Genomic DNA, 55,440 nt, shown 5'->3' with positions numbered 1-55,440 from the left:
CCGCCGTCTCCGGAGTCCCCCGAGTCTCCGGAATCCCCGCAGGCGACGAGCGTGGCCGCGAGACCGGCCATGCCCGCTGCGGCGAGGACGGACCGGCGGGAGGTGAGGTGGTGGTTCATGGTGACGTTCCTGTCCGTGCGTTCGGCGGTGCTTTCCGCCGAGCAGTACGGGCCGGAGCCGGGGCCCGTTCAAAGGAACGCGGAGATTTCCTGGAACTCCTGGTCAGCCGGGCTGCCTACAGGCAGGGGTCGAGGGTCGGGTAGCCGACGGGGCCGATGGTCTTCCACAGGGTCTTGTTGAGCGCGTCGGTCCAGGTGCTGTCGCGGAAGGAGTGGGTCAGCGTCTGGTTGATGAAGTCGCACATCTCCGCGTCGCCCTTGCGGTACCCCACGGCGTACCGCTCGCTGCTGATCTGCTCGCCGATCACCTTGAGCTTCTCCGGCTTCTGCGCCGCGTAGCCCAGCAGCATCGCGCCGTCGGTGGTCACGGCGTCCACGGAGCCGTTCAGGAGCTGCTTGACGCACTGGGTGTACGTGTCGCGGGCCACGGGCTGCGCCCGGTAGTCCTTCCGGATCCGGGGGATCGAGGTCGCCCCCTTGGCCGAGCACACCTGCTTGCCCGCGATGTCCTTCGGCCTCTTCACCTTCTTGTCGCCCTTGCGTACGAGGAGCTGCTGGCCCGTCTCGTAGTACGGGCCCGCCATGCCGACGAGCTTGCGGCGCTCGGGCGTGATCGAGTACGAGGCCAGAACGAGGTCGACGGTCTTGTCGCGCAGGAACTTCTCGCGGTTCTGGGACTGGGTCTCCACCCACTTGATCTTCTCCGGCTTGATGCCGAGCTGGCCCGCGATGATCCGGGCCATCTCGATGTCGAAGCCCTCCGGGCCGTCGGACCCGGGCTTGCGGTAGCCGATGCCGGGCTGGTCGTACTTCACGCCGATCCGGATCGTGCCCGACTTGTTCAGCTTCTCCATCGTGCTGCCCTGGGGGAAGTCGGTGTCGGAGGCCACCTTGACCGACTCCGAGTCCTCCTTCTCCTCCTCGCCGAAGAGGCCGCACCCGGTCAGGGCGGGGACGAGCGCCGCGCAGCACAGCAGGATGCCGAGCGTGGGGCGTGACGTGGGGCGCTGGCTTCGAACAGCCATGAGATCTCTCCACAGGGTGAGCGAGGGACGTACCCGCGGGCGCGGAAGCGTCACCCTTCGCCCATTCCGCCCAGCACCGTTCGCGCGCCGCTCGTGACTCCCGAGCGAGGCGTTGCGCGGTATCTCAACAGACGCCGGGGACTTCCGCCAGTGACCTGGACCACACTCGCCTCCCTCGGGGAGGGCTCGTCCGCCCTTGTCCCGTCTTCTTCCCGCGCGGTGGTCGGCGCGGCCGGTCCCGGGGTGGCGTCCTGCCGTGGATCACAAGGCGAGAGGGGGCGGATAGCCTGGGGGAATGCTCCCCGAAGTGATCGCGACACGCTATGTCACGCCCTTGCGCGAGGGCGGATCGCTCCCAGGGATCGTCGAGGCCGACGACCTGGGGACGTATGTCATGAAGTTCATTGGCGCAGGTCAGGGCCGTAAGACCCTGGTCGCCGAGGTTGTCTGCGGACAGCTCGCGCGGCGGCTCGGGCTGCGGGTGCCGGAGTTGGTGCGGATGTGGCTCGACCCGGTGATCGGCCGGAGCGAGCCCGACGAGGAGGTCCAGGAGCTGCTGAAGGCCAGCGGCGGGCTCAACCTCGGGATGGACTATCTGCCGGGCTCCCTCGGCTTCGACCCGCTCGCGTACCGGGTGGACGCGGCGGAGGCCGGGCGCGTGGTCTGGTTCGACGCGCTCGTGAACAACGTCGACCGCTCCTGGCGCAACCCGAACATGCTGGTCTGGCACGGCGACCTGTGGCTCATCGACCACGGCGCCACCCTCATCTGGCACCACAGCTGGCGCTCGGCCGCCACCGCGGCCGAGAAGCCGTACGACGCGTCCGACCACGCCCTGGCCCCCTTCGGCCCCGACCTCGCGACGGCGGCGGCCGAGCTGGCGCCCCAGGTCACCGAGAAGCTGGTCGCCGACTGCGTGGCCGACGTCCCCGACGAGTGGCTGGAGGACGAGCCGGGCTTCGAGGACCCCGACGAGGTGCGGGCCGTGTACACGGAGGTGCTGACGGCCCGCGCCCGTACGGTCCACGAGCGGATCACCATCGGCGCGCCGAGCGCCGACCGGCCCTCGCAGGCACCGGGCTGGCTCACCGGGAAGGACGGCGATGCCCAGTGAAGCGGAGCCATATGACGCGCCGGACCACGCACGACGCCCTGGACGTCTTCGAGTACGCGCTGCTGCGCGTCGTCCCGCACGTCGAGCGGGGTGAGCTGATGAACGCGGGCGTGATCGTCTACTGCCGCGCCCGGTCCTTCCTGGCCGCGCGCACGCACCTGGACGAGAACCGGCTCTTCGCGCTCGACCCGACGGCCGACGTGACGGGCGTACGGGCGGCGCTCACCGCCATCGAGGGCGTGTGCACCGGGGGCTCGCGGGCCGGTCAGGCGGCGGGGGACGAGGCGGGACGGCGGTTCCGCTGGCTGGTCGCGCCGCGCAGCACCGTCGTCCAGCCGGGGCCGGTGCACACGGGGCTGACCGCGGACCCGGCGGCGGAGACGGAGCGGCTGCTCGACCTGCTCGTACGGTGACGAGCGGGGTGACGAGTGGGGTGACGGGCCGGGCGACGATCGGGGTGACGATTCGTACGTTGACAGGGAGTTGCCCGCCTCATAGCGTCACGACTGCCAAAGGTACTAAGCGGTTGCTCACCCACCCCCAGGCCGAGGAGAGACCAGCATGTCGACCACCGAGCAGCGTGTCGCGATCGTGACGGGAGCGGCCCGTGGCATCGGCGCCGCCACCGCCGTCCGTCTGGCGGAGGAGGGCCTCGCCGTCGCCGTCCTGGACCTCGACGAGGCGGCCTGCGCCGAGACCGTCGAGAAGATCACCGCGGGCGGCGGCACGGCGGTCGCCGTGGGCTGCGACGTCTCCGACTCCGGCCAGGTCGAGCGCGCGGTGGCCCGCGTCGCCGAGGAGCTGGGCGCCCCCGTCGTCCTGGTGAACAACGCCGGGGTCCTCCGCGACAACCTGCTCTTCAAGATGAGCGACGCGGACTGGGACACGGTGATGAACGTGCATCTGCGCGGCGCCTTCCTGATGTCCCGCGCCTGCCAGAAGCACATGGTCGACGCGGGTTACGGCCGTATCGTGAACCTCTCCTCGTCCTCCGCGCTGGGCAACCGGGGCCAGGTCAACTACGCGGCGGCCAAGGCGGGGATGCAGGGCTTCACCAAGACCCTCGCCAAGGAGCTGGGCAAGTTCGGCATCACCGCCAACTCCGTGGCCCCCGGCTTCATCGCCACCGACATGACGGCCGCCACCGCCGAGCGCGTCGGCATGGGCTTCGAGGACTTCAAGGCCGCCGCGGCGACCCAGATCCCCGTCCAGCGCGTGGGCGAGCCCGACGACATCGCCAACGCCGTCGCCTTCTTCGCGGGCGAGCGGTCCGGCTTCGTCTCGGGCCAGGTGCTGTACGTCGCCGGCGGACCGCTCAACTGACCGGCCGGGTCGAGAGAAGGGCTGACGGAATGACGGAGACAGGGACCCAGGGGCGGGAGCGCGCCGGGGACACCGGCCGGGTCGCGCTCGTCACGGGCGGCAGCCGGGGCATCGGCTACGGGGTCGCCGAGGCCCTGGTGGCGCGCGGCGACCGGGTGTGCATCACGGGGCGCAACGAGGACGCGCTCAAGGAGGCCGTCGACAAGCTCGGCGCCGACCGCGCGATGGGCGTCGCGGGCAAGGCGCACGACCTGGAGCACCAGGCGGTGGCCGTCGAGCGCGTCATGGAGGCGTACGGACGGATCGACCACCTGGTCAACAACGCCGGGACGAACCCGGTGTTCGGACCGATGGCCGAACTCGACCTCGCGGTCGTCCGGAAGATCTACGAGACGAACGTGGTCTCGGCGCTGGGCTTCGCGCAGCGCACCTGGGCCGCCTGGCAGAAGGAGAACGGCGGCAGCATCCTCAACATCGCCTCGATCGCGGGCGTCTCGGCCTCGCCGTTCGTCGGGGCTTACGGGATGAGCAAGGCGGCGATGATCAACCTCACCCAGCAGCTCGCGCACGAGTTCGCACCCGGGGTGCGGGTCAACGCGCTGGCACCGGCCGTGGTGAAGACCAAGTTCGCCGCGGCGCTGTACGAGGGGCGCGAGGAGGAGGCGACCGCGCGCTACCCGATGGGGCGGCTCGGCACGCCGGAGGACATCGGCGGCGCCGCCGCGTTCCTCACCTCCGACGAGGCGCGCTGGATCACGGGTCAGACCCTCGTCGTGGACGGCGGTCTCTTCCTCAACGCGGGCGTCTGACGGGTCGGTAGCGCCAGAACGGATACGGCAGTACGGATAGGGCAGTACGGATACGGCAGTACGGCACGGGCGGCGGTCCCCTTCGGGGCCGCCGCCCGAGCGCGTTCCGGGGGAGGCAGGTGCGAGGGGCAGCTTCCGCTTGTGCGTCCGTTCACTGGACGGTAGCCAGCTATGTACCCTGCGCGAACGTCTGTTACGGGTGGGGCTGTTGGGCGTCAAGGGAGTTGATCTGTCCATGTTCTGTATGCGCTTGCTGGGGTAATGTCGGCCACGCCCCGCGGGCAGAGTTCCGCGTGCGGCACTGATGTGCGGCACTGGTGTGCGGGACCGTGTGCAGATCCGGCCCGTGGTGCCCCCTCCTGAAGCGAGACCCGAGCCCGAAGCCCGTCGCAGGTCCTCTCCCGCACCCCGCGCCGACGGGCACAGCCGACTGAGGAGCGCGTACGTGTCCGATCGGAACGGCCCCCTGCGGATCGCTGCCGCGGTCCTCTCGCTGGCGCTCGTCGCCGGGTGCAGCTCGCTGTCCGGCGACGACGAGGAGGACAAGCACTCCCTCGTGGTCGGCACCACCAGCGCGCCCACGTCCCTGGACCCCGCCGCGGCCTGGGACGGTTCCTGGGAGCTGTACCGGAACGTCTTCCAGACGCTCCTGACCATCCCGAAGAACGAGAGCGTGCCCAAGCCCGACGCGGCCGGGAAGTGCGGCTTCACCGATTCCCGCAGCCAGGTCTACCGCTGCACGCTCCGTGAGGGACTGAAGTTCTCCAGCGGGAACGAGCTCGACGCCAAGGCCGTCAAGCACTCCTTCGACCGTACGCGCACGCTCAACGCCAAGTCCGGCCCCGCGACGCTGCTGAACTCCCTCGACAGGATCGAGACGAAGGGCAAGCGCACCGTCGTCTTCCATCTACGGAAGTCCGACGCCACCTTCCCCTTCGTCCTCTCCACCCCCGCCGCCTCGCTGGTCGACCCCGAGGCGTACCCCGCCACCCGGCTGAGGACCGAGGGGAGCCTCGTCGGCTCGGGGCCGTACGTGCTGGAGAGCTACGACGAGGGCAAGCGCGCGGTCCTCAGCAAGAACCCGGAGTACAAGGGCGCCGCCGACCTCAAGAACGACTCGGTCACCATCCGCTACTTCGCCCGGTCCTCGAAGATGGTCAGGGAACTCAAGGCGGGCCGCGTGGACATCACCTACCGCGGCCTCTCGCCCAAGCAGATCACCTCGCTCCAGGACGCCGAGACGGAGGCCGAGAACGACATCGAGCTGAGCGAGATGGTCGGGAGCGAGATCCACTACCTCGTCTTCAACCCCAGGGACCCCCAGGCGCGCCGCCCCGCCGTGCGCGAGGCGATCGCGCGGCTCATCGACCGCAAGGCGCTGGTCCGCGCGGTGTACGACCGTACGGCCGACCCGCTCTACTCGATGGTCCCGACGGGGATAGCGGGCCACACCAACGCCTTCTTCAACAAGTACGGCGACCCCGACAGGCGCAAGGCCCGCGCCGTCCTCGCCCGCGCCGGGATCAGGGAGAAGGTCAAGCTCACCCTCTGGTACACGACCGACCGGTACGGGGAGGCCACCGCGCGGGAGTTCGCGGAGATCAAGCGGCAGCTCAACGCGTCCGGGCTCTTCGACATCACGGTCAAGGGACGGAGCTGGGGAGCGTTCCAGAAGGGGTATCTGGAGGGCGAGTACCCGGTCTTCGGGCGCGGCTGGTCCGCGGACTTCCCCGACGCGGACAACTACATCGCGCCGTTCCTCGGCAACAACAACGCGGTCGGCACGCCGTACGAGAACCCGACGCTGACCGAGCAGCTGCTGCCGCACTCGCGCCGGCAGAGCGACCGGGCCGTGGCCAGCCGCTCGTTCGCCCGCGCGCAGCGGATCATCGCCGACGACGTACGGCTGCTGCCCCTGTGGCAGGGCCGCGTCTACATCGCCTCGCACAAGGAGGTCGCCGGAGTCGAGTGGGCGCTGGACCCCTCCGTCATCATGCGGGTGTGGGAGCTGCACAAGAAGTCGAGCTGGTAGCGGGAGCGTTGGCCTTGGCCGGACCCGGGGGTCCGTTGTCGGTGGCGGACGGTACGTTCAGGGGAACGCACGAACGTACCGGAGGTAGAGCGCGTGAAAGAGATGCTGCCCGAGTCCTGGCAGGGCGTCCTCGGCGAGGAGGCCGAGAAGCCCTACTTCAAGGAGCTGATGAGCTTCGTGGAGGAGGAGCGGGAGCGCGGGCCCGTGTTCCCGCCCGCTGAGGAGGTCTTCGCGGCCCTGGACGCGACGCCGTACGAGTCGGTGAAGGTGCTCGTCCTCGGCCAGGATCCGTACCACGGGGAGGGGCAGGGCCACGGCCTGTGCTTCTCGGTGCGGCCGGGCGTCAAGACGCCCCCGTCCCTGCGGAACATCTACAAGGAGATGCGCGAGGACCTCGGCCACCCCGTGCCGGACAACGGGTATCTGATGCCCTGGGCCGAGCAGGGCGTCCTGCTGCTCAACGCGGTGCTGACGGTCCGCTCGGGCGAGGCGAACTCGCACAAGGGCAAGGGCTGGGAGAAGTTCACCGACGCGGTCATCCGCGCCGTCGCCGACCGCCCCGACCCGGCCGTCTTCGTCCTGTGGGGGAACTACGCGAAGAAGAAGCTCCCCCTGATCGACACCGAGCGGCACACCGTGGTCGAGGGCGCCCACCCCTCGCCGCTCTCCGCGAAGAAGTTCTTCGGCTCGCGCCCGTTCTCGAAGATCGACGAGGCGGTGCGCGCGCAGGGGCACACCCCGATCGACTGGCGGATCCCCGACCTCGGCTGAGGCGCGGATGTCAGTGCCTCCCGCTAGCGTCGGAACCGTGCCGGCAACGACCACCGACGAAGCCGGCGCACGACGAGCGGGAGGAGCCGGCCGTGGCGGAACCTCAGCGGGAAGCGCCCCGGGGAGCCGGGGACGGGACGATGGTCAGGATCGGCCAGGCGATCATGCTGCACCGGGCCGGTGACCGGGAGGAGGCCCGGAACCGGTTCGGGCTGCTGTGGAAGGAGGCCGAGGAGAGCGGGCACCTCTTCCACCGCTGCGCCATCGCGCACTACATGGCGGACACGCAGGACGACCCGGTGGACGGGCTGGAGTGGGACCTGCGCGCCCTCGCGGCGGCCGACGCGCTGACGGAGGAACGGGTGCGCTGGGGGGGAGCACGCCGGTGAGGTGCGCTCCCTCTACCCCTCGCTCTATCTCAGCCTCGCGTCCGACCACGCCAAGCTCGGCGACAGGACCGCGGCCCGGCACGAGCTGGGCCGGGCCCGCGGTCTCCTCGGCGAGCTGGGGGACGACGCGTACAGCGACAGGGTCAGAGGGGCGGTCGCACGTCTGGAGGAGCGTCTCCAGGACGGCCGGCCCGCCTGAGCGCCTCGCGCGCCGGGGACTCGACGCGGCGCGGGGCCGCGTCCTCATCCGCGGGGCCGGGTGCGGGCCCTGGCTCGACCGTCGGAGGGGCGGCGCGCGGCGGCCTGCGCGAGCCGGCGTGCGGAGGCACGGAGGGGGCCGTGAGCGAGGCGGGCGCGGGAGGGCGGTTCGGCGAGGGCGCGGCACCCCGGCCGTCCCCGGCGGCGACCTGCCCGGTGTCGCACCCGGTCAGGGCCGAAGCCGCCGAGAGCGCGACGCCGAGCGCCGCCAGTCCGCGTGTCCTGTATGACATTCCGGCAACTCTTCACACCGGAGCCCGGCCCGGGAAGCCCCCGCGCGGGTGACGTGGGTCAACGCCCGCCCTCCGCGCCCTGTCCGGCCCCGCCGAGCATGCCCGCCAGCAACTCCCGTACACCCGCGCGTAGTTCGTCCTCGTCCGGCGTCGTCCCCTGGTGCGTCCCCGCCGTGTACGTGAACATGACGCCGTCGCACCAGGACATCATCGAGCGCGCGTGCCGCTCCGGATCCGGCGAACCGGCCGCCGCCAGCATCGACTTGAGGGGCTCGGCGAACGCGCTGAGTCCCGTCCGGTCGTAGCACTCCCGCAGCTCCGGGCGCCGCGTCGCCTCCAGCGCCAGCTCGTAGCGGGCCACGAGCAGCGGCCTGTGGTCCGTCAGATGACGGTGCATCGCGCGCGCGACCGCCTCCGCCAGGCCGCCGGGCTCGCCGCCGTCGGGCATCTCCGCCGGGGCGAGCACCTGTCCCTCGCGCACGGCCAGCCGCCGGATCGCCGCCTCCAGCAGGGCCGCGCGGGTACGTGCGTAGTTCGACGTCGAGCCCTGCGGCAGCCCCGCCGCCTCGTCCACCGCGCGATGGGTCAGTCCGCGCAGCCCGCGCTCGGCGAGCAGGTCGATCGCCGCGTCGGCGACCCGTTCGGGCCGGGAGGCGGGCGCGTCGGGACCGGGCGGGGGAGCGGTGGTGTCGCTGGTGTCGCGTGGGGTCATGACGGCAATCCTCTCGCATCGCCACTTCTCACTACAGCTGTAGTAGGCTGGAGGGAGCCGGAGAGGCGACACCGCGACACGGCCCAGGAGGACAGCCATGCGTACACCCCGAGCCCTCGTCATCGGCGCCGGAATCGGCGGACTCACCGCGGCCGTCGCGCTGGAGCGGCGCGGCTGGGACGTCACCGTCCTGGAGCGCGCCACCACGCTCGAACCGGTGGGTGCGGGCATCTCGGTGTCGCCCAACGCGCAGCGCGCGCTCGACGTGATCGGCCTCGGCGACGCCGTCCGCGAGCTGCGCGCCTGGGACGAGGTGGGCGGGCTGCGCACCCCCTCGGGCCGCTGGCTCGTCCGCACCAGCAACGACGTCGCGGCCGAGCGCTTCGGCGGCCCCCTCGTCCTGCTGCACCGCGCGACCCTCGTCGAGCTGCTGCGCGGCGCCCTCACCGACCCGTCCCGGGTGCGGACGGGCAGCACCGCGAGGCTCACCGACCCCGGTGGCACGGACACCCCCGCCGTCGTGCGGGAGCGGACCTCGGGCGGCGAGGAGCGGCGTCACGAGGCGGAGCTCGTCGTCGCCGCCGACGGCATCCACTCGACGGTCCGCGCCGCCCTCTTCCCCACCTACCCCGGTCCGCGCTACGCGGGCTTCACGACCTGGCGCACGGTCGTCGACGCGATCGACGGCACGGGCGACGGCACGGGCGACGAAGGCGGTACGGGCGGGGCGGGTGGTGCCGGTGGGCACTTTGCCGCGCACGAGACCTGGGGCCGGGGCTGCTTCTGGGGCACCCAGCCGCTCCCCGACGGGAGGGTCTACGCGTACGCGGCGGCGACCCTCCCCGCCGGGTTGCGCGCGGCCGACGACGAGCTGGCCGAGCTGCGCCGCCGCTTCGGCCGCTGGCACGACCCGATCCCCCAGGTCCTCGCCGCGACCACGCCCGAGCGCGTCCTGCGCAACGATGTGTACGAGATGGCGGAGCCCCTCCCCGCCTACCACCGCGGCCGGGCCGCCGTCCTCGGCGACGCCGCCCACGCCATGTCACCCCGCCTGGGCCAGGGCGGCAACCAGGCGATAGAGGACGCGATCGTCCTCGCCCACCACGCCGACCCCGCCGCCGGGCTGGACGGCGCGCTCGCCGCGTACACCCGCGACCGGCTGCCGCGCGCCACCGCCGTGGGGCGCCGCGCCGCGAGCATGACCCGCGCGACCACCCTCACCAGCGCCCCCGCGTGCGCCCTGCGCGACTGGGGATTCGCGGCCCTCAGCAGGCTGGTGCCCAAGGTCTCGTCCCTGCTCGCGCTCCGCGCGCTGGACGGGGTGGCCGACTGGAGCCCGCCGGTCCCGACGTATGCTTCCGATTTCCGCGGCACGCGGTAGGTGGCAGAGAGCGTAGAGGGAGACTCCCGTGAAGATCGGCGTGATCGGGCTCGGCGACATCGCGCACAAGGCGTATCTGCCGGTGCTCACCGCGCAGCCCGGCGTGGAGCCCCACCTGGTCACGCGGACCCCGGCGACCCTGGAGCGGTTCGGCGCCGCGTACCGCGTCCCCGAGGCCCACCGGCACGCCGATCTCGACGCGCTCCTCGCCGCCCGCCCCGACGCCGCCTTCGTGCACGCGCCCACCGCCGCGCACCCCGGGATCGTCGGACGGCTGCTGGAGGCCGGGGTCCCCACGTACGTCGACAAGCCGCTCGCCTACGACCTCGCGGAGTCCCGGCGCCTCGTCGAGCTCGCCGAGGCGCGCGGCACCGGGCTCGCCGTCGGCTTCAACCGCCGCCACGCGCCGGGGTACGCGCAGTGCCTGGAGCACCCGCGCGACCTGATCGTGATGCAGAAGCACCGGGTCGGGCTGCCCGAGGAGCCGCGCACGATGGTGTTCGACGACTTCATCCATGTCGTGGACACGCTGCGGTTCCTCGCGCCCGGCACCGTCGACCACATCGACGTCCGGGCCCGGGTGCGGGACGGACTGCTGCACCACGTCGTGCTCCAGCTCTCCGGTGACGGCTTCACCGCCCTCGGCGCCATGAACCGGCTCTCCGGCTCCGCCGAAGAGGTCCTGGAGGTCTCGGGCCAGGACTCCAAGCGCGAGGTCCGCAATCTCGCCGAGGTCATCGACCACAAGGGCCAGCCCAGCCTCCGCCGCCGCGGCGACTGGGTCCCCGTCGCCCGCCAGCGCGGCATCGAGCAGGCCGTGCTCACCTTCCTCGACGACGTCCGCGGGGGCAGGACCGTATCGGCGCGGGACGCGCTCCTCACCCACGAGCTGTGCGAGCGGGTCGTCACCTGCGCGCGGGAGCAGTCAGCGTGACCGCCTCGCGCGCCCGCCGGGCGCGCAGCGTCCGCGCGCACTCCAGCGCGCCGAACGCGACCAGCACCGTGAGCGCCGTCCGCACCACCCAGTCGCCGAACCGCACATAGAGCGTCGTCCCGGAGGCCAGCGGCACGTCCGCGACCATGGCCGCGCTCGCGTCCGTATCGAGCCGCTTCCCGACGCGCTCGCCCTCGGGACCGTGCACCGCGCTGACCCCGGTGAGCGTCGAGTGCACCATCGGACGGCCCGACTCCGCGGCCCGCAGCGCCGCCAGCGAGGCATGCTGCTGGGGCGCCCAGCTCTCCTGGAAGCTCGACGTCGCCGACTGCGCCACCAGCAGCCGCGCGCCCTCGGAGACCAGATGCCTGCTCATGTCGGGGAACGCCGTCTCGAAGCAGATCAGCGGCCCGAAACGGGTGCCGCCCGCCTTCATCATCACCGGCTCCGTCCCGCGCCGCCGGTCCTCGCCCGCCGCGCGTCCCACCGACGTCGCCCAGCCGAGCACCGAACGCGCCGGGATGTACTCGCCGAAGGGGACCAGCCGCATCTTGTCGTAGCGCTGCCCGGTCAGCCCGTGCGGGCCCACGAGCACCGAGCTCTTGTAGATCCCGGGCCGGCCCGCGCGCCGCGAGTCGACATTGACCAGTATCGAGGCGCCCGTACGGGACGCGAGCGAGCTGAGCCGCTTCACCAGCGCCGGGTGGCTCCCCAGGTCGTAGCCGACGCTGCTCTCGCCCCACACCACGAGGTCCAGGTCGCGCCCGGCCAGCTGCCGCGTCAGCCGCTCGCCCCGGTCGAACCGCGCCTTCGGCGAGTCCGTCAGCCCGATCTGTACGAGCGCGACCCGCGTCCCGCCCGTACGCTCCGGGCGCGGAGCCCAGGCCGCGGCCGCCGCCGTGCCCACGGCCGTCACCCCCAGCACCACGGCGGCACCCGCGCACGCGACGGCGCGGGCGCGCGGCGCGCGGGCGGCCCCCGCGGCGCCGGTCGCCCCGGCGACGGCGACGGCGACGGCGACGACGAGCGCGGTGTTCACCGCGACCAGCAGGAAACTGACCAGCCACACCCCGCCCACCGAGGCGAGCCGCAGCGCCGGTCCGACCTGCCACTGCGTCGCCCCGAACAGGCCCCACGGTCCGCCCAGGTACTGCCAGGAGCGGATCAGCTCCACCAGCAGCCACCCCGAGGGCACCACGACCACGGCGGCGGCCAGCCGCCCGGGACCCGGCGCCCCGCGCAGCATCCGCCGCACGAGCCAGCCCCACGGCGCCCACAGCAGTGCGATCAGCGCGGCGATCAGCAGAATGAACACATGCAGGCTCGGCATCAGCCAGTGGTGCAGCGCCAGCATGAAGCCCGTACCGCCCAGCCAACCCGTCACCGCCGCCTCGCGGCCCGACCGGGCCGAGCGGGCCAGCAGCATCCACGGTACGAGCGCGGCGTACGCCAGCCACCAGAGTGACGGGGCGGGGAACGCCAGTGCGGGAAGCGTCCCCGAAAGCAGTGCGAGCCCTCTTCGGGCCCACCGCGATGCCAGGACCTTCCGCATTCCGCGCCTCCTGACGTCCGGTACGTCGTTCCGGATCATCAGTGTGCGCCAGCGTGTCGCCCCAGGCGAGACCACATACCGCACCCGAGTGCCCCCGCCCGCCCCACGGGCCTGCCTCGCACAAGACTTCGGGGCTTGCCCCTGTTCCCTCAGGGGCGCGGGGCTGTGTTTGTTTTGCGGCTCCGCCGCGTGGGCGCGCCGGGTCACGACACCTCGGGGCTTGCCCCTTTGCCCTCCAGGGGCGCGGGGAACTGCGCGACAAGCCACGACGCGGCCGCAGCCCGCGAAGCACAGCCCGGGGCACCCCGGGCGCGGCTCTTTCACCGGGGCACCCGGCGCAGGGGGCTGCGCTTGCCAACCCTGCGCCTTGCGCAGACTTCCCAAGCTTCGCGGGAGGGAGAAGCAGGCGTGCCCCGGCAGGGGTGTGGTGTGCGGAGTGCGGGCAGGGGCCCTTGTTCGGCTAGTGGGAGCAGTGGTGGCCCCGGCGGCGGGACTCCGGCGGCGCAAGCGTGGCGAGCAACGCCTTGGCGTGCCGGGACGCGCCGGCACTCCCGTTCGGTCCCGGGGGCGCGGGGATCACCACGGGCGTACCGGGCTCGGCCGACGCACCCTGCCGTACGACACCCCGTACGGCAGACGCCGTACCGGCACTCACCGGCTCCGCGCCAGACGGCTCGGCACCGCGCAGTCGGCGCGCGCTGTCCGCCGCCAGCATCACCAGGCCCCAGGAGGCCAGCGCGCCCGCGCCGAGCGCGGCCACGGCGCCGGTCGTCCCGTACCGGAAGCTCTCGCCGAGCAGCGCGATGCCCGCGGCGGCGGCCACGACCGGGTTCGCCACGGTCGTCGTCGCGAGTGGGGCCGCGAGTCCGCCGCCCCGGTAGGACGCCTGCGAGGTCGCGAGCCCGGCGGCGGCCAGTACGGCGATCAGCGCGAGCAGCGGGACGACGGTGAACAGCGAGGACGCGTCCCACTCCTCGGTGACCGTCTTCACGAAGACCGAGGCCGCGCCGTACGCGATACCGGCGGCCAGCGCCAGCGACACGCTCCGCAGCGCCGGGCCCCGCCCGCCGCCGCGCGTCATGCCCAGGACCGCGCGCCCGGCGACGGCCAGCACACCGACCGTCACCAGCACGGCCGCGGCGAGCGTGATCTGCTGCTCGCCGTCGAGCGAGCCCGCGCCGTCGGAGCCCGTGAGCAGCAGGATCCCGGCGAGGCCGACGGAGACGAGGGCGATGCCGCGCCAGCTCGCGGCGGAGACGGGACGCTTGACGAGGAGCGCGGCCATCGGCGCGGCGAGGACCAGAGTGAGTACGCCCAGGGGCTGGACGACGGTGAGCGGGCCGAGGCCCAGCGCGACGACGTGCAGCAGGGCGCCCGCGCCCTGGAGGGCGACCGCGAGCCACCAGCGGGCGGAGCGGAGCAGCCCGAGACGGCTCGGCGCCGTCGTGGCGGCGATGCGCTCCTGGACGATGGCGGCGGAGGCGTAGCAGAGCGCCGACACCAGCGAGAGCAGGACGGAGAGGGTCAGGGGACTCATGTGGCGTCCGTCCCGTCCGTCCGGTCCGGGCAGGGCTTCCCGTTCATGTCTCCACGATGCGCCTGCCACCCCTCCGCTGTCGTCCACTGGCGGGTCCGTCTTGCCGTACCGCGCCCGGAGTACGCGGGCGCGGTACGTACACCCGGGAGGTGATGGGTCACCGTCACGGAAGTACGACAGAGGACGGCACTCGGGTTCCGCTCGGGCCCGTCGCCGTGGTCAGCGGGTGGCGAACGGGCGGTCGGTGGGCACGATCTCGCGGCCCAGCGGCATCAGGGAGATCGGGATCATCTTGAAGTTCGCGATGCCGAACGGGATCCCGATGATGGTCACGCAGAGCGCGAGGCCGGTGAAGATGTGGCCGAGGGCGAGCCACCAGCCCGCGAAGATGATCCAGATGACGTTGCCGATCGCCGAACCGGCCCCGGAGTCCCGTCGTTCGACGGTCGTACGCCCGAAGGGCCACAGGGCGTACCCCGCGATCCTGAACGAGGCGATGCCGAACGGGATGGTGACGATCAGGACGCAGCAGATGAGGCCGGCGAGGACGTAGGCCATGGCGAGCCAGACGCCGCTCAGGACCAGCCAGAGCAGGTTGAGGATGAGCTTCATGATCGTCAGCCTTCCACACGTCGGAAGCGGGCAAGCGGTCCTGTCCAGGACCTGCCCAGGAGGACGCCTCCGCAGGTCGGAAGCGTTCCGTCCCGGTGGGCCGGGTCAGCCCGCCGCTTCGCCCGCGTGGGGGCTGAGGGCGCCCGTGGCGACGAGGACGAAGATCAGGATGCCGAGCGCGATCCGGTAGATCACGAAGGGCATGAAGCTGCGGGTGGAGATCCACTTCATGAACCACGAGATGATCGCGTACGCGACGACGAACGCGAGAACCGTCGCGAAGGCCGTGGGGCCCGCGGAGACGTGGCCCTCGCCGATGTCCTTGAGCTCGAACAGGCCCGAGGCGAGGACGGCGGGGATGGCCAGCAGGAACGAGTAGCGCGCGGCGGCCTCGCGGCGGTAGCCCATGAAGAGGCCGCCGCTGATGGTGGCGCCCGAGCGGGAGACGCCGGGGATGAGGGCGAGGGCCTGGGCGCAGCCGAAGAGCAGGCCGTCCTTGATGTTGAGCTGCTCCAGGGACTTGCGCTCGCGGCGGGCACGGTGGCGTCCGCCCTTGTCGTCGCGCGCGGCGAGGCGGTCGGCGATGCCGAGGATGATGCCGAGCACGATCAGCGTGGTGGCGATCAGCCGCAGATCGCGGAACGGGCCCTCGATCTGGTCCTTGAACGCGAGGCCCAGCACGCCGATCGGGACCGAGCCGACGATGACCAGCCAGCCCATCTGCGCGTCGTGGTCCTGGCGGGCCTGCTTGTCGAAGAGCGACTTCCACCAGGCGGCGAGGATGCGCCCGATGTCCTTGCGGAAGTAGATCAGCACGGCAGCCTCGGTGCCGATCTGGGTGACGGCCGTGAACGCGGCCCCCGGGTCCTCCCAGCCCGCGAACGCCGCCGTGAGTCGCAGGTGAGCGCTGGACGAGATCGGAAGGAACTCGGTCAGTCCCTGGACGAGCCCGAGAACGAAGGATTCAAACCAAGACATGTGCGGCTGCGCTCGTCCCTGTGATGGAGTCGGGGCCCGATGTGCGGACCGGTCGGTCGATCGGTGCTGCGGTGCGTCAGATGCTAGGGCCGGGAGGTCCCGGCGCCGACGAGCGGGGGGTCCTCCACCGCGGCGGGTGCCGGGTCGGCGTCGTGCTGCTCCTCGGCGTGCGGCGCGCGCAGGTGGCGGCGCTTGCGCCAGGCGACGACCCCGCCCGCGACGGCCGAGAGCGCGATGAAGCCCGAGGAGGCGAGGAAGACGGGCGAGGTGGGCGAGGCGGCGGTGCTGCCCGCGATCACGTACGCCGCCGTGTTGGGCACCGAGCCCAGCGCAGTCGCCGCCAGGAAGGCGGACCAGCCCATCCGGGAGACGGCCGCACCGTAGTTCGAGGCCGCGAAGGGTACGCCCGGCATCAGCCGGATCAGCAGCATCGAGCGGAAGCCGTGCCTGCTCAGCATCCGGTCGACCGCCTTCAGCATGCGGGCCCGCAGCAGCGGACGCAGCGCGTCCTGCCCGAGCACACGCCCCAGCCCGAAGGCGATGCCGGCGCCGACGACCGTGCCCGCCGTCGCCGAGACCGTGCCCGCCGAGGCGCCGAAGAGCGCGCCCGCCGCGAGGTTGAGGACGGGGCGGGGGACGAAGGCCGCCGTGCACGCGCCGTACGCGAGGGCGAAGAGGAGGACGGCGGCGGCGCCGGAGAGGTGGCCGGGCCAGCCGTGCGCGAGCAGCCGCTGCGGCTCGTAGAGCAGCATCGCGGCGGCCGCACCGCTCAACAGGACGAGCAGCAGGGCGAAACGGGACCAGGGCGACAGGAGCGTCTGCGCGAGACGGCCGGGGAGTCCGTCTGGCTGCGTGGCGGGGACGGGCACGTGGGGGAGCGTAACCGACGAATGTGTCCTTCCGCCGTGTCGGGCCGCGTGAAGTACCCGACGCCCGCCCTCTGTACGCGTGCCGTATGTGTGCCGTACCCGTGCCGTACGCGTCCCGGATGTGTCCCGTACGCGCCCCGGACGCCGCCGGGGTGCCGCGCGCCGGGCGTACGCCCGGGCGGGTGGCGAAAACCGTTCGACGTGGGGCAGTTGAACGCGGGATCATCGTCGCATGTTCCGGCAGACCTTCCTTCTCCCGCCGACCGCCGCCGCGGTCGTGCTGAAGGCTGCCGATGTTCCGTGCTGCGGGGCCGACGGCCCCGGTGGCACGCCCTGTGCCGTCCACACCACGCGACGCTGACCCTTCCCGGACAGGCCGGAGGACCCCGCAGGGGGAGGGTCGGTCAGGCCCTGGGGTCCCCGCTCACTTCGAGCCACCCACGGTTCCGGGAAAGGAACAGGCACACATCATGGCCAAGCAGGCATACGTGCGCACCAAGCCGCACCTCAACATCGGCACCATGGGCCACGTCGACCACGGCAAGACCACCCTCACCGCCGCCATCACCAAGGTCCTCGCCGACCGCGGCTCCGGCACGTACGTGCCCTTCGACCGCATCGACAAGGCGCCCGAGGAGGCGGCGCGCGGGATCACCATCAGCCTCGCGCACGTCGAGTACGAGACGGACACCCGGCACTACGCGCACGTGGACATGCCAGGGCACGCCGACTTCATCAAGAACATGGTCACCGGCGCGGCCCAGCTCGACGGCGCCATCCTCGTCGTCTCCGCGCTCGACGGCGTGATGCCGCAGACCGCCGAGCACGTGCTGCTCGCCCGCCAGGTGGGCGTCGAGCACGTCGTGGTCGCGCTCACCAAGGCCGACGCGAGCGAGGAGGAGCTGACCGAGCTCGTCGAGCTGGAGGTCCGCGAGCTGCTGACCCGGCACGGGTACGCGGGCGACACGGTCCCCGTCGTACGGGTCTCGGGGCCCGGGGCCCTGGCGGGCGAGCCGCGCTGGACCGGCGCCGTCGAGGCGCTGCTGGACGCCGTGGACACCTACGTCCCGATGCCCGAGCGGTACGTCGACGCGCCGTTCCTGCTCCCGGTGGAGAACGTGCTCACGATCACCGGGCGCGGCACCGTCGTCACCGGCGCCGTCGAGCGCGGCACCGTCCGCCTCGGCGACCGGGTCCGGGTGTACGCGCCGGGCGGCGGCACCGAGACGGTCGTCACCGGCGTCGAGACGTTCGGGAAGCCGATGGAGGAGGCGCAGGCGGGCGACAACGTCGCGCTGCTGCTGCGCGGCGTCCCCCGCGACGCGGTGCGCCGCGGGCACATCGTGGCCGCTCCGGACAGCGTCACGCCCAGCGACCGGTTCACGGCCGACGTCCACCTCCTGCCCAGCGGGGAGGGCGGCCGCCGCACGCCGGTGCACAGCGGCTACCGCCCGCAGTTCTACGTCCGTACCGCGGACGTCGCGGGCGAGATCACGCTCCCCGGCGGGGGCCTGGCCTTCCCCGGCGACACGGTCACCATGGCCGTCGCGCTCGACGCGGCCGTGCCGCTGGAGACCGGGCTCGGCTTCGCGGTCCGCGAGGGCGGCAGGACGGTCGCCGCGGGCAGGGTCACGCTGCTCGCGGCCGCCTGAGGCCCCTGAGGGCTCTGAGGCGCCTGAGGCCCCTGAGGGCACGGGCCCGGCCGTACGCGCCCCTACGCGTACGGCCGGGCCACCCGCACAATGGGACGGTGCATCAGGGAGACGAGCGGAACGCGGGCGGCGCCGAGCCGATACCCGTGACCAGGGACGTGGGCGGCGGCACGGCCAGGCTGATGCCCGACATCGACAGGGCGCGGGCCTGGCTGCTGACCGTGGACGGGGCGCCGCAGTCCTACGTGGACCTGGACGACCCCACGCATCTGGAGTTCGAGTACGCCCGCCGCGTCGGCCACGTCCTGGACACGCTGGCCGACCCCGGGCACCCGCTGGACGTGCTGCACCTCGGCGGCGGCGCGCTCACCCTGCCCCGCTACGTCGCCGCGACCCGCCCCGGCTCGCGCCAGCGCGTGATCGACGCCGACGGGGAGCTGCTCGCGTTCGTCGACGAGTTCCTGCCGCTGCCCCGCCAGGAGGCGGGGGTCACCGTCGAGGCGGCCGACGGGCGCACGGCCCTGGAGGCCGCCCCGACCGCCGCGTACGACGCGCTGCTCGCCGACGTCTACGGCGGCTCGCGCGTCCCCGCGCACCTGACCACGCTGCCCTACGCGCGCGAGGCGGCCCGCGTGCTGCGCCCCGCCGGGGTGTACGTCGCGAACCTCGCGGACGCCGCGCCGTTCCGCTTCCTCGCCTCGCAGCTCGCGACCTTCGGCGCGGTCTTCGGCCACCTGGCGCTGCTCGCCGAGCCCGCCGTGCTGCGCGGCAGGCGCTTCGGGAACATCGTGCTGCTCGCCTCGCACGCGCAGGCCCCGCTCGCCGAGCTCTCCCGCCGCTGCGCCGCCGACCCGTTCCCGGCCCGGGTCAGCTACGGGCCGGAGCTGGTCCGGTTCCGCGGGGGAGCGGTGCCGGTCGGGGACGGCGACGCGGTGCCCTCGCCCGAGCCGCCGGACGGCGCGTTCAGCGTGGGCTGACCGCGCCCCGGCGGACGCCGCCGCTCAGCCGCGCGGCTCGTTCTCGTCCCGCGTCTCGTCCTGCGTCTCGTACGGGCGCAGGCTGGCGGCCATCTTCCGGATCACCTTCTCCGGGATCGCGGGTTCCTCGGCCCCCGTGTCGGAGACGGCGCTCCATGTCGCGATGTCGCCCTGACCGTTGATCCACGCGACGGTGACGACCTTGCCGCCGGACGAGGGGCACGCGGCGCTCTTCTTGTCCTCGGGGACTCCGGTGACGGTCGCGCGGGCGATGTGACCGCGGACGCCGTGGGAGTTGCGGAAGGGCTTGGCGCGGGTCGCCTCGGTGCTGCCCTTGCCCTTGGGGTCGAAGTTGTGCTTCGCCCAGTCAGCCGTCTTCTGGCGGGCGGCCTGCGCGGTGGTGCCGGCGTCCTTCGCGCCGCTGGTGCCGGCGCTCCCGAGCCAGTTGTCCTTGCAGTACTCCTCCTTGTAGTGGGCGGGGGCGTTGAGACCGACCACGGGATTGCCGTCGGCGTCCTCGACGTAGTCGACCCAGGTCGTGTCCTGGGGCTTCCAGTCCTTGGACTTCGGCACGTCGAACGCGGCGTACTGCTTGGGGCTGGCCACGGTCCGCCAGCCCCGTACCACCGGCTTGGAGGGGTCCTTCGCGCGCTCGGGCGACCGCTTCTCGCGCGAAGGGCTGGCGGAGGTGTCGGCCTTGGTCTCGTCCTTCCCGTCCTTCCCGTCGCCCCCGTCGTCCCCGAGGACGAGGTACCCGGCGACGGAGGCGGCGGCGACCGCCACGACCGCCATCCCGACCGCCACGGCGACGGGCAGGCGGCGTCTGCGGGGAGGGGGACCGGGCGGCGTTCCGTACGCACCAGGGGGCCCGCCGGGTGTTCCGGCGGGCCCCCACTGTCCGTTTCCGGGCTGCTGCTGTTCTGGCCACATGCGGTGACCCTAGAACGCGTGCACGGCTGTGTTAACCGCGGGGCTCGTCCCCGCCGTTCGGCGCCTCGTAGTTGCGCAGGCTGCTCAGCATCTTCTTGATCTGCGCGGCGGGGACCTCGTCCTTCACGTCCGCGTCGCTGTACAGGACCCAGATCGCCAGGTCACCGTTGGTGTTGATCCACGAGACGGCCGTCGCCTTGCCGCTCGACGTGGCGCACTTGTCTTCCTTGGGGGCGTTGGTGACCTTCGCGGAGGCGATGTGCCCCTTGATGCCGTTCTTGTTCTTGAACGGCTTGGGGGCGGTCTCCTTGAGGGTGCCCTTCTGCTTCTGGTCGTATCCGGCGAGGACGAAGTTGGACGCCGCGATCTTGACGGCCTCCTTGGTGTCCTTCGAGCCCTGGGCGCCCTTGGTGCCGACGGCGGCGCGGGAGCTGTCCTTGCACCAGTCGTCCTTGTAGTACGCGGGCGCCGACATGGCGACGAGGACCTTGCCCTTGTCGTCCTCGAAGCCGGTGATCACACCGGAGCTCTCGACCGACCAGTCCTTGGTCTCCGGCACGTCGAAGGCCGAGTACCACTTCGGGTTCACGACCGTCTGCCACCCGGCGATCTGCGGCTTCGACGGGTCCTTGGGGTCGCCGCCGCCTCCGCCGCCGCCACCCGGTTCCGTCTCCTTCTTCTTCTCCTTCTTGCCGGTGCTGGGCTCGGCGCTCGGCGACGGCTTCTCCTTGGACTCGTCCTTCTTGTCGTCGTCACCGCCCCCGAGCACCAGGAATCCGGCCACCGCGGCGCCGATGACGGCCACAGCCGCGACGAGCGAGATGATGACGGTCTTCTTGTTGCCGCCGCCACCGCCACCGCCGCTCTTCGGCGTCTGCAGCGTCTGCGGTGCCTGCGGACCGCCGGGCATGCTGGCGGGGCCCCACTGTCCCGACTGCCCCGGCTGCTGGTACCCCTGCCCCTGCGGGGCCTGTCCGGGCTGGCCGAAACCGGGCTGCTGCTGGCCCTGGGCGGGCTGCTGGTACGGGTTCGGCTGCTGGTAACCCGGCTGCTGGTACGGGTTGGGCTGCTGCGGGTTCTGCTCGCCCCCGGGCTGCTGCTGTCCTGGCCACATGGCGAGTAACCCTATGGTGCGCGGCGTCCGAGTACCACGTCCGCCCACCGTTCGGTACCGAGCCGGTACATGACAGGGATGTCCGGAAGGGATGTCCTGACCGGGTTACCCGGTGGTAACGTGCGGGCATGTCAGCACAGTCGACGCCGACCATCGGCGACATGATGACGGCCAGCGTCCCGATGGTCCGCACCCTCAACCTCGAATTCACCGAGGCCACGGCCGAGCGGGCCGTTGTCGTGATGCCCGACCAGGGTGAGTTCCACAACCACGTCGGCGGTCCGCACGCGGGTGCGATGTTCACGCTCGCCGAGTCCGCCAGCGGCGCGATCGTGATGACGGCCTTCGGCGACCAGCTCTCCCGCGCGGTGCCGCTCGCGGTGCGCGCCGAGATCGGCTACAAGAAGCTCGCGATGGGCCCCGTCACCGCCACCGCCGAGCTGGGCCGCCCGGTCGCCGACGTCGTCGCCGAGCTGGACGCGGGGGAGCGCCCCGAGTTCCCCGTGCACGTCGCGATCAGCCGCGAAGACGGCGCCGTGACCGGCGAGATGACCATCGTGTGGACCCTTCGCCCCAACGGCTGAGCGGCCCCCGATCACGGCCGAAGTGATCGAGTAGGCTGCCCGGACGCGTGCTCGCGGCAGAGGCGCGCGTCCGGGCGCGCGGGGCTCCCGGACCGGTACGGGACTGGTGAGGGGAACCGGGCGTTGCACATCCAGGAGTGGCTCGAAAGCGTGCCCGCCGTGAGCGTCTACCTCCTGGTGGGGGTGGTCATCGGGCTGGAGAGCCTGGGCATCCCGCTGCCCGGCGAGATCGTCCTCGTCAGCTCCGCGCTGCTCGCCTCCCAGCACCACGAGATCAACCCTGTGATCCTCGGCACCTGCGCCACGGTGGGCGCGGTCCTCGGCGACTCGATCGGCTACGCGATCGGACGCAGGGGAGGGCAGCCGCTGCTCACGTGGCTGGGCGGGAAGTTCCCCCGGCACTTCGGCCCACGCCATGTGGCCACCGCCGAGCGCTCGTTCCAGAAGTGGGGCATGTGGGCCGTCTTCTTCGGCCGGTTCATCGCCCTGCTGCGGATCTTCGCCGGGCCGCTCGCGGGCGTACTGAAGATGCCGTACTGGAAGTTCCTGACGGCGAACGTCCTCGGCGGCATCGTCTGGGCGGGCGGCACCACCGCCGTCATCTACTACCTGGGCATCGTCGCGGAGGCCTGGCTCAAGCGGTTCTCCTGGCTGGGCCTGGTGCTCGCGGTGCTGCTGGGGCTCACCTCGATGCTGATCGTCCGGCGCCGCGCCGCGAAGGCCGAGGCCGAGTTCGAGGCGGAGGAAGCCGCCAAGGAGAAAGATCAGACGCCGGTACGGGAGCAGACCCCCGTGCCCGCCGCCGACTGAGGGCCGAGTACCGAGCACCGAGCACCGAGGAGCAGAGGACCGATGGAACAGCGTGCGCTGATCGCGGCCGTGGCCGGACACGAGCCCCGGGTGGACCCCGGCGCCTTCGTCGCGCCCACCGCCGTGGTGGTCGGCGAGGTCAGCCTGGCCGAGGACAGCGGCCTCTGGTACGGCGCCGTGCTGCGCGGCGACGGCGGGCCCATCGTGCTCGGCGCCCGGAGCAACATCCAGGACAACTGCACCGTCCACACCGACGTCGGCTTCCCCGTGACCCTCGGAACGGGCGTCTCCGTCGGCCACAACGCGGTGCTCCACGGCTGCACCGTCGAGGACGACGTCCTCATAGGCATGGGCGCCACCGTCCTGAACGGCGCGCGCATCGGCGCCGGTTCGCTGATCGCCGCGCAGACGCTCGTCCCGCAGGGCATGCAGGTGCCGCCCGGCTCACTCGTCGCGGGCGTGCCCGGCAAGGTCAAGCGCGAGCTCACGGACGAGGAGCGCGAGGGCATCAAGCTCAACGCCGCCGCCTACGTGGATCTGGCGAAGCAGCACCGGGCGGTACGGTGACCGTGTGCCCTCCCTCAGGAACATGTTCTCGTCGCTGGCGTCACGCGCCGTGCACCGCGCCTGGCGCGCGGCGCAGCGCGCGGGCGCGCTGACGGCGGAGCACCCCGGGCCGCACGCCTTCCGCCGCATCGGCACCGGCACCCGGCTCGCCTTCCCGCAGGGCACGATCTTCGGCGCCCCCTGGATCGAGCTGGGCGACCACTGCATCATCGGCCAGGACGTCACGCTGACCGCCGGGATGATGCCCGACCTCGACCTCGGCCCGGAGCCGGTGCTCACGCTCGGGAACGGGGTCGTCCTCGGCCGCGGCAGCCATGTGATCGCCGACACCGATGTCCGCGTCGGCGACGACGTGTTCTGCGGCCCGTACGTCTACATCACCTCCACCAACCACTCCTACGACGACCCCGAACGCCCCGTCGGCAAACAGTGGCCGCGCACCGCGCCCGTCTCGATAGGGCAGGGGAGCTGGCTCGGTGCGGGCGCCGTCGTGCTGCCCGGTGCGCGGCTGGGCCGCAACGTGGTGGTGGCTGCGGGTGCGGTCGTACGGGGCGAAGTGCCGGACCACGCGGTGGTGGCGGGGGCGCCCGCGCGCGTCGTACGCCGCCTCGATCCGGAGGAGGGCTGGCAGCCCCCACTCCGGACCCCGCCGCCCGTTCCGGTCCCGGAGGGCGTCACCCCCGAACAACTGACGGCCCTGGCGGACCTTCCGCCCGGCGGAGCGGATTGACGGGCCCCCTCCAGGGTCACGGCGCTGCGTTCGCCTTGCGGCTCCGCGCCGCGGCAGGGCTTGCCCCTTTTCCCTCAGGGGCGCGGGCCTGTGTTTGTCTTGCGGCTGCGCCGCGTGGGCGCGACGGGTCACGACACCTCGGGGCTTGCCCCTGTTCCCTCAGGGGCGCGGGGAACTGCGCGCCAAGCCACGACGCACTCGCAGCCCGCGAAGCACAGCCCGGGGCACCCCGAACCCGGCCCAGTTACGCGGGGCACCCGGCGTGGGGGGCTGCGCTTGCCAACCCTGCGCCTTGCGCAGACTTCCCAAGCGCTGTGGGGCGGAGGGCGAAGCGCAGAGCTCCCAAGCGCTGTGGGGCGGAGGGCGAAGCGCAGAGCTCCCAAGCGCAGTGGGGCGGAGGGAGCAGCAGACGTGCCCCGTCAGGGGGGGGCGGAGGTCAGCCCGAGGCGAGTAGCACCGTGCCCAGGAGGGCGAGCCCGGCGCCCGCCGTCTGAAGGGCACGCAGCCGCTCCTGAAGCAGCCCGCGCGCGGCAAGCGCCGTGACGACGGGATAGAGCGAGGCGAGCACGGCGGCGACGGTGACCGGCCCGTTCTGCGCGGCGACGGCGTACGTCCCGTTCGCGGCGACGTCCGCGAGGCCGATGAACGCGAGCGCGGGCAGCGCCGCCCACACCGCGCGCATCCCGCCCTCGGGCAGCGCGGGCGTGCCGCGCCGTACGGACACCAGGAGCGCGCCGCCGCCGACCACGACGTTGACCACGCGCTGCACGAAGAGGGTCAGGAAGAGGCCCGTCAGGGTCGTGGACGCCTCGGCGACCAGGCTGATCGTCGCGCCGAAGCCGATGGCGGCGACGACCGTGAGCAGGATCGTCCGCTGCTCGACGGGCCCGCCCTTCCCCTGGATCCCGCCCGCGAGCACCACGCCCGTGACGGCGATGAGCGTGCCGATGCCCTGCACGACGCCGGGCCGCTCCCCGTGCAGCACCATGCCGACGGCGATCGGCACGGCCACCGTGCCCAGGGTCGCGACGGGGGAGACGACGCCCATGGGCCCGGCGGCCAGCGCGCGGTAGAAGGCCAGCATCGCCACCGGGCCGATGGCACCGGCGGCAGCGGCGCACCAGAACAGCCGGGCGTCGAACGCGTCCCAGGCGCCGGCCGCGACCACGATCACCCCGAGCACGACGGCCGCCGCGCTCTGCGAGACGACCACGACGGTCAGCTCGCGCATCCGTTTGCTGAGCAGCCCGCCGCCGAAGTCGGCCAGCCCCCACATGAGGCTGGTGAGCAGGGCGAAGGCTGCGGTCATGGGGAAGACACCTCGCAGTACAGTGGGGTGAACGGTCGAGTGCAGCACACCGTAGTTCAGCGTGCTGCACGGTGTCATCCAATATATTCGACGGCTCGGAAGGCTCGGGAACGCCAGTGACGGACCTCGATCACCTCACGCAGGCCCTCGCCCGCAACCTCAAGCGATGGCGCGCCGAGCGGGGCTTCACCCTGGACGCGCTCGCCGCGCGGGCCGGGGTCAGCCGGGGGATGCTCATCCAGATCGAGCAGTCCCGCACCAACCCCAGCGTCGGCACCGTCGTCAAGATCGCGGACGCACTCGGCATCAGCATCACCGCGCTGCTCGACTTCGACCGGGCGCCCCAGGTCCGCGTCGTCCCGGCCGAGCAGGCCGTCCGGCTGTGGTCCACCGAGGCGGGCAGCCACAGCACGCTCCTCGCGGGCACCGAGGCGCCGGGCCCGCTGGAGCTGTGGAAGTGGCGGCTGATGCCGGGCGACGGCAGCGACTCCGACCCGCACCCGCAGGGCACCACCGAGCTGGTCCACGTCACGGCGGGCACGCTGACCCTCATGGTCGACGGCACCGGCCACGCCGTGCCCGCCGGGGCCTCCGCCTCCTTCGAGGCCCACGTCCCGCACGGCTACCGCAACGACGGCGCGGAACCCGTCGAGATGACCATGGCGATCTCCGTGCCCCCGCCCCGCTGAACGGCCGCCCGCGCGCCGTAAAGTGCCTCATATGCGCGCTCCAGTAGGGAACTTCGACTCCGCCACCCCCGCGCCCGAGGCGCTCGACCGGCTCGTCGGACCCGTCGCCGAGGCCGTACGCGCCTGGAACGGGCCCGTCCCCGCCGACCAGCTCCTCTACGTCGACACCGACCCGGAGAAGGCCGACACCGCCGTCTTCGTCGAGACCTACGGCGACGACCTGCGCGAGGCCTCCGCCAACTGCGTCGTGGTCGCCGCCAAGCAGGGCGGCGAGCGGCGCCTCGCCGCCTGCCTGGTGCTGCCCACCACACGGGCCGACGTCAACGGGGTCGTCCGCCGCCATCTCGGCGCCCGCAAGGTCTCCTTCGCGCCGATGGACACCGCCGTCAGCGAGACGGGCATGGAGTACGGCGGCATCACCCCGCTCGGCCTCCCAGAGGGCTGGCCCGTGCTGGTCGACGCCGCCGTCGCCGCACGCCCCTGGGTGCTGATCGGCAGCGGCGGCCGGCGCGGCAAGCTCATCGTCCCCGGCAAGGCGCTCGCCGGACTGCCGGGCGCCGAGGTCCTGGAGGGGCTGGGCGTGCCGCTGGGCGGCGCGAGCTAGGCGCGCTTCGACACGTCCAGCGACAGCGCGATCGAGTGCTCGTGGAAGCCGAGCGACCGGTACAGGTGCTCGGCCTCCTCGGTCGCGTGCAGGTCGACCCGCGTGACGCCCTGGGCCGCGAACCAGTCGAGCAGCGCCTCGGTCGTCGCCCGCGCGAGGCCCCGGCCCCGGTAGCGCGCGTCGGTGCAGACGTTGAAGACGAAGCCGAACCGTCCCGCCGGGGCGACCGGCGCGGCCAACCGCTCCTCCACCCTGCCGACCGCGCAGGCCGCCAGATGCGGCGCGGGCCCCTCCCCGTCGCCGTCCACCACGAAGGCGCCCAGTCCGGAGCCGGGGTCGGCGAGCCGCGCCTCGGCCTGCCGCACCGCGTCCCGCTCCCAGGGGCCTGAGGCGTCCCCGCCCTGCATGGCGGCGAACATGATCCGCCGCAGCCGTACGATCTCCGCCGCGTCCCCGGGCACCGCCCGCCGAATCCCGATCATGCCTACGGACGCTAACGCGGGAAGCTCAGCCCAGGCGCGGGATTTCGATCGCCGGACAGCGGTCCATCACCATCGCGAGACCGGCCGCGCGGGTGCGCGCGTACGCGGCCTCGTCGATCACGCCGAGCTGGAACCAGACGGCCCGTGCGCCGATCCGTACCGCCTCGTCGGCGACGTCCCCGGCCAGCGAGGAGTTCACGAAGACGTCCACGACGTCGACGGGGAAGGGGATCTCCGACAGGCTCGCGTACCCCGGCTCGCCGTGCACCGTCTCGGCCTTGGGGTGGACGGGGACGATCCGCTTCCCGAAGCGCTGCAGCACCTCGGCTACGCCGTACGCCGCCCGCGACCGGTTGCCGGAGAGGCCGACCACGGCCCAGGTGTCCCCGAGCGAGGTGAGAACGCGCCGGACCTCGGCGTCTGCAGCGAATTCACTCATGCGGCGAGTCTAGAGGGGCGCCCCTGCATCCGGGCTGCCCCTTGCTGTGGCGTCGCAGCCCGCGGGCCGGCTGTGGCCGCTCGCGCAGTTCCCCGCGCCCCTGAAGCAGCCCCTTCGGGGCGCTTCACGGGGCGCTTCGCCAGTCCGCGAAGCGCAGGAGGGGGCACACCCCCTCCCCAGGACCACCGCATACGCTGGCGGAATGGCAGAGGAACAGGAACGGCGTACCGCCGGTGAGTACGTCACGGTCGCGGCGGAGGGCACGCACGAGACCGAGATCAACCGCTCCCGATTCCTGTGCCACCTCGCGCCCGCCGCCACCGAGACCGAGGCGCAGGCGTTCATCGCGCGGATCCGCGCCGAGCACCCCACCGCCACGCACAACTGCACCGCGTACGTCATCGGCGCGGACGCGAGCGTCCAGAAGGCCAACGACGACGGTGAGCCCGGCGGCACCGCCGGAGTGCCCATGCTGCAGATGCTGCTGCGCCGCGACATCCGCTACGCCGTCGCCGTCGTCACCCGCTACTTCGGCGGCACCAAGCTCGGCGCGGGCGGCCTGATCCGCGCCTACGGGGGAGCCGTGGGGGAGGCCCTCGACACCCTCGGGACCGTACGGCGGCGCCCGTTCCGGATCGTCACCGTCACCGTCGGGCACGAGCGCGCGGGCAGGCTGGAGAACGATCTGCGCGCCACGGGCCGCGACGTGCGCGACGTCCGCTACGGCGCCGAGGTCACCCTCGAACTCGGCCTGCCCGAGGCCGAAGTGGACACCTTCCGCGCCTGGCTCGCCGACGCCACGGCGGGAACGGCACGCCTGGAGCTCGGCGGCGAGGCGTTCGGCACGGTCTGACGCGCTCCGGCCCCGCAACCGTCACCGCACCTTGCGGGCGAAGTCCCGCAGGTCGGCGCGGCGCGCGCGTCTTCTCCCCCGGATACAGCGCGATGCCGGTCGGCACCTCGACCCTGCGGCCCCAGACCCCCGGGATCGGAGCCGTACGCGCCCGACTCCGCGTAGAGCCGGGCAGCGGAGGTGGCGGGGTCCTCGTCCGTGGTGATCGTGAACGCTCGCATCGGGGCATTCCCGCCCTGCCCGACGGTCCGTCGGAACCGCGTGCCGCCTGCGACTACAGTGTCCCCAGCGAACGGGGGACCACGAGCGGCGACGGAGCACCGGGAGATGCGGGTGGGGGCCAGGCAGTGAGATTCCTGCACACCTCGGACTGGCACCTGGGCCGCGGTTTCCACCGCGTCAGCCTGCTCGACGCGCAGCGCGCGTTCCTCGGCCATCTCGTCGCCACCGTACGCGCGCACGAGGTCGACGCCGTGCTCGTCGCGGGCGACGTCTACGACCGCGCGGTGCCGCCGCTCGCCGCCGTCGAGCTCTTCGACGACGCGCTGCACCGGCTCGCCGAGCTGGCCGTGCCCACCGTGATGATCTCCGGCAACCACGACTCGGCCCGCCGCCTCGGCGTCGGCTCGGGGCTGATGGAGAGCGCCGGGATCCATCTGCGTACCGACCCCGCCGCCTGCGGCACGCCCGTCGTGCTCAAGGACGAGCACGGGCCCGTCGCCTGCTACGGGCTGCCGTACCTGGAGCCCACGCTCACCCGGCACACGCTGGACGCCGAGGGCGGCGGGCACACCGCCGTGCTCCGGGCCGCCATGGAGCGCGTGCGCGCCGACCTCGCCGAGCGCCCCGAGGGCACCCGCTCCGTCGTCCTCGCGCACGCCTTCGTCACGGGCGGCGAGCCCTCCGACAGCGAGCGGGACATCACCGTCGGCGGCGTCGCCTCGGTACCCGCCTCCGTCTTCGACGGCGTCGACTACGCGGCCCTCGGCCACCTGCACGGCTGCCAGCGCCTCACCGAGCGCGTCCGCTACTCCGGCTCCCCGCTCGCGTACTCCTTCTCCGAGGCCGACCACCGCAAGTCGATGTGGCTGATCGACCTCGACGCCGACGGCGCGGTGCGCGGCGAGCGGATCGACTGCCCCGTGCCCCGCCCCCTCGCGCGGCTGCGCGGCACGCTCGACGAACTGCTGGAGGACGAGCGGTACGAGCGGCACACCGGCTCCTGGGTCGAGGCCACCCTCACCGACCCGGCCCGTCCCACCGAGCCGATGGCCCGGCTGGAGAAGCGCTTCCCGCACACGGTCAGCCTCGTCTTCGACCCGCAGCGGGAGGACGGGGACGGCGCGGTGTCGTACGCGCGCAGGCTGCGCGACCGTACGGACCAGGAGGTCGCCGAGGACTTCGTCGGGCACGTACGCCCGGGGCGCGTGGCCGACCCGGAGGAGCGCGCGATGCTCGGCCGGGCGCTCGACTCCGTACGCGCCGCCGAGCAGAGCGAGGACGAGGGGCCGGTGACGGCCGGGTGAGGCTCCATCAGCTCACGCTCACCGCGTTCGGCCCCTTCGGCGGCACGCACCAGGTCGACTTCGACGCGCTGTCCTCCGCCGGGCTCTTCCTGCTGCACGGCGCGACCGGCGCGGGCAAGACCTCGGTCCTCGACGCCGTCTGCTACGCGCTGTACGGCGGGGTCCCCGGCGCCCGCCAGCAGCCCGGCGGCACCCTGCGCAGCGACCACGCCGAGCCGCGCACCCTCACCTCCGTCACTCTCGAACTCACCGTCGCGGGCCGCAGGCTGGAGATCAGCCGCAGCCCCGAGCAGCTGCGCCCCAAGGCGCGCGGCACCGGCCTCACCCGCGAGCGCGCCCACTCCGAGCTGCGCGAGTACGACCCGGGCACGGGGGAGTGGAAGGGGCTCAGCCGCTCCCACCAGGAGATCGGCGAGGAGATCGGGCAGCTCCTCGGGATGAGCCGCGACCAGTTCTGCCAGGTGGTCCTGCTGCCCCAGGGCGAGTTCGCGCGGTTCCTGCGCTCCGGGGCCGAGGAGCGCGCGAAGCTGCTCGGGCGCCTCTTCGACACCGGCAGGTTCGCGGCCGTCGAGGACGAGCTGGCCCGGATGCGCAAGGAGGCCCAGCGCGACGTGGCGGCGGGCGACGAGCAGCTGCTCGCCCTCGCCCACCGGATGCGCCAGGCCGCGGGTGCCGACCCCGAGCTGGGCGAGGGCCCGGGGTCCGTGCCCGGCCTCGCGCCCGCCTCCCCCTCCCGGGCCTCTGCCTCCGCTGCCCCTTCCGACTCCGTGCCCGCGCCCCGCGCCTCCGGCACCCGGCCCCGGCAGCGCTCCGCCGACACCGCCCTCGCCCCCGGCGACCCCGGACTCGCCGACGCCGTCCTGGAGTGGGCGGCCCTCGCCCGTACGGGCGCCCGCGAGCGGCTCGGCATCGCCGCGGTCGCCGCCGAGGACGCCGAGCACCGCCACTCCACGGCCGCGCACGCGCTCGACGAGGCCCGTGAACTCGCCCGCCGCCAGCACCGGTACGCCGAGGCGCGGCGGCGCGCCGACGAGCTGGCGGCGCGCGGCGAGGAGCGCGAGGCCGCGCGGCACCGGCTCGAACGGGCCCGCGCCGCCGAGGCCGTCGCCCCCGCCCTCGCCCTCCGCGACTCCGCCCGCGACGAGCACCGGGCCGCCGCCTCCGCCGAGCAGCGCAGCCGCGCCGAGCTGCCCCCGGAGCTGGCGCGGGCCGAGCCCGCGCGGCTCACCGAGGTGGAGGGCGGCATGCGCCAGGAGCTGGGCTCCCTCGCCGCCGCCCGCGACGCCGAGCGGCGCCGCGCCGCGCTCGACACCGAACTCGCCGCGCTCGACAGCGAGTCCAGCGCCGACGACGGGCTCCTGCGCGAGGCAGCCGAGTGGCTCGACGGCTGGGAGACCGAGCGCGCCGCGCACCAGACGCGGATCGACGCCGCACAGGACGCCGCCACCCGCGCCGAACGCCTCGCGGGCCAGCTCCGGCCCGCGCGCGACCGCCTCGAAGCGGCGCGCCGCCGCGACCGCCTCGCCGGGGAGCTCGCCGGGGCCGAGCGGCGGCTCCTCGACGCGCGCGAGGCCGCGACCGGGGCGCACGAGAAGTGGCTCGCCCTCAAGGAGGCCCGGCTGCGCGGCATCGCCGCCGAACTCGCCGCCCACCTCGCCGACGGCGAGCCCTGCGCCGTCTGCGGCTCCACCGCCCACCCCGACCCGGCGCGGCCCGGCGCAGGCCATGTCGACCGCGCCGCCGAGGACGCGGCCTTCGCCGCCTCCCAGGACGCGGGCACGGCCCGCGAGACCGCCGAACGGGCCCTCGCCGCGCTCCGCGAGGGCCACACCGCCGCCGAGGCCGACTCCGGCGGCGACCCCGCGGACCGGCTCGCCTCCGACCTCGCCGCGCTGGAGTCCGAGCACCGTACGGCGCACGCCGAGGCCGCGCGCGCCCACGAGGCCCGCGAGGCGCTGGCCGCCGCCGAACGCGAGCACGACGAGCGCCTCGCCCAGCGGCAGGACGCCGAACGCCGCGCCGCCGCGCGCACCTCCACCCGCGAGACCCTGCAGCGCGAACGCGCCGCGCTCACCGAGCAGCTCGACCAGGCACGCGGCGAGGCCGAGAGCGTCGCCGCGCGCGCCGCGCTGCTGGAGCGCCGCGTCGCCCTCCTCGCCGCCGCCGCCGAGGACGCGCGCACCGCCCGGTCCGCGGCGCAGCGCCTGGAAGAGGCCGGGGAACGCCTCGCCGACGCCGCCCGCCGCGCCGGGTTCGGCACCCCCGAGGAGGCCGCCGACGCGGTCCTCCCCGAGCCCGAACAGCGGGCCCTGCGCGACCGGCTCGACCGCTGGCAGGCCGAGGAGACCGCCCTCGCCGCCGAGCTCGACGACCCCGAGCTGACCGCCGCCGCGGCGCTGCCGCCCGCGGCCGTCGAGGCGTGCGAGACCCGCGCCGAGGAGGCCGCGCGGCGGCTGCGCGCCGCCTCCTCCGCGTACGACGCGGCCCGTACGCGCTGCGCCGACCTGGAGGCGCTCGGCCGGAGCGCCACCGCCGAGGCCCGCCGCCTCGCCCCGCTGCGCGGCGGCTACGAGCGCGTCGCGCGCCTCGCCGGGCTCGCCGCGGGCACCTCCGCCGAGAACGAGCGCCGCATGCGCCTGGAGTCCTACGTCCTCGCCGCGCGCCTCGAACAGGTCGCCGACGCCGCGAGCGCCCGCCTCGCGCGGATGTCCGGCGGCCGCTACACCCTCGTCCACTCCGACGAACGGGCGAGCGGACGCGGCCGCTCCGGGCTCGGCCTGCACGTGGTGGACGCCTGGACCGGCGCCGAGCGCGACACGGCGACCCTCTCGGGCGGCGAGACCTTCTTCGCCTCGCTGGCACTCGCGCTCGGCCTGGCCGACGTGGTGACCGAGGAGGCGGGCGGCACCCGCCTCGACACCCTCTTCATCGACGAGGGCTTCGGCAGCCTGGACGAGCAGACGCTCGACGAGGTCCTCGACGTCCTGGACGGACTGCGCGAGCGGGACCGCTGCGTCGGCATCGTCAGCCACGTCGCGGACCTGCGGCAGCGGATCCCGGCCCAGCTGGAGGTCTCCAAGTCGCGCACGGGCTCGGCGGTACGGCTGCGCGCCGCCGTACCCGCGAGCTGATCGGGCACACTGGTCCCCATGATCAACGGGCAGCCCTTCAGGGCCAGTTACCCCCTCTCCGGCCGTACCGCGCTCGTGACCGGCGCCTCCCGCCGCGCCGGGATCGGCTACGCCGTCGCGCGGCGCCTCGCCGCGTACGGCGCGAGCGTGTACGTCCACCACCACACCCCGCACGACGAGGAGCAGCCGTGGGGCGCCGACCCCGAGGGACCCGAGGGCGTGGTCGCCGGGGTCCGCGAGGCCGCGGCGGACGGCGCCACCGTCGCCCACGGACCCGGAGACCTCGCCGACCCGGAGACCCCGGCCCGGCTCGTATCCGCGGCCCGGGAGGCGCTCGGCGGACGTCTCGATATCCTCGTCGCCAACCACGGGCTCAGCGGGTACGACGGCGACCTCGGCGCCGTCGACGCGGCGATGCTCGACGCGCACTGGGCCGTCAACACGCGCTCCACGGTGCTCCTCGTCCAGGCGCTGGCGCGTCAGCCGCGCCCGCCGGAGAGCACGCCGCCGGGCCGCGTCGTGCTGCTGACCTCCGGCCAGGACGTACGAGGCGGCATGCCGGACGAGATCGCCTACGCGCTGGCCAAGGGCGCGCTCTCCTCGGCAACCCGCACCCTCGCGACGGCGCTCGGCCACCGCCGGATCACGGTGAACGCCGTCAACCCGGGCCCCGTGGACACCGGGTACCTCACCGGCGAGGACCACGCGGCCGTCGCCTCGATGTTCGACGGCGGCCGCTGGGCCGACCCCGACGATCCGGCCCGCCTCATCTCCTGGCTCACCACGGACGAGGCGGGCTGGATCACCGGCGAGGTCATCAACTCAGAAGGCGGCTTCGCCCGCTGGCCCCGCCCGGGCCGAACCTTCGACGCTCCGGGCACTTGAGGGCCCCTTCAGGGACGCGGGTCACAACACCTCGGGGCTTGCCCCTGTTCCCTCAGGGGCGCGGGCCTGTGTCCGATTTGCGGCTCCGCCGCGTGGGCGCGCCAGGCCCAAGACTTCTGGGCTTGCCCCTTCTCCCTAAGGGGCGCGGGGAACTGCGCGACAAGCCACGACGCGGCGGCAGCCCGCGAAGCACAGCCCGGGGCACCCCGAACCCGGCTCTTTCACCGGGGTACCCGGCATGGGGGGCTGCGCTTGCCAACCCTGCGCCTTGCGCAGACTTCCCAAGCGCTGTGGGGCGGAGGGAGAAGCGCAGCGGGAGGGAGGAGCAGGGGCCTGCCCCGGTAGGGGCGCGGGGGACTGGGCGGCGAGCCACAGTTCACCCGCGCCCCGGTGCGGAGCCGGAAGGGGTAGCCCCTGCTCTGCTACAGAGCGGAAAGCTCCGCTTCCAGGTCGTCGAGGCCCAGAGAACCCTGCGAAAGAGCAGCCATGTGCCACTTCTTGGCGTCGAACGCGTCACCGTGCGCACGGCGTGCCGCATCGCGCCCGCGCAGCCACGCCCGCTCGCCGAGCTTGTAGCCGATCGCCTGCCCCGGCATGCCCAGGTACCGGACCAGCTCGCTCTCCACGAAGTCCGCCGGACGGCCACTGTGCAGGCCGAAGAACTCCTGCGCCAGCTCCGGCGTCCAGCGCTCGCCCGGGTGGAAGGGCGAGTCGTCGGGGATCGTCAGCTCCAGGTGCATGCCGATGTCGACGATGACGCGGGTGGAGCGCATCATCTGCGCGTCCAGGTAGCCCAGCCGCCGCTCGGCGGTGTTCAGATAGCCCAGCTCGTCCATGAGCCGCTCCGCGTAGAGGGCCCAGCCCTCCGCGTTGGCGCTGACCATGCCGACCGTCGTCTGGTACTTCGACAGCTCGTCCGCGACGTACGTCCACTGCGCGAGCTGCAGGTGATGCCCCGGCACGCCCTCGTGGTACCAGGTGGTGACCAGGTCGTACACGGGGAAGCGGGTCTCGCCCATGGTGGGGAGCCAGGTGCGGCCGGGGCGGGAGAAGTCCAGCGAGGGCTGCGTGTAGTACGGCGCCGCCGCGCTGCCCGGCGGGGCGATGCGGGACTCGACGCGCCGCACCTTCTCGGCGAGCTCGAAGTGCGTGCCGTCCAGCTCGTCGATGGCCTGGTCCATCAGGCTCTGGAGCCAGTCGCGGACCTCGTCGATGCCCTCGACGGCCTCGCCCTGCGTGTCGAGGTGCCGGAGCGCCTCCCACGGCGTCTTCGCGCCGGGCAGGATCTTCTCGGCCTCGGTGCGCATCTCGGCGAGGAGCCGGTGGTACTCCGACCAGCCGTACGCGTACGCCTCCTCCAGGTCCAGGTCGGTGCCGTTCCAGTAGCGGGACCACAGGGCGTACCGCTCGCGGCCGACCGTCTCCGGGGCACCCGTGACCGCGGGCGCGTACACGTCGCGCAGCCAGTCGCGCAGCTCGGTGACGGCGCGCGTGGCCTCGGCCGCCGCGGCGGTCAGCTCCGCGCGCATCGGCTCGGGGCCCGCGTCCACGAACCCGGCGTACCAGCTGCGCCCGGTGTCGGGGCCCTCCTCGCCGATCCACTCGGCGAACTGTCCGAGCATCGTCGCCACCTGGCGCGGTCCGCCCAGCAGGTTCTTGGCCAGCCCCTCGGCGAGCGAGGCGCGGTAGCCCTCCAGGGCCACGGGCATCGCCCGGAGCCGCTGGACGACCGCGGCCCAGTCCTCCTCGGTCTCGGTCGGCGTGAGGGTGAAGATCTGGTGCGCCGCGTGGACGGGGGTGTGCATGTTGCTGACGGCACGCAGGCCCTCGTCGGCCTCGTGCACGGCGAGCTCGGCGGTCAGCCGCTCCCGCAGCAGCCGGGCGCAGCGGCGCTCCGCGTCGCTGTCGCCCCCGGGCCGGGTCTCGGCCTCGTCGAGCGCCTTGAGCGTGGTGCGCTGCAGCACCGCGAGCGCCTCCTGCCCGCCGGGGGAGAAGTCGGGCAGCTTGCCATGGCTTTCGGGCACCCCGAGGTACGTGCCGGTGATCGGATCGAGTTCCACGAGTGCGTCGACGTAGCCATCGGCGACCTGGCGCGGCAACGGCGCCGCGTTCATTGCATCGGACATGCGCCCATCCTGGTACGGATGGGCGCCGCCGTCACCAGCATTGCGGCTCATTGCCGCAGCGCATCAGCAGCACATCAGCAGCGCTTCAGCATTGCCGCAGCGTGGGCTCCGCGGGTACGGGCGCGAGCGTGGCGGTGACCACGAGGGTGCCCTCCTCGACCTGGTAGTCCAGCGGCAGCCCGAGGCCGCGCATCGCGGCGACCATGCCGGTGTTGGAGGCCTGGGTGACCGCGTAGACGTTCTCGCAGCGGGCCTCGCGGGCCATGTCCGTGAGGCGGCGCAGCAGCTCGGAGCCGATGCCGCGGCGCTGCCACGCGTCCTCGACGAGCAGCGCCGCCTCCGACTCGTCGCCGTCCCACAGCAGGTGGCCCAGCGCGACCAGCTCGCCCGCGTCGCTCTCGACGGCGAGCGTGCGGCCGAAGCGGGGCGAGAGGAGGTGGTCGAGGTAGCGGTCGGCGTCGCGGGCGGGGCCGTGGTAGCGGAGCGAGAGGGTGCCGCGGGAGCAGCGCGCGTGCATGGCCCGCGCCGCCTCCAGGTCCCCGGCGTCGGCGCGGCGCACGGTCAGCTTCCGGTCCCCCTCGGGCAGCTTCAGCTCGTCCCGCCCGCGCGGCATCCGCTGGCGGCCGAGCCGCGCGTCCAGCTCGACGAGGGCGCGGGCGCGCGCGAACTCGGTGGGTGTGAAGGGGAGCTGGGGGCGCTCCACCACGATCTCACCTCCCGCCGGGTCGGGCAGCCGTAGTACGTGATCCTCCATGATGCCCTCTGACGGTGCCTCACCGGGTACGGAGCGGATGGTGCAGCGGCCGAGCAACTGGCGCAGCGCGAGCGGGAGTTCCGCCGTGTCCAGGGCCGTACGGGTGGCGAGGCCGAGGACCCGCGCGGGCGTGTCCACCAGGTCGTGCGCGTCGGCGCGCTCGGTCCAGGTGTCCCGGCCGCCCGCCTCCGCGACCGTACGGGCCAGCTCGCGTGCGTCGAGCGCGGCGGGGGCGCGCAGCAGGAACTCGTCCACGGTCGCGTCGCCCAGCGGGTGGGTCTGGAGGGTGAGGATGTCCACCCGGGCCCGCGCCAGCGCCGTGCACAGCTGGGCGAGGGCTCCCGGCTCCTCCTGGACGGTCGTCCGCAGCCGCCACAGCGAGGTCGCGCTGTCGGTGTCCGCCCCGGTGTCCGCCGCGGCGTCGGCCCCGGTATCCGTCCCGGTATCCGGCGGGGGAGCGGGCGGGGCGTGCGTGTGGCGCCGTGCCCACCAGGTGTGGAACCCGGCCGTCGCGGCGAGGGCCACGGCGCACACGCCGAGCGTGACGGGGCCGTCCGGGGCGTTCACGACGGTCTTGGCGACGGTGTCGGCCACGGTGACGGCCGTGAAGAGCGCCGCGAGCTCGATGAGGTCGCGGCGCCAGTGGTGCTTGCCGTGTGCGGAATTGCGTGCGGAATTGCGTGCGGAGTGCTCGGTCATGGGACCAGCCTCGCGGACAGGCGTTGCGTGATCACGAACGATGTGTGTCCGGTGAGTTAAGAGCACATCTGACCGTTTTCGTCCGCCTCGCGGACGAGGCGGCGCAGCACCCGACCGCACCGCCGCGCGTACGCCCGCTGGAACACCGGCACGAGCGGGCCCGCCGCCCGCGCCCACCACGCCACCGGCCCGCTGTACGCGCACACGGTCAGCCAGACGGCCCCGTCCGCGTCCCTGCTCACGAGGAAGGCCTCCTCGCCGCGCACCGGGTGCCCCGGCAGCGTGCCGTATGCCCAGCCCGCCTCGTCCCGCTCCTCCGCCGTCCACACCACCCGGCAGGGGCCGCCGACCCGCAGCGGCCCCACGCCGAGCCCGACCCCGACCCGTACGCCCACGGCGGCGCGGGCGGCGTCGGGCGTCATCCGTACGCCCATGCGCTGGTGCAGCGTCCACGTCATCAGCGCCCGCGACGCCGCCCGGAAGGCGGCGTCGCCGGTGCCCAGCCGGGTGCGCACGCGGAGCCCGTTGAAGCCGGGCGGCACCTCGCCGCGCGCGGTGGCGCCGACGGGGGAGTAGGTCAGGGGCGGAGTACCGGACAGGGGATCACTGTCCGACACGGCCGGGCTGCAGGGTCTTCGTGAAGAGGACCTCGCCGCCCTCCTCGCGCAGCCGCACCGTCAGTTCGCCGCTCTCGCCGTCGATGTCGACCTGCCCGAAGTACTGGCCGCCCTCGGTCGGCGGCGTGTTCGCCTTCGTCGGCGCCTTCACGAACGGCTGCTCGGGGCCGAACGTGCCGTCGAGCTTCAGCGCGGCGAAGCCGCCCGCGTTCATCGGGCCCGAGACGAACTCCCAGAACGGGGCGAAGTCCTTGAAGGCCGCGCGCTCCGGGTCGTACCGCTGCGCGCTCGTGTAGTGCACGTCCGTCGTGAACCAGACCGTGCCCGTGATCCTGTCCCGCTTGATGTGCCGCAGCAGCTCCGCGATCTGCAGCTCGCGGCCCAGCGGCGCGCCCGGGTCGCCCTGCGCGACCGCCTCGAAGTCCGTCTTGCCGTCCGGGACGACGAGGCCCAGCGGCATGTCGGAGGCGATCACCTTCCACACGGCGCGCGAACGGGACAGCTCGCGCTTGAGCCACTTGAGCTGGCGCTCGCCGAGGATGCCCTGCGCGTCGTCGGGCTGCTTGCCGGGCGAGTTCTTGTTCCGGAACGAGCGCATGTCCAGCACGAACACGTCGAGCAGCGGCCCGTGGTGGACGACGCGGTAGACGCGCCCTTCCTCGTCCTTCGGGGGCAGGGTGCTCACCGGGAAGTACTCGCTGAAGGCGCGCAGGGAGCGGGCGGCGAGGGTGTCGACGTCCTTCACCGTGTAGCGGTCGTCGTCCAGGATCTCGCCCGGGTACCAGTTGTTGAGCACCTCGTGGTCGTCCCACTGGACGATCCACGGCACCTGCGCGTTGAAGCGGCGCAGTTTCTCGTCCAGCAGGTTGTAGCGGAAGTTGCCGCGGAACTCGCCGAGGGTCTCGGCGACCTTCGACTTCTCCTCCGTCGTGACGTTCCGCCAGATCTTGCCGTCCGGCAGCTCGACCTTCTCGGTGATGGGCGAGTCCGCGTAGATGGTGTCGCCGCTGCACAGGAAGAAGTCCGGGTGCAGGCGGCGCATCTCCTCGAAGATCGGGTAGCCGCCGCGGTCCGGGTTGATGCCCCAGCCCTGCCCGGCCAGGTCGCCCGACCACAGGAAGCGCACGCTCTCCCGGCGCCGCGCGGGTGCCGTACGGAACGTGCCGTAGACCGGCTCGCCCGAGCGGCGCGGGTCGTCGGGGTCGGCCAGCGTCACCCGGTAGTGCACGGTCTCGCCCGGCGGCAGCCCGCGCAGCGGCGTACGCCCCGTGAAGTCCGTGTCCGGGCCCACCACCGGGCCCTGCCACCGTCTCGCGTGACGGAACGACTCCGTGGCGGAGGTCTCCACGAGCATCCGGGCCCTGCGGTCGGAGCGCACCCACACCAGGCCGGAGGACGAGGTCACGTCGCCCGCCTGGACCCCCCACTCGGCTGACGGCCGTCCGCGCCGCGCCTGGGCCGGCGCGGAGCCCGCGCCCAGCAGCGGCACGGAGAGCGCGGCCGACGCGGCGAGCGAGCCGCGCAGCACCGCGCGCCGCGCGGGGGCCGGGCCGCCGCCGTCGGACCTGGTGCGTTCTGCCATGGGATGCCTCCTCGAAAGCGTTCTGCGACGTGCGGGGAAAGCTGTACCGCGTCTGTGTGCCGTGCACACGAACCCACAGTGAACACCGACGCCACACCGGACAGAAGGGTTCCCGGCGAACTCCGTGGTGCGCTGTCACACCGCGCGCCCTAGGCCCTGTCGCCAATCTCCCGCCTGCCCCACGACGCCTGGCACGCACGCTCGCGGCGTTGCCGGAACGCCCGAGTAGGCCCACTACGAGGGCATCCCGGCGCCTTGCGATCGCACGCACCAGACGCCGCGGGGCCCGCCCTCCGGGCGGACGGCGGGAGATTGGCGACAGGGCCTAGGATTCCGCGCGATGACTGCCGAACGCATACCCCACACCTTCCAGGTCGACCTCCGTGGTCTCGTGGACCTCCTCTCCCACCATCTCTACTCCAGCCCGAAGGTCTTCCTGCGCGAGCTGCTGCAGAACGGTGTGGACGCCGTCACGGCCCGTCAGGCCGCCGAGCCGGGGGCGCCCGCCACCGTGCGGCTGCTGACCGGGGACGGGACGCTGCGCGTCGAGGACAGCGGCATCGGGCTCACCGAGTCCGAGGTGCACGCGCTGCTCGCCACCATCGGGCGCAGCTCCAAGCGCGACAGCCTGGAGTCGGCCCGCGCCGAGTACCTCGGCCAGTTCGGCATCGGGCTCCTCGCCTGCTTCGTCGTCGCCGAGGAGATCCGCGTCGTCAGCCGCTCCGCGCGGGACCCGCAGGCCCCGCCCGTCGAGTGGCTCGCCCGCGACGACGGCTCGTACACCGTACGGACGCTGCCCGGCGACGCCCGCGCCGAGCCCGGCACCACCGTGCACCTCACCGCGCGGCACGGCTCCCGCGAGTGGCTGGAGCCCGCCCGGGTCGCCGAGCTGGCCCGGCACTTCGGCTCCCTGCTGCCGTACGAGGTGAGCGTGGACGGCGCCTCCGTCACCGAGCGGCCCCCGGTCTGGGAACACACGCACCCGAGCCCCGCGGCGCGCCGCGTCGCGCTCGCCGCGCACTGCCAGGAGACCTTCGGCTTCGCGCCGCTGGACTCGGTCGAGCTGGACGTGCCGCTGGCGGGCGTGCGCGGCGTGGCGTACGTGCTGCCGACGGCCGTCAGCCCCGCGCAGCGCGGCGCGCACCGCGTCCATCTCAAGGGCATGCTGCTCACCGAGCGCGCGGACGAACTCCTGCCCGAGTGGGCGTTCTTCGTCCGCTGCGTCCTGGACACCGACAGCCTCCGCCCCACCGCCTCCCGCGAGAACCTGTACGCGGACGAGACCCTCGCGGCCGTACGGGAAGCGCTCGGCGAGGCCCTGCGCGGCTGGCTCGCCGAGCTCGCGGCGGGCGACCAGGAGCGGCTCGCCCAGTTCCTCGCCGTCCACCACCTCGGCGTCAAGTCCCTCGCCCGGCATGACACGGAGATGCTCAGGCTGATGCTGCCGTGGCTGCCGTTCGAGACGACGGAGGGGCAGCTCTCGCTGGAGGAGTTCGCGCGCCGCCACCCCGTCGTGCACTTCACGCGCGGCGTCGAGGAGTACCGCCAGGTCGCCGCCATCGCCGCGGCCCAGGGCATCGGCGTCGTCAACGGGGGATACACGTACGACAGCGAGCTGATCGAGCTGCTGCCCCTCGCCCGTACGGGAACGTCCGTCGCCGAGCTGGACACCGACACCGTCACCGCGCACCTCGACGCCGTCGACCCGGACGAGGAGCTGGCGCTCGCGCCGTTCCTCGCCACCGCGCGCGCCGTCCTGGACCCGCTGGGCTGCGACGCGGTCCTGCGCGCGTACCACCCGGTGTCCGTCCCCGCGCTCCACCTCGATGACCGCGGCACCCGCCACGAGCGGGCCCGCGCCGAGGAGGAAGAGGCCGCCGACGACCTGTGGTCCGGCATCCTCGGCTCGCTGCGCGGCACGGCGCCGCGCGCCCGGCTGGTGCTCAACCACCTCAACCCGCTGATCCGCCGGATGGCCGCCGTCCAGGACCAGAAGCTCACCGCGACCGCCGTCGAGGCGCTCTACGGGCAGGCGCTGCTGATGGCCCAGCGGCCCCTGCGCCCCGCCGACTCCGCGCTGCTCAACCGCACCTTCCTCGGCCTGCTCGACTGGGCCGTCCACCCGGCGACCACCGATCAGCAGGCCGAGGAGGGCCGATGAGCCGTACGCCCGAGCAGATCCGCCACGCCCTGTGGGAGAACGAGGACGAGCCCGAGGGGCGGGCCCGCAACGCCCGCGCCGAGGCCCTCGTCGCCGAGGCGGCGGAGCACGACGACAAGGACCTGCTGATCCACGCGCTGTGCAACCTCGTCTCGGCGTACACGTTCAGCATCGAGCGCGACAAGACCTTCGTCCCCTTCGCGCGGCTGCTGCGCATGTGGGACGAGGAGCCCGGCGCGTTCCAGCCGCACGCCACCCACCTGCTGCACTGGATGTTCAAGTGGGTCTCCAGCGGCATGCTCGACCAGCCGCACATCCCGCTGGCCTCCATCGAGAAGTGGCAGGCCGAGATGGAGCGCCGCTACCGGCTCGGCGGATACTCCGAACGGGCCGTGCGCTCCGGCGAGTTCTGCATCGCCTGGCACCTCGGCGACCAGGAGCGCGCCTCTCACGCGTACGACGCCTGGCGCGCGGCCGACCGCGACGAGATGGCCGACTGCCACGCCTGCGAGCTGCGCCAGCAGGGCGAGTGGAAGGAGCGGCACGGGCACGGCGAGGAGGCGCTGAAGCTGTGGCGGCCCGTCCTCGAAGGCGTGCACACCTGCCGTCACCAGCCGCACGGCGTGCTGGCCGACTCCCTGCTGCCGCTGGTGCGCCTCGGCCGTACGGACGAGGCGCGCGGGAACCATCTGCGCGGCTACCGCATGGTGCGCGACATGGAGAGCATGCGCCACGCCATCGGCTCCCACCTGGAGTTCTGCGCCCTGACCGGCAACGAGGCGCGGGGGCTGGAGATCCTCGCCGAGCAGACCCGCCACTGGGACGTCGGCGGCGACCCCGACACGTATCTGAGCTGGACCGCGTGCGTCGCCGTGCTGCTGGGCCGCCTCACCGCGCTCGGCCACGGCGACCAGCCGGTGCCGGGCCCGCCGGGGCGCACGTGGACGGCCCAGGAGCTGTACGAGCACGCCACCGCCGAGGCCCTGGACTTCGCGGGCCGCTTCGACGCGCGCAACGGCACCACGTCGATCAGCGACCGGGCCCGCGAACGGATGGCGCGCGAACCCCTGCTGGACCGGCTCCCGCTGGGGCTGCGCGGCGGACCGCCGTCGCCGTCGCCGGGCACGCAGGCCCCGGTCGTACGGGCGGCGGCTCCTGCCCGTACGCCCGCTGCCCGTACGGCGGAGACCGACCCGCGCGAACTCCTCGCCGAGGCACGGCGCCTCAGCGACATCGGCCACCCGACGGCGCTCGCCGCCTGGGCCCGCCTGGACGAGGCCCTCGAACGGAGCGGCACGCAGCTGACCGACGGCGAGCGCGCCGAACTGCTCGACCACCGCGGCGTGGCGCGCGTCCGCACCGACCCGGCGGCGGGCGCCGAACTCTTCCACTCCGCCGCCGGGCTGTACGACGAGGCAGGGCTCACCGGCGAGGCCACGGCCTGCCGGGCGCGCGCCGTCCTCGCGACCGCCTACGGCGGGGGCTCCCACACCGAGGCGCTGGAGGAGATCGAGGCGCTCTGCGCCCGCGCCACCGCGCTGCACGCCGAGCGCGCCGCCAGCACCCGGCACGCCACCGCCGTGCTGCTCACCCGCGCCCGGATACGCGCGGGGCTCCTCAGCGAGGCCACCACCGCCGAGGAGGCGGCCCGCCGGGCCGAGGCGCTCGACACCGGGCTGACGGACCTCGTCGCCTTCGCCGCGCCGGACCGCGCCGAACCCGCCGTGTTGGCCCGTATCGCCGAGGCCACCGAGGCCCGGGGACGGCTCGCGGCGGAACAGGGCGAGGCGGACCGCGCCGCCGAGCTGCTCGCCGAGGCCGCGGCGCTCTGCCGCGAGGCAGGCAGGCCCTGGCACGCCACCAGCGCCGACCTGGGCCTCGCCCGCCTCCTGACCGGCGGCGGCGAGGCCGCCCGCGCCGCCGACGTGCTCACGGCCGTGCTGGAGGACCCGGAGCACGCCGCCGCGCTCACCGCGGCCGACCAGGCGCGGGTCCGGCTCGCGCTGGCCGACGCGCGCGCCGCCGAGGGCCGCACCGAGGAGGAGTCGGCGGCGCTGCTGCACGCGGCGCACTGGGCCGACCAGGCGGGCGAGGGCGACGGCCTCGGCGCCTACGCGCGGCTGCGCCTCGGCGGCACCCTGTTCGCCCTGGACCGCTGGGAGGAGGCGGCCACCGTGCTGGAGGCCGCACTGCCCGACCTGCGGGACGGACACCAGGAGTCCGACGTCGTCCAGGCCCGCACCTGGCTCGGCCAGGTCTACTCCCGGCTGGAGGAACACCGCGCGGCGGCCGAGCAGTTCCTGGAGGCGGCCTCGACGGCACAGGAGTGGGTGAACCAGTTCGACCACGCCCTGCTCGCCCACCTCGCCGCCGACGCGCTGAAGAACGCGGAGGCGCACGCGCAGTCCCGCCGCGCCTACGAGCGGGCCGAGGAGCTGTGGCGCTCCCTCGGCGACCGTTACGGCGTCCTGCGCACCCTCCGCTCCCGCGCCTGGCTGGCCTGCGGCGAGGGCGCGGACACCGACACGTGCGTGGCGTTCATGGAGGCCGCGCTGCGCGAGATCGAGGAGGGGCTCGCCGAGGCGGGCGACGACGGGGAGGAGCGGACCCGCCTCCTGCTGGAGACCGGCCACACCCACCGCCAGATCGCCGACCTGGCCCTCGCTCCGACCGACGGCGCGCCCGACGAGGAGTACGACGACGCGGCGCAGTTCGCCGTGAACGAGAGCGGCTTCGCCCTCGCGCTCGAACACACCGCGCTGGCCGCCGACGTCTTCCGCTCCTGCGGCGACCCGGGCCTCCACGAGGCCACCGGCGACCAGCTGCGCGCGGCCTCCCTGGAGGTGGACCTGGACCGCCCCGACGCGGCACGCGGCTGGCTCGACCGCGTCCGCGACACCTACCCGGACGGCACGCCCGACCCGGACGGCACCGTCGCCGAGCGCCTCAAGGCGGTGGCGGAGCTGGAGAACCGGATGGCCCGTTAGGCGCGCCCGGCAGCTGGTACGCCCGTCACTGCGTTGACCAGCTGTCGGGGCGGGTGCCGTCGGTGTCCGTGAAGCCGTACTCCCGGGCCAGCTCCGCGGAGGTGACCGACCGCTGGTTCCACCGTGCCCGGTCCGGGTCCGCCGCCACGGCGGCGACGCCGCGGCCGACGTAACGGGGCGACTCGGACGCCGCGAAGCCCTCGGGGGCCGCGGGGTGGCCGGGGACGCTCCCGCTCAGCGCGTCACGCCAGTTCGCCTCGGTCACACCGAAGTTGTCCAGCATGATCTCCGAGCGCAGCCAGCCCGGCGTGACCGCCAGCGCGGTCGCGCCGTAGGGGGCGAGCTCGTGCCCCTGGGAGAACGCCAGCCGGTTCACCGCCACCTTCGCCAGGTCGTAGTAGACCGAGATCCGGTACTGGCCGGCGTTGTACGCGGCGGTGCCGTCGGTGACCTCCACCAGCAGCCCCGAGGGCCGGTCGACGAGCAGCGGCAGGAGGTGGTGCGAGGTGATGAGGTGGGTGTCGACCGCCAGCCGCAGGATCCTCAGTCCGGTGTCGAGGTCGTGCCGCCAGACCGGCGTGTTCCACGTCGACGGCGGCCCCTTGAGGACCTCGGCTCCCCAGATGTCGTTGACCAGCACGTCCACGTGTCCGTGCTCGGCACGCAGCCGCTCGGCCAGGCCCGCGACCTGGGCGGGGTCGAGATGGTCGACCTGGACGGGCACGCCCCGGCCACCGAGCCGGTCCACGAGCGCGGCGGTCTCCTCGATGGTCTCGGCCCGGTCGTAGTCAGAGCGGATCGCGGCGTCGCCCGTACTGCTGCTGCGTCCGGTGCAGACCACCGTCGCCCCGGCCTCGCCCAGCGCCGCGGCGATCCCGCGTCCCGCACCCCGCGTCGCCCCGGCGACGACCGCGACCCTGCCCCTCAGCGCGTCATGATCCGGCGTCCACATGGTCCGTAGCCTTCACGAAACCGGCCCGGGTCAGGCGCTCGCCGCGCGGGCCGTGTCCACGACGACCCGGGTGACCGTGGCCGGGTCGTCGTTCATGGGGACGTGGCCGCAGCCGCGCAGCCGTACCAGGCGGGCGGCCGGGATCGCGCGCTTGGCGCGGACGCCCTGGCGGCGCAGCAGGATCAGGTCGCGGTCGCCCCAGGCCACCGTGACCGGGATGCCGGTGATCGCGCGGGAGGCCCCGGGCCGGGGGCGCTGCTCCGAGGCGAGCACCTGCTCGAAGGCGGTGGCGTCCCGCAGCGCGCGGGTCTCGGCGACCACCGCGTCGGGCGAACGGTGCCCGGGCCGGGTGTAGATCGTGTTGGTCAGCATCCACCGCCCGGCGGGCGTCTCCGCCACGCGCCGCAGTGCGCCGTCCGGGATGCCCCGCGCGCCCGCGCGCATCCCGCGCAGCAGGCCGACGGCCCACAGCCGCTCGGGCGCGTTCCAGAACCCGCCGGGCGAGAGCGCCGTGACCGAACGCGCGTAGCCGTACCGCCCCATCTCCAGCGCCAGCAGGCCGCCCAGCGAGTTGCCCGCGACGTGCGGCCGCTCCACGTCCAGCGCCGCGCACACGTCCGCCAGCAGCGGCACCATCGTCTCCAGCCCGTACGGAACGCCCGCGGGCAGCGGCGGGGAGGCGCCGAAGCCCGGCAGGTCCAGCGCGATCACGTCGTACGAGGCGGACAGCGCGGTCAGCACCGGCTCCCACGCTTGCCAGTGGTGCCCGATCCCGTGCAGCAGCACCAGCGGCTCACCGCTCCCGCGCCGCTCGTACGCGACGTCGAACGGCGGCTTCCCTGCGGGGGAGACCCGCACGACGCGGCTGGAGGTACGGACGGGTGTGTGCGGGGTGTGGACGCTGCGCATGGTCCCCTCCTGCGGCTCCTGCGACGGTACGGACGCTGGTTGACACCCTGTCAGCAAGCCCGCCGCCGGGGAAGTGCGCGGACGAGTGCGCGGACGGCGGACCTGCACGGAAGCGCTCACCGGGGGATGGCATCATGAACCGCGTGGGAGCAGACGTGACCGAGGTGTTCGAGCAGCACAGGCCGGTGCTGGACGGGGTGGCCTACCGGATGCTCGGCCGGGTGGCCGACGCGGAGGACGTGGTCCAGGAGGCGTGGCTGCGCTGGTCCGCCGCCGACCGTGCCGAGGTCCGCGAGCCCCGCGCCTTCCTCGTCCGGGTCACGACCCGTCTCGCCATCGACCGGCTGCGCCAGATCCAGTCCCGCCGCGAGGCGTACGTCGGGACGTGGCTGCCCGAGCCGCTGGTCACCGACGTACGGTCCGAGCCCGTGCCGGAGGGCGCCGACCGCGCGATGCTCACGGAGTCCGTCTCGCTGGCCGTGCTGGTGGTGCTGGAGTCGCTCTCGCCGCTGGAGCGCGCGGTCTTCGTGCTGCGCGAGGCGTTCGGCTTCCCGTACGCCGAGATCGCGACGGCCCTCGACCGCGGCGAGGCCGCCGTCCGCCAGCTCGCCGGGCGCGCGCGGCGGCACGTCGAGGAGCGCAAGCCCCGCTTCGAGGTCGACCCCCGGCAGCAGCGCGACCTGACCGAGCGCTTCCTGGAGGCGGCCGTCGGCGGCGACCTCGGCGGGCTGCTGAAGGTCCTGGCGCCGGACGTGCGGCTCGTCTCCGACAGCGGCGGCAAGGCGAAGGCCCCGCTGCGCGTCGTCACGACGGCGGACAAGGTCGGCCGCTTCCTCGCCGCCGTCGGCCCGGAGGCCGAGGAGCTGCAGATGGACTTCACGTTCCTGGAGATCAACGGCTCCCGGGGGCTGCTGGCCATGGTGGACGGCCGTCCCTACGGCGCCTTCACGGCGGACATCGTGGACGGCCGGATCCAGACCGTCTACCTCATCAACAACCCCGACAAGCTCGCGGCGCTCGCGGCCTCACAGTCCGCCTGAGATCCGCAGCACGGCCCCGGAGGCGTACGAGGCCTCGTCGGAGAGCAGCCAGGCCACCGCGTCCGCGATCTCCTCGGGCTCGCCGGGCCGCCGCGCGGGCGTGATCTCCGCCTTCTTCCAGGCCCGGTCCGGGTCGCCCATCGCCGCGTGCATGTCGGTGAGCACGGCCCCCGGCTGCACGGAGTTGACGCGCACGCCCTCGGGCCCGAACTCCTTGGCCAGCCCGACGGTCATGGTGTCCACGGCCGCCTTCGACGCGGCGTAGTGCACGTACTCGCCGGGGGAGCCGAGGGTGGCGGCGCCCGAGGAGATGTTCACGATGGCGCCGCCCCTGCCGCCGTACGCCGTGGACATCTCGCGCAGCGCCCGCCGCGCGCACAGCAGCGCGCCCGTCACATTGACGTCCACGACGCGGCGCATCACCTCTGTGGAGGTCTCGGTGAACCGGCCCAGCGGGCCGCTCACCGCCGCGTTGTTGACCAGCCCCGTGACCGGGCCGAGCCGGTCGCGCACGGTGTCGAAGAGCGCGTCGACCTGCTCCTCCACGCTGGTGTCCATCCGGACCGTCACGGCCTCGGAGCCCGCCTCCCGCACGGCCTCGGCGGTGCGCAGCGCGGCCTCCTCGTCCCGCGCGTACCCGATCCCGACGCGGTGCCCGTCGCGGGCCAGCCGCACCGCCGTCGCGGCCCCGATGCCGCGGCTGCCGCCGGTGACGACGGTGACGTGCTGCTGCTCGGTCGTACGCGGACGGGACATGCGGCCTCCTGGGGTGCCTTGCCTCACGGTGAATGATCGATGATCGATCATTACAAGCGAATGAATCCCCGACAACCCCTTGTGGCGGGACGCCTGATTGGTCTTGACCAAGGATTAAGGCAGCCTTATGGTTCGGGCATACGCAAGGACCTTTAAAAAACAAGCACACATAAACACCGCTGGAATTACGGGGATTGCGGAGGCAAGGGTGGGGACCACGACGCTGGAGACGGTGCCGGAGCCGAAGTACTGGCACCTCAAGACCGTGCTGTCGGACGCGCTGGACTCGGAGTTCGCGGTGGGAGAGATCCTGCCGAACGAGCGCGAGCTGGCCGCCCGCTTCGGAGTGGCCCGCGCCACGCTGCGCCAGGCCCTTGAGCAGCTCGAACTGGAGGGCAGGCTCCAGCGCCGCAGGGGCGTGGGCACCACCGTCGCGCCGCCCCGCGTCGGCGTGGACGTCGGCCCCGCGCAGGGCGGCGCCCAGGGCTGGCCCGGCAGCGCCGTCGACGTGTGGCACACCGAGGGCCACGAGGACACCGAGCCGCCCGCCGCCGTGGCCCGCCTCCTGGAGACCGCCGGGGACGCGCCGGTGCACGCCGTGCGCCGCAGCCGTACGAGCGGCGGACAGCCGGTCGCCACCGAGGTGCTCTACGTGCCGGGGGCGTCCGTACCCGGCCTCCCCGAGGACACCGCCGAGGACACGGACACGTCCGGCGTCACCCGCGCCCGCGCGGTGCTGCGCGAGCTGCACCGCCTGGAGCTCGACGGGCAGGACCGCAGCGTCGAGCTGGGCTCGGCCCGCGCCGACGACGCCCGCCGCCTCGACCGGCTCCCCGGAGCGCCGGTCCTCGTCGTCACCACGCGCTACATCGCGGACGGCCGCACGGCGGCTGTCGGCGTCGCCACGTTCCGCGCGGACACGTGCCGCCTGAACTTCGCCGACAGCGGGGCTGAGCCGCTCCTCGCCGGCTGACGCCATTGCCCCGTCAGGGGCGCGGGGAACGGCGCGAGCGACCACGACGCACCCGCGCGCGACGGAGCTCGGGCAGGGTCCGCCTCCGTGCGTGTTGCCGGGTGCCGCCTTCGCCCTGTCAGGGGCGCGGGGAACTGCGCGAGCGGCCACAGCGCGCCTGCGGCCCGCGAAGCACGGGTAGGGGCAGCCCCTGTCGGCGCTTTGCGGGCTGCGGCTATGTCATGGCCGGGCGCGCAGTTCCCCGCGCCCCTGGAGGTGCGGCTCTTGTGTGGCGGTACGGGTAGGGGCTCGCGCCCCTGAGGGGACGCGCGGCGAATCAGTCCGAGCCGGCGCCCTCCACCGTGAAGAGTTCGCTCTCGACGTGATCGAGGGCAAGTCGGAGCGCCCCCGTAGCGACGGCAGCCTCTCCTAGGCGGGAGAGGGCGACGCGTGGCGGCCGCAGGCAGTAGCGTTCCAGCTCGGCCCGGAGCGGGTCGAGGACGCCGTCGAGGCCCGAGGCCCAGCCGCCCACCACCAGCAGTTCGGGGTCGAGCGCGAGCACCAGCGCCGCCACGTCGTGCACCAGGCGCTGGATGAAGCGGTCCATCGCGCGCCCGGCGCGCTCGTCCCCGCTGCGCGCCAGCGCGAAGACCTGCGCGACGGCGGACTCGTCGAGCGGATGCAACGGCTCGTCCGTCGTGGACAGCAGTCGTTCCGGCATGGCCTCGCGGCCCAGCAGGTGCAGCGCGCCGATCTCGCCCGCCGCGCCCCCGTACCCCCGGTGCAGCCGTCCGCCGATCAGCGAGCCCGCGCCGGGGCTGAGCCCCGCCAGCACCATCACGACGTCGTCGCAGCCGCGTGCCGCGCCTTTCCAGTGCTCGGCGAGGACGCCGAGGTTCGCGTCGTTCTCCACCAGCACCGGGCAGCGGAACGAGCGGCGCAGCCGCTCGCCGAGCGGCAGCCCCGTCCAGCCCGGCAGCGCCACACCGAGCCGCACCGTGCCGTCGGCCTCGACGATGCCCGGCGAGCCGACGCCCACCGCGCGCAGCGTGCCCCGCGAGATGTCGGTCCTGCGCAGCAGCTCGGCGACCGTGCTGCGGGCGCGCTCCAGCCGTTCGTCGGCCGACGCGGTCTCCGTGACCTCGCGCGCCAGCGTGCCCGCGATGTGTCCGGTCAGGTCGGAGACGACGGCCGCGACGCGGTGCGGGCCGATCTCCAGGCCGAGCAGGTGCCCCGCCTCGGCGCGGAACCGGAAGCGGCGGGCCGGGCGGCCCCGGCGCGCCGAACCGCGCCCCTCGCCCGGGTCCTCGGCGGCCTCTTCCACGAGCCCCGACTCGGTGAGCCCCTCGACCACGCCCTCGACGGTGGGCCGTGAGAGGCCGGTGGCGTGGACCAGTTCGGTCAGGGTGAGGGCGTGCGGACCGTCCGGGCCGCGCAGCGCCCGCAGCACGACCGTCGAGTTGATCCGTCGCAGCAACGACGGATCCCGTCCGGTGAGCCTCCCCAACGTCCGCCTCCCTGCTGGCTGTGCGCGTGAGGCGGATCGTAACGGGTCACGGCGATCACGGCGAGTGGCGGTACGGGAGGCTCCGCTCTTTTCGCGGAGCGGAGGGGAACGGAGGGGGAGAGGGGGGCTGTCAGGGGTGCTGTCAGTGGGGGGCGGTTGACTGGGCCCATGCCATCCGCACCTCTCCGCGCCGCCGTCGAGCGGCTGTTGGCCCGGCCCGGCGCGCGCGTCGCGGACTTACGGACGGCGGACCCGCCGCCGCAGGACGGGGACCCGGCCGACGCGCGCGCGGACGAGGAGCAGCTGTCCGCCGAGTGCGAGGCGCTCGCCGCCGAGCTGGCCCGCGCGTGGGGCGAGCCGGGGACGCTGGACCTCGCGCCGTTCCTGGAGCGCTCGGCGCGCGGGGAACCGGTGCCGGAGCCGCTCCTCGGCCTGTGCGGATACGTGGCGGAGCTGGCCGTCTGGCCGGTCGGCGGCCGCTGGTTCGGCCTCGGCGTGGTGCCGCCCGGCGACACCTTCCCGGCCCGGCTCGTCGCGGTGGTGGGGGCGGAGGGTCCGCCTCCGTTCAGCTCTCCCGGTGGCGCGCGGTGAAGTCCAGGAGCGGCGTGGCCGTCCGCTCCGGGTCCTCCATCATGGGCGAGTGCCCGAGCCCGGGCAGCAGCTCGACGCGCGCGTCCGGCACGGCGCGGTATGCCTCGGCGGAGGCGGAGCCCCACCGCCGGTCGTCCGCGCCGAAGAGCACCAGCAGCGGCGTACGGAGGCCGGTCAGCCGGTCCGGGAGGGGCCGTTCCTCCAGGTAGGCGGCGGAGGACCGCAGGGTCGAGACGAAGGAGTGGTACGTCATCCCGCGCACGTCGTCCACGAGGTCGTGGGGGATCCGGAAGCCGGGGCGGCTGAACGCGGGGGCCATGGCCCGCAGGATCTGCTCGTCGGTCAGCTCCGGCCACTGCTCCGGCTCGATGGGGACCACGTCGCCGCCGATGAAGGCGTCCAGGTACGGACCGGAGTTGAGGAGCGCGAGCGCGGACACCAGGCCGGGCCGCTGCTCGGCGAGGGCGGTCGCGACCGAGCCGCCGGTCGAGTGGCCGACCACGACGGCACGCCGGAGGCCCAGCCGGTCGAGCACCTCGCCCGCCCTGTGCGCCTGCTCGGGGATCCCGTAACCGGGGCCGTCCGGCTTGGCCGAGCGGCCGTGCCCGAGCAGATCGACCCGGACGACGTGATGGGCCCGGGTCAGCAACGGGACCAGCGGGTCCCACGAGCGGGCCGAGGAGGCGGAGCCGTGGACGAGCAGGAGCGCGGGGGCGTCGCGGGGCCCGTCCTGGCACACGTGGAGGTCACCGCCCTCCAGGGGCAGGGTCAGATGCCGGGTGGCCGCGGTGCCGTCCGTCGCGCGCGACGCGTCGCCAGAGAGAATCATGGGCAAATGTTCCCGGCGGGCGGCGCCCGTGGCGCGGGAACATGCGGTCTCTCACCCAGGAGCGTGACGACGGATTCGTCCGGTCCGGCTCAGCGGTCCGGCCCGTCGGCCGCCTCGCGGAGGCGGGTGAACTCCTCCGCGAGCGCCTGCGGGGTCCAGTGGGCGTTGAGGCCGCTGGGGCTGGGGAGGGCCCACAGGCGGGTGGGGCCGAGAGTGGTGGGCTGGGGGCCTATGGGCGCTGTGCGGTCGTGGAAGGCCGTGCGGTAGGCGCCGATGCCGAGGACGGCGAGCCAGGCCGGGCGGAGCCGCTCGACCTTGGCGCGCAGGCGCTCGCCGCCCTCGCGGTACTCGTCGGCGGCCAGTTCGTCGGCCCGTGCCGTCGCCCGTTCGACGACGTTGGTGATGCCGAGGCCGTACGAGGGCAGCTCGTGCTCCTCGTACGGGCGCAGCAGCCGGGGCGTGAAGCCGGAGGCGTGCAGCGCGGGCCAGAACCGGTTGCCGGGACGGGCGAAATGGTGGCCCGTGGCCGCCGACATCAGGCCCGGGTTGATCCCGCAGAACAGCACGCGCAGCCCCTCGGCCGCGACGTCCGGCACGAGCAGGTCGCGCGCCGCCTCCAGCTCCTCCCGGGAGAGGCGGGGGGACCAGCGGGAGGAGGCGCGCGGCGTCAGAGGATCGCCCCCGGCGCGTACGCGGCGGCCTCCGGGTACAGCTTGGTGACCTCCTGGACGCGGGCCACGACCTCGGCGACCTGGCCCTCCGCCGCGCCGGTGAAGGAGAGGCGGTCGGCCATCAGCGCGTCCAGCCGCTCGCGGTCCAGCGGGATGCGGGAGTCGGCGGCGAGCCGGTCCAGCAGCTCGTTCCGCTCCGCGCCCTCGCGCATCGCGAGCGCCGAGGCGACCGCGTGCTCCTTGATGGCCTCGTGCGCGGCCTCGCGGCCCACGCCCTCCCGTACGGCCGCCATCAGCACCTTCGTGGTGGCGAGGAACGGCAGGTAGCGGTCGAGTTCGCGGGAGACGACGGCGGGGAAGACGCCGAACTCGTCCAGCACCGTCAGGAACGTCTCCAGCATCCCGTCGAACGCGAAGAACGCGTCCGGCAGGGCCACGCGGCGCACCACGGAGCAGGAGACGTCGCCCTCGTTCCACTGGTCGCCCGCCAGCTCGCCGGCCATCGAGGCGTACCCGCGCAGGATGACCATGAGGCCGTTGACGCGCTCGCAGGAGCGGGTGTTCATCTTGTGCGGCATCGCGGAGGAGCCGACCTGGCCCTCCTTGAAGCCCTCGGTCACCAGCTCCTGGCCCGCCATCAGCCGGATCGTCTTGGCGAGTGAGGAGGGGGCGCCGCCCAACTGGACGAGCGCGGAGACCACTTCGTAGTCCAGCGAACGCGGGTACACCTGGCCGACCGAGGTGAGGACCTGGTGGAAGCCGAGGTGCTCGGCGGTCCGGCGCTCCAGGTCGGCGAGCTTCTCCGTGCCGTCGGGGCCGCCGCCGAGCAGGTCGAGCATGTCCTGCGAGGTGCCGACGGGGCCCTTCACGCCGCGCAGCGGGTACCGGCCGAGCAGGTCCTCCAGCCGCCCGAAGGCGGCCAGCAGCTCGTCCGCGCCCGTCGCGAAACGCTTGCCGAGCGTCGTGGCCTGCGCCGCGACATTGTGCGAACGGCCCGCCATGACCAGCGCCGCGTGCTCGCCCGCCAGCTTCCCCAGCCGCCCCAGCAGCGCCACCGTACGGTCGCGGACCAGCTCCAGGGAGAGGCGGATCTGCAGCTGCTCGACGTTCTCCGTCAGGTCCCGGGACGTCATGCCCTTGTGGATCTGCTCGTGGCCCGCCAGCGCGTTGAACTCCTCGATGCGCGCCTTCACATCGTGCCGCGTCACCTTCTCGCGCTCCGCGATCGAGGCGAGGTCGACGTCCTCCAGGACCCGCTCGTAGTCCGCGACGGCCTGTTCGGGCACCGCGATGCCCAGGTCCCGCTGGGCCTTGAGCACGGCGAGCCACAGCCGCCGCTCCAGGACGATCTTGGCCTCGGGCGACCAGAGGCGGACGAGCTCGGGGGAGGCGTAACGGGACGCGAGGACGTTCGGGATGCGCGGCTTGTCAGTCACGTCTACGCAGTCTACGGGCAGATCTACGAGGTTCCGTCAGCGCCCGTCATCGCCCGTCAGCGCCCGTCGCCGCAGGCCACCGGCGCCAGCTCGGGGCGCTTGGGCGGTCTGCCGTCGCCCGAGGAGCGGCCCGTGAGGCGGCGGCCGACCCAGGGGAGGAGGTGGACGCGGGTGAAGTGGGCGTCCGCGCGGCGGCGGGCGGCCCAGGGGAGCGGCTGCGGCGGGGGGAGCGGCGCGTTCCAGTCGGACTCGGCCGGGAAGCCGAGGCGCTGCCAGACGGCCTCGGCGACGCGGCTGTGGCCCTCGTGGGTCAGGTGCAGGCGGTCCTCGGCCCACATCCGGGGGTCGCCCACGGCCTCGGAGGAGTACACGTCGACGACCGTCGCGCCGTGCCGTTCGGCGACCTCTTCGATGAAGCCGAAGAAGCGTTCGATACGGGGGCGGTACCGGTCCAGGGTGGGGCCCCGCCGGGCCGGGCTGCGGAAGAGCAGCAGCGTGCCGCAGCTCGGCGCCAGCCGGGCCACCGCGTCCTCGAAGGTGGCGCAGACGCGGTCGATGTCGCACCGGGGGCGCAGGATGTCGTTCGGGCCGCCGACGAGGCTCACCAGGTCGGCCTTCATGTCGGCGGCCCGGTCGATCTGCTCGGCCGCGATCTGCCCGATGAGCTTGCCGCGCACGGCGAGATTCGCGTAACGGAAGCCGTCCTGCCGGGCGGCGAGGCGGGCGGCCAGCAGGTCCGCCCAGCCCCGGTACGTACCGTCCGGCAGGCGGTCCGACATGCCCTCGGTGAACGAGTCACCGAGGGCGACGAAGCTGCCGATGCCGTCCGCCGGGGCGCCTGTCGGGGAAGGGGAGTCGTCACGAGTCACGATCACCGATGATATCCCCGTGCCCGGTGCACCGATCAGGGGCTCAGCCGGGCGTACCGACCAGCTCCCGGA

The 55,440-nt window shown here is 73.8% G+C and carries 53 protein-coding genes (2 of these 53 running past the window's edge); 27 read left to right on the top strand and 26 right to left on the bottom strand.

What is annotated here, in order from left to right; translation table 11 throughout:
• A protein-coding gene (locus ACGF3A_RS29270; protein ID WP_393733352.1) for a Rieske (2Fe-2S) protein crosses the window boundary here: on the bottom strand, positions 1 to 119 show its 5' end (the start). Its footprint begins 397 nt before the window's first position; 119 of the gene's 516 nt are visible here — the first part of the coding sequence; it begins with the start codon at positions 117 to 119; its stop codon lies beyond the left edge, outside the window.
• Positions 120 to 235: 116 nt separating this feature from the next.
• Positions 236 to 1,144 (bottom strand): glutamate ABC transporter substrate-binding protein, encoded by a 909-nt coding sequence (locus ACGF3A_RS29265; protein WP_393733351.1) that lies wholly within the window; start codon positions 1,142 to 1,144, stop codon positions 236 to 238.
• Between the two features lie 295 nt (positions 1,145 to 1,439).
• On the opposite strand from ACGF3A_RS29265, the gene ACGF3A_RS29260 reads away from it, so the two are divergent.
• The 8 genes from ACGF3A_RS29260 (at position 1,440) to ACGF3A_RS29225 (ending at position 7,781) form a co-directional block, all read left to right on the top strand.
• Entirely contained in the window at positions 1,440 to 2,258 is an 819-nt protein-coding gene (locus tag ACGF3A_RS29260) for a HipA family kinase (protein ID WP_393733350.1), read from the top strand.
• Positions 2,259 to 2,269: 11 nt separating this feature from the next.
• The gene (locus tag ACGF3A_RS29255) at positions 2,270 to 2,671 is read left to right on the top strand and encodes a DUF3037 domain-containing protein (protein ID WP_344525465.1); all 402 of its coding nucleotides are present in this window, start codon (positions 2,270 to 2,272) and stop codon (positions 2,669 to 2,671) included.
• Between the two features lie 148 nt (positions 2,672 to 2,819).
• The gene (gene fabG / locus ACGF3A_RS29250; RefSeq protein WP_393733349.1) at positions 2,820 to 3,581 is read left to right on the top strand and encodes a 3-oxoacyl-ACP reductase FabG; all 762 of its coding nucleotides are present in this window, start codon (positions 2,820 to 2,822) and stop codon (positions 3,579 to 3,581) included.
• Between the two features lie 29 nt (positions 3,582 to 3,610).
• Entirely contained in the window at positions 3,611 to 4,390 is a 780-nt protein-coding gene (locus tag ACGF3A_RS29245) for an SDR family oxidoreductase (RefSeq protein ID WP_393733348.1), read from the top strand.
• 445 nt (positions 4,391 to 4,835) lie between these two features.
• Positions 4,836 to 6,422: an ABC transporter substrate-binding protein gene (locus tag ACGF3A_RS29240; RefSeq protein WP_393733347.1), complete on the top strand. Its 1,587-nt coding sequence runs from the start codon at positions 4,836 to 4,838 to the stop codon at positions 6,420 to 6,422.
• Between the two features lie 102 nt (positions 6,423 to 6,524).
• Positions 6,525 to 7,193: a uracil-DNA glycosylase gene (locus tag ACGF3A_RS29235; RefSeq protein WP_393733403.1), complete on the top strand. Its 669-nt coding sequence runs from the start codon at positions 6,525 to 6,527 to the stop codon at positions 7,191 to 7,193.
• A gap of 92 nt (positions 7,194 to 7,285) precedes the next feature.
• Positions 7,286 to 7,582 (top strand): hypothetical protein, encoded by a 297-nt coding sequence (locus tag ACGF3A_RS29230; RefSeq protein WP_393733346.1) that lies wholly within the window; start codon positions 7,286 to 7,288, stop codon positions 7,580 to 7,582.
• A 1-nt stretch (position 7,583) separates the two neighbouring features.
• Complete coding sequence (locus ACGF3A_RS29225) at positions 7,584 to 7,781, top strand: hypothetical protein (RefSeq protein WP_393733345.1); 198 nt, start codon at positions 7,584 to 7,586, stop codon at positions 7,779 to 7,781.
• Positions 7,782 to 8,131: 350 nt separating this feature from the next.
• Here the strand turns inward: ACGF3A_RS29225 and ACGF3A_RS29220 are convergent, their stop codons facing one another.
• Positions 8,132 to 8,785, bottom strand: a complete 654-nt coding sequence (locus ACGF3A_RS29220; protein ID WP_393733344.1) for a TetR/AcrR family transcriptional regulator — start codon at positions 8,783 to 8,785, stop codon at positions 8,132 to 8,134.
• A gap of 97 nt (positions 8,786 to 8,882) precedes the next feature.
• Here ACGF3A_RS29220 and ACGF3A_RS29215 point away from each other — a divergent pair, with 97 nt between their 5' ends.
• Positions 8,883 to 10,166, top strand: coding sequence for an FAD-dependent oxidoreductase (locus ACGF3A_RS29215; protein WP_393733343.1), 1,284 nt, complete (start codon positions 8,883 to 8,885; stop codon positions 10,164 to 10,166).
• Positions 10,167 to 10,194: 28 nt separating this feature from the next.
• Positions 10,195 to 11,100: a Gfo/Idh/MocA family protein gene (locus ACGF3A_RS29210; RefSeq protein ID WP_393733342.1), complete on the top strand. Its 906-nt coding sequence runs from the start codon at positions 10,195 to 10,197 to the stop codon at positions 11,098 to 11,100.
• Here ACGF3A_RS29210 and lnt read toward each other — a convergent pair.
• The 5 genes from lnt to ACGF3A_RS29185 all read right to left on the bottom strand — a co-directional run bounded on the left by lnt (position 11,072) and on the right by ACGF3A_RS29185 (position 16,648).
• On the bottom strand, positions 11,072 to 12,652 hold the full coding sequence (gene lnt, locus ACGF3A_RS29205; RefSeq protein WP_393733341.1) for an apolipoprotein N-acyltransferase: 1,581 nt from the start codon (positions 12,650 to 12,652) through the stop codon (positions 11,072 to 11,074). The two genes, ACGF3A_RS29210 and lnt, sit on opposite strands and share 29 nt — an antisense overlap.
• A gap of 460 nt (positions 12,653 to 13,112) precedes the next feature.
• Complete coding sequence (locus ACGF3A_RS29200; RefSeq protein ID WP_393733340.1) at positions 13,113 to 14,189, bottom strand: DMT family transporter; 1,077 nt, start codon at positions 14,187 to 14,189, stop codon at positions 13,113 to 13,115.
• Positions 14,190 to 14,408: 219 nt separating this feature from the next.
• On the bottom strand, positions 14,409 to 14,801 hold the full coding sequence (locus ACGF3A_RS29195) for a YccF domain-containing protein (RefSeq protein WP_393733339.1): 393 nt from the start codon (positions 14,799 to 14,801) through the stop codon (positions 14,409 to 14,411).
• A 105-nt stretch (positions 14,802 to 14,906) separates the two neighbouring features.
• Positions 14,907 to 15,779 (bottom strand): undecaprenyl-diphosphate phosphatase, encoded by an 873-nt coding sequence (locus ACGF3A_RS29190; protein WP_393733338.1) that lies wholly within the window; start codon positions 15,777 to 15,779, stop codon positions 14,907 to 14,909.
• Between the two features lie 83 nt (positions 15,780 to 15,862).
• Positions 15,863 to 16,648: a TVP38/TMEM64 family protein gene (locus ACGF3A_RS29185; RefSeq protein ID WP_393733337.1), complete on the bottom strand. Its 786-nt coding sequence runs from the start codon at positions 16,646 to 16,648 to the stop codon at positions 15,863 to 15,865.
• A gap of 470 nt (positions 16,649 to 17,118) precedes the next feature.
• On the opposite strand from ACGF3A_RS29185, the gene tuf reads away from it, so the two are divergent.
• Both tuf and ACGF3A_RS29175 read left to right on the top strand, forming a co-directional pair.
• Positions 17,119 to 18,300 carry an elongation factor Tu gene (tuf, locus tag ACGF3A_RS29180; RefSeq protein ID WP_393733336.1) on the top strand — a complete coding sequence of 394 codons (1,182 nt, stop codon included), beginning with the start codon at positions 17,119 to 17,121 and terminating at the stop codon, positions 18,298 to 18,300.
• A gap of 182 nt (positions 18,301 to 18,482) precedes the next feature.
• Positions 18,483 to 19,277 (top strand): spermidine synthase, encoded by a 795-nt coding sequence (locus ACGF3A_RS29175; protein WP_393733402.1) that lies wholly within the window; start codon positions 18,483 to 18,485, stop codon positions 19,275 to 19,277.
• 24 nt (positions 19,278 to 19,301) lie between these two features.
• Here the strand turns inward: ACGF3A_RS29175 and ACGF3A_RS29170 are convergent, their stop codons facing one another.
• Together ACGF3A_RS29170 and ACGF3A_RS29165 are read right to left on the bottom strand one after the other, a co-directional pair.
• Positions 19,302 to 20,207, bottom strand: a complete 906-nt coding sequence (locus tag ACGF3A_RS29170) for a hypothetical protein (protein ID WP_393733335.1) — start codon at positions 20,205 to 20,207, stop codon at positions 19,302 to 19,304.
• Positions 20,208 to 20,238: 31 nt separating this feature from the next.
• Positions 20,239 to 21,321: a hypothetical protein gene (locus tag ACGF3A_RS29165; RefSeq protein WP_393733334.1), complete on the bottom strand. Its 1,083-nt coding sequence runs from the start codon at positions 21,319 to 21,321 to the stop codon at positions 20,239 to 20,241.
• A gap of 128 nt (positions 21,322 to 21,449) precedes the next feature.
• On the opposite strand from ACGF3A_RS29165, the gene ACGF3A_RS29160 reads away from it, so the two are divergent.
• The 4 genes from ACGF3A_RS29160 (at position 21,450) to ACGF3A_RS29145 (ending at position 24,012) form a co-directional block, all read left to right on the top strand.
• Positions 21,450 to 21,905 carry a DUF4442 domain-containing protein gene (locus ACGF3A_RS29160; RefSeq protein ID WP_393733333.1) on the top strand — a complete coding sequence of 152 codons (456 nt, stop codon included), beginning with the start codon at positions 21,450 to 21,452 and terminating at the stop codon, positions 21,903 to 21,905.
• Between the two features lie 123 nt (positions 21,906 to 22,028).
• Complete coding sequence (locus tag ACGF3A_RS29155; protein WP_393733332.1) at positions 22,029 to 22,715, top strand: DedA family protein; 687 nt, start codon at positions 22,029 to 22,031, stop codon at positions 22,713 to 22,715.
• Positions 22,716 to 22,757: 42 nt separating this feature from the next.
• Positions 22,758 to 23,282: a gamma carbonic anhydrase family protein gene (locus tag ACGF3A_RS29150; protein WP_393733331.1), complete on the top strand. Its 525-nt coding sequence runs from the start codon at positions 22,758 to 22,760 to the stop codon at positions 23,280 to 23,282.
• Between the two features lie 4 nt (positions 23,283 to 23,286).
• Complete coding sequence (locus ACGF3A_RS29145) at positions 23,287 to 24,012, top strand: acyltransferase (RefSeq protein WP_393733330.1); 726 nt, start codon at positions 23,287 to 23,289, stop codon at positions 24,010 to 24,012.
• Between the two features lie 436 nt (positions 24,013 to 24,448).
• Here ACGF3A_RS29145 and ACGF3A_RS29140 read toward each other — a convergent pair whose 3' ends face one another.
• Positions 24,449 to 25,321 (bottom strand): EamA family transporter, encoded by an 873-nt coding sequence (locus tag ACGF3A_RS29140; protein ID WP_393733329.1) that lies wholly within the window; start codon positions 25,319 to 25,321, stop codon positions 24,449 to 24,451.
• A 116-nt stretch (positions 25,322 to 25,437) separates the two neighbouring features.
• Here ACGF3A_RS29140 and ACGF3A_RS29135 point away from each other — a divergent pair, with 116 nt between their 5' ends.
• Positions 25,438 to 26,010, top strand: a complete 573-nt coding sequence (locus ACGF3A_RS29135; RefSeq protein WP_393733328.1) for a helix-turn-helix domain-containing protein — start codon at positions 25,438 to 25,440, stop codon at positions 26,008 to 26,010.
• Between the two features lie 31 nt (positions 26,011 to 26,041).
• Entirely contained in the window at positions 26,042 to 26,614 is a 573-nt protein-coding gene (locus tag ACGF3A_RS29130) for a YbaK/EbsC family protein (RefSeq protein ID WP_393733327.1), read from the top strand.
• Here the strand turns inward: ACGF3A_RS29130 and ACGF3A_RS29125 are convergent.
• Both ACGF3A_RS29125 and ACGF3A_RS29120 read right to left on the bottom strand, forming a co-directional pair.
• Entirely contained in the window at positions 26,611 to 27,096 is a 486-nt protein-coding gene (locus ACGF3A_RS29125) for a GNAT family N-acetyltransferase (protein WP_393733326.1), read from the bottom strand. The genes ACGF3A_RS29130 and ACGF3A_RS29125 overlap by 4 nt on opposite strands.
• 25 nt (positions 27,097 to 27,121) lie before the next feature.
• Positions 27,122 to 27,535 (bottom strand): CoA-binding protein, encoded by a 414-nt coding sequence (locus tag ACGF3A_RS29120; protein WP_393733325.1) that lies wholly within the window; start codon positions 27,533 to 27,535, stop codon positions 27,122 to 27,124.
• Between the two features lie 202 nt (positions 27,536 to 27,737).
• Between ACGF3A_RS29120 and ACGF3A_RS29115 the strand changes: the two genes are divergently transcribed.
• The 4 genes from ACGF3A_RS29115 to ACGF3A_RS29100 all read left to right on the top strand — a co-directional run bounded on the left by ACGF3A_RS29115 (position 27,738) and on the right by ACGF3A_RS29100 (position 33,930).
• The gene (locus ACGF3A_RS29115) at positions 27,738 to 28,388 is read left to right on the top strand and encodes a YigZ family protein (protein WP_393733324.1); all 651 of its coding nucleotides are present in this window, start codon (positions 27,738 to 27,740) and stop codon (positions 28,386 to 28,388) included.
• 347 nt (positions 28,389 to 28,735) lie between these two features.
• Positions 28,736 to 29,914 (top strand): exonuclease SbcCD subunit D, encoded by a 1,179-nt coding sequence (locus tag ACGF3A_RS29110; protein WP_393733323.1) that lies wholly within the window; start codon positions 28,736 to 28,738, stop codon positions 29,912 to 29,914.
• Positions 29,911 to 33,045, top strand: a complete 3,135-nt coding sequence (locus ACGF3A_RS29105; RefSeq protein ID WP_393733322.1) for an AAA family ATPase — start codon at positions 29,911 to 29,913, stop codon at positions 33,043 to 33,045. The genes ACGF3A_RS29110 and ACGF3A_RS29105 overlap by 4 nt, the downstream gene beginning before the upstream one ends.
• 18 nt (positions 33,046 to 33,063) lie before the next feature.
• Complete coding sequence (locus tag ACGF3A_RS29100; RefSeq protein WP_393733321.1) at positions 33,064 to 33,930, top strand: SDR family oxidoreductase; 867 nt, start codon at positions 33,064 to 33,066, stop codon at positions 33,928 to 33,930.
• A gap of 422 nt (positions 33,931 to 34,352) precedes the next feature.
• On the opposite strand, the gene ACGF3A_RS29095 is transcribed toward ACGF3A_RS29100, so the two are convergent.
• From ACGF3A_RS29095 to ACGF3A_RS29080, 4 genes are all read right to left on the bottom strand, one after another.
• Positions 34,353 to 36,056, bottom strand: a complete 1,704-nt coding sequence (locus ACGF3A_RS29095) for a DUF885 domain-containing protein (RefSeq protein ID WP_393733320.1) — start codon at positions 36,054 to 36,056, stop codon at positions 34,353 to 34,355.
• 85 nt (positions 36,057 to 36,141) lie between these two features.
• On the bottom strand, positions 36,142 to 37,509 hold the full coding sequence (locus ACGF3A_RS29090; RefSeq protein ID WP_393733319.1) for a GNAT family N-acetyltransferase: 1,368 nt from the start codon (positions 37,507 to 37,509) through the stop codon (positions 36,142 to 36,144).
• Between the two features lie 56 nt (positions 37,510 to 37,565).
• Positions 37,566 to 38,126: a DUF1990 family protein gene (locus ACGF3A_RS29085; RefSeq protein ID WP_393733318.1), complete on the bottom strand. Its 561-nt coding sequence runs from the start codon at positions 38,124 to 38,126 to the stop codon at positions 37,566 to 37,568.
• Positions 38,113 to 39,708: an alkaline phosphatase D family protein gene (locus tag ACGF3A_RS29080; protein ID WP_393733317.1), complete on the bottom strand. Its 1,596-nt coding sequence runs from the start codon at positions 39,706 to 39,708 to the stop codon at positions 38,113 to 38,115. The genes ACGF3A_RS29085 and ACGF3A_RS29080 overlap by 14 nt, the downstream gene beginning before the upstream one ends.
• Before the next feature lie 340 nt (positions 39,709 to 40,048).
• On the opposite strand from ACGF3A_RS29080, the gene ACGF3A_RS29075 reads away from it, so the two are divergent.
• Entirely contained in the window at positions 40,049 to 41,869 is a 1,821-nt protein-coding gene (locus tag ACGF3A_RS29075) for an HSP90 family protein (protein ID WP_393733316.1), read from the top strand.
• On the top strand, positions 41,866 to 44,856 hold the full coding sequence (locus ACGF3A_RS29070) for a tetratricopeptide repeat protein (protein ID WP_393733315.1): 2,991 nt from the start codon (positions 41,866 to 41,868) through the stop codon (positions 44,854 to 44,856). The genes ACGF3A_RS29075 and ACGF3A_RS29070 overlap by 4 nt, the downstream gene beginning before the upstream one ends.
• 25 nt (positions 44,857 to 44,881) lie before the next feature.
• Here the strand turns inward: ACGF3A_RS29070 and ACGF3A_RS29065 are convergent, their stop codons facing one another.
• On the bottom strand, positions 44,882 to 45,808 hold the full coding sequence (locus ACGF3A_RS29065) for an SDR family oxidoreductase (protein WP_393733314.1): 927 nt from the start codon (positions 45,806 to 45,808) through the stop codon (positions 44,882 to 44,884).
• A 30-nt stretch (positions 45,809 to 45,838) separates the two neighbouring features.
• A complete protein-coding gene (locus ACGF3A_RS29060; protein WP_393733313.1) occupies positions 45,839 to 46,717 on the bottom strand; it encodes an alpha/beta fold hydrolase in 879 nt (292 codons plus the stop codon).
• 134 nt (positions 46,718 to 46,851) lie between these two features.
• Here ACGF3A_RS29060 and ACGF3A_RS29055 point away from each other — a divergent pair, with 134 nt between their 5' ends.
• The gene (locus tag ACGF3A_RS29055) at positions 46,852 to 47,757 is read left to right on the top strand and encodes an RNA polymerase sigma-70 factor (RefSeq protein ID WP_393733312.1); all 906 of its coding nucleotides are present in this window, start codon (positions 46,852 to 46,854) and stop codon (positions 47,755 to 47,757) included.
• Here the strand turns inward: ACGF3A_RS29055 and ACGF3A_RS29050 are convergent.
• Positions 47,743 to 48,513 carry an SDR family oxidoreductase gene (locus ACGF3A_RS29050; RefSeq protein ID WP_393733311.1) on the bottom strand — a complete coding sequence of 257 codons (771 nt, stop codon included), beginning with the start codon at positions 48,511 to 48,513 and terminating at the stop codon, positions 47,743 to 47,745. The genes ACGF3A_RS29055 and ACGF3A_RS29050 overlap by 15 nt on opposite strands.
• Positions 48,514 to 48,721: 208 nt before the next feature.
• On the opposite strand from ACGF3A_RS29050, the gene ACGF3A_RS29045 reads away from it, so the two are divergent.
• On the top strand, positions 48,722 to 49,486 hold the full coding sequence (locus tag ACGF3A_RS29045; RefSeq protein WP_393733310.1) for a GntR family transcriptional regulator: 765 nt from the start codon (positions 48,722 to 48,724) through the stop codon (positions 49,484 to 49,486).
• Positions 49,487 to 49,802: 316 nt separating this feature from the next.
• Here the strand turns inward: ACGF3A_RS29045 and ACGF3A_RS29040 are convergent, their stop codons facing one another.
• Complete coding sequence (locus tag ACGF3A_RS29040; RefSeq protein WP_393733309.1) at positions 49,803 to 50,972, bottom strand: ROK family protein; 1,170 nt, start codon at positions 50,970 to 50,972, stop codon at positions 49,803 to 49,805.
• Between the two features lie 168 nt (positions 50,973 to 51,140).
• Between ACGF3A_RS29040 and ACGF3A_RS29035 the strand changes: the two genes are divergently transcribed.
• Entirely contained in the window at positions 51,141 to 51,563 is a 423-nt protein-coding gene (locus ACGF3A_RS29035) for a hypothetical protein (RefSeq protein WP_393733308.1), read from the top strand.
• Here the strand turns inward: ACGF3A_RS29035 and ACGF3A_RS29030 are convergent.
• From ACGF3A_RS29030 to ACGF3A_RS29010, 5 genes are all read right to left on the bottom strand, one after another.
• Positions 51,538 to 52,392, bottom strand: a complete 855-nt coding sequence (locus tag ACGF3A_RS29030) for an alpha/beta fold hydrolase (RefSeq protein WP_393733307.1) — start codon at positions 52,390 to 52,392, stop codon at positions 51,538 to 51,540. The genes ACGF3A_RS29035 and ACGF3A_RS29030 overlap by 26 nt on opposite strands.
• An 89-nt stretch (positions 52,393 to 52,481) precedes the next feature.
• Positions 52,482 to 52,988, bottom strand: coding sequence for a G/U mismatch-specific DNA glycosylase (mug, locus tag ACGF3A_RS29025; RefSeq protein WP_393733306.1), 507 nt, complete (start codon positions 52,986 to 52,988; stop codon positions 52,482 to 52,484).
• A 71-nt stretch (positions 52,989 to 53,059) separates the two neighbouring features.
• Positions 53,060 to 54,499, bottom strand: a complete 1,440-nt coding sequence (gene purB / locus ACGF3A_RS29020; protein WP_393733305.1) for an adenylosuccinate lyase — start codon at positions 54,497 to 54,499, stop codon at positions 53,060 to 53,062.
• A 56-nt stretch (positions 54,500 to 54,555) separates the two neighbouring features.
• Positions 54,556 to 55,368 (bottom strand): SGNH/GDSL hydrolase family protein, encoded by an 813-nt coding sequence (locus ACGF3A_RS29015; RefSeq protein ID WP_393733304.1) that lies wholly within the window; start codon positions 55,366 to 55,368, stop codon positions 54,556 to 54,558.
• Between the two features lie 43 nt (positions 55,369 to 55,411).
• Positions 55,412 to 55,440 carry the 3' portion of a hemolysin family protein gene (locus ACGF3A_RS29010; RefSeq protein ID WP_393733303.1) on the bottom strand. 985 nt of this gene lie beyond the right edge of the window, so 29 of the gene's 1,014 nt are visible here — the last part of the coding sequence; its start codon lies beyond the right edge, outside the window; its stop codon occupies positions 55,412 to 55,414.

Source organism: Streptomyces sp. NPDC048172, from assembly GCF_043202595.1.
Classification (GTDB): Bacteria; Actinomycetota; Actinomycetes; order Streptomycetales; family Streptomycetaceae; genus Streptomyces.
Note: the sequence above shows the minus strand (reverse complement) of the source record. Positions and strands in the feature narration are given on the sequence as shown.

Coding starts and splice junctions, on each gene's coding strand:
- ACGF3A_RS29090 (WP_393733319.1), bottom strand. CDS start 37,509: ATGACCGAGCACTCCGCACGCAATTCCGCACGCAATTCCGCACACGGC.
- ACGF3A_RS29050 (WP_393733311.1), bottom strand. CDS start 48,513: ATGTCCCGTCCGCGTACGACCGAGCAGCAGCACGTCACCGTCGTCACC.
- ACGF3A_RS29095 (WP_393733320.1), bottom strand. CDS start 36,056: ATGTCCGATGCAATGAACGCGGCGCCGTTGCCGCGCCAGGTCGCCGAT.
- ACGF3A_RS29190 (WP_393733338.1), bottom strand. CDS start 15,779: ATGTCTTGGTTTGAATCCTTCGTTCTCGGGCTCGTCCAGGGACTGACC.
- ACGF3A_RS29120 (WP_393733325.1), bottom strand. CDS start 27,535: ATGAGTGAATTCGCTGCAGACGCCGAGGTCCGGCGCGTTCTCACCTCG.
- ACGF3A_RS29160 (WP_393733333.1), top strand. CDS start 21,450: ATGTCAGCACAGTCGACGCCGACCATCGGCGACATGATGACGGCCAGC.
- ACGF3A_RS29165 (WP_393733334.1), bottom strand. CDS start 21,321: ATGTGGCCAGGACAGCAGCAGCCCGGGGGCGAGCAGAACCCGCAGCAG.
- ACGF3A_RS29215 (WP_393733343.1), top strand. CDS start 8,883: ATGCGTACACCCCGAGCCCTCGTCATCGGCGCCGGAATCGGCGGACTC.
- ACGF3A_RS29255 (WP_344525465.1), top strand. CDS start 2,270: ATGACGCGCCGGACCACGCACGACGCCCTGGACGTCTTCGAGTACGCG.
- fabG (WP_393733349.1), top strand. CDS start 2,820: ATGTCGACCACCGAGCAGCGTGTCGCGATCGTGACGGGAGCGGCCCGT.
- ACGF3A_RS29245 (WP_393733348.1), top strand. CDS start 3,611: ATGACGGAGACAGGGACCCAGGGGCGGGAGCGCGCCGGGGACACCGGC.
- ACGF3A_RS29060 (WP_393733313.1), bottom strand. CDS start 46,717: ATGCGCAGCGTCCACACCCCGCACACACCCGTCCGTACCTCCAGCCGC.
- ACGF3A_RS29055 (WP_393733312.1), top strand. CDS start 46,852: ATGAACCGCGTGGGAGCAGACGTGACCGAGGTGTTCGAGCAGCACAGG.
- ACGF3A_RS29265 (WP_393733351.1), bottom strand. CDS start 1,144: ATGGCTGTTCGAAGCCAGCGCCCCACGTCACGCCCCACGCTCGGCATC.
- ACGF3A_RS29065 (WP_393733314.1), bottom strand. CDS start 45,808: ATGTGGACGCCGGATCATGACGCGCTGAGGGGCAGGGTCGCGGTCGTC.
- lnt (WP_393733341.1), bottom strand. CDS start 12,652: ATGCGGAAGGTCCTGGCATCGCGGTGGGCCCGAAGAGGGCTCGCACTG.
- ACGF3A_RS29035 (WP_393733308.1), top strand. CDS start 51,141: ATGCCATCCGCACCTCTCCGCGCCGCCGTCGAGCGGCTGTTGGCCCGG.
- tuf (WP_393733336.1), top strand. CDS start 17,119: ATGGCCAAGCAGGCATACGTGCGCACCAAGCCGCACCTCAACATCGGC.
- ACGF3A_RS29125 (WP_393733326.1), bottom strand. CDS start 27,096: ATGATCGGGATTCGGCGGGCGGTGCCCGGGGACGCGGCGGAGATCGTA.
- ACGF3A_RS29115 (WP_393733324.1), top strand. CDS start 27,738: ATGGCAGAGGAACAGGAACGGCGTACCGCCGGTGAGTACGTCACGGTC.
- ACGF3A_RS29175 (WP_393733402.1), top strand. CDS start 18,483: ATGCCCGACATCGACAGGGCGCGGGCCTGGCTGCTGACCGTGGACGGG.
- ACGF3A_RS29140 (WP_393733329.1), bottom strand. CDS start 25,321: ATGACCGCAGCCTTCGCCCTGCTCACCAGCCTCATGTGGGGGCTGGCC.
- ACGF3A_RS29080 (WP_393733317.1), bottom strand. CDS start 39,708: ATGGCAGAACGCACCAGGTCCGACGGCGGCGGCCCGGCCCCCGCGCGG.
- ACGF3A_RS29030 (WP_393733307.1), bottom strand. CDS start 52,392: ATGATTCTCTCTGGCGACGCGTCGCGCGCGACGGACGGCACCGCGGCC.
- ACGF3A_RS29100 (WP_393733321.1), top strand. CDS start 33,064: ATGATCAACGGGCAGCCCTTCAGGGCCAGTTACCCCCTCTCCGGCCGT.
- ACGF3A_RS29220 (WP_393733344.1), bottom strand. CDS start 8,785: ATGACCCCACGCGACACCAGCGACACCACCGCTCCCCCGCCCGGTCCC.
- ACGF3A_RS29170 (WP_393733335.1), bottom strand. CDS start 20,207: ATGTGGCCAGAACAGCAGCAGCCCGGAAACGGACAGTGGGGGCCCGCC.
- ACGF3A_RS29195 (WP_393733339.1), bottom strand. CDS start 14,801: ATGAAGCTCATCCTCAACCTGCTCTGGCTGGTCCTGAGCGGCGTCTGG.
- ACGF3A_RS29075 (WP_393733316.1), top strand. CDS start 40,049: ATGACTGCCGAACGCATACCCCACACCTTCCAGGTCGACCTCCGTGGT.
- ACGF3A_RS29235 (WP_393733403.1), top strand. CDS start 6,525: ATGCTGCCCGAGTCCTGGCAGGGCGTCCTCGGCGAGGAGGCCGAGAAG.
- ACGF3A_RS29070 (WP_393733315.1), top strand. CDS start 41,866: ATGAGCCGTACGCCCGAGCAGATCCGCCACGCCCTGTGGGAGAACGAG.
- ACGF3A_RS29200 (WP_393733340.1), bottom strand. CDS start 14,189: ATGAGTCCCCTGACCCTCTCCGTCCTGCTCTCGCTGGTGTCGGCGCTC.
- ACGF3A_RS29150 (WP_393733331.1), top strand. CDS start 22,758: ATGGAACAGCGTGCGCTGATCGCGGCCGTGGCCGGACACGAGCCCCGG.
- ACGF3A_RS29260 (WP_393733350.1), top strand. CDS start 1,440: ATGCTCCCCGAAGTGATCGCGACACGCTATGTCACGCCCTTGCGCGAG.
- ACGF3A_RS29130 (WP_393733327.1), top strand. CDS start 26,042: ATGCGCGCTCCAGTAGGGAACTTCGACTCCGCCACCCCCGCGCCCGAG.